At 45.2% G+C, this 46,862-nt stretch carries 41 protein-coding genes; 18 read left to right on the forward strand and 23 right to left on the reverse strand.

The window, feature by feature from the left end:
• Window positions 1–2,278 precede the first annotated feature (2,278 nt).
• Window positions 2,279–4,081, forward strand: coding sequence for an endopolygalacturonase (locus tag GF401_12200; GenBank protein ID MBD3345815.1), 1,803 nt, complete (start codon window positions 2,279–2,281; stop codon window positions 4,079–4,081).
• Between the two features lie 152 nt (window positions 4,082–4,233).
• On the opposite strand, the gene GF401_12205 is transcribed toward GF401_12200, so the two are convergent.
• Window positions 4,234–6,015: an ATP-binding cassette domain-containing protein gene (locus tag GF401_12205; protein MBD3345816.1), complete on the reverse strand. Its 1,782-nt coding sequence runs from the start codon at window positions 6,013–6,015 to the stop codon at window positions 4,234–4,236.
• 194 nt (window positions 6,016–6,209) lie between these two features.
• Here GF401_12205 and aroF point away from each other — a divergent pair, with 194 nt between their 5' ends.
• The 4 genes from aroF to GF401_12225 all read left to right on the forward strand — a co-directional run bounded on the left by aroF (window position 6,210) and on the right by GF401_12225 (window position 10,001).
• Window positions 6,210–7,274, forward strand: a complete 1,065-nt coding sequence (gene aroF / locus GF401_12210) for a 3-deoxy-7-phosphoheptulonate synthase (protein MBD3345817.1) — start codon at window positions 6,210–6,212, stop codon at window positions 7,272–7,274.
• Window positions 7,275–7,397: 123 nt separating this feature from the next.
• A complete protein-coding gene (locus GF401_12215) occupies window positions 7,398–7,727 on the forward strand; it encodes an STAS domain-containing protein (protein MBD3345818.1) in 330 nt (109 codons plus the stop codon).
• 29 nt (window positions 7,728–7,756) lie between these two features.
• Window positions 7,757–9,373: a DUF342 domain-containing protein gene (locus GF401_12220; GenBank protein ID MBD3345819.1), complete on the forward strand. Its 1,617-nt coding sequence runs from the start codon at window positions 7,757–7,759 to the stop codon at window positions 9,371–9,373.
• A 115-nt stretch (window positions 9,374–9,488) separates the two neighbouring features.
• Window positions 9,489–10,001, forward strand: coding sequence for a hypothetical protein (locus GF401_12225; GenBank protein MBD3345820.1), 513 nt, complete (start codon window positions 9,489–9,491; stop codon window positions 9,999–10,001).
• Between the two features lie 16 nt (window positions 10,002–10,017).
• Here the strand turns inward: GF401_12225 and GF401_12230 are convergent, their stop codons facing one another.
• Together GF401_12230 and GF401_12235 are read right to left on the reverse strand one after the other, a co-directional pair.
• On the reverse strand, window positions 10,018–10,710 hold the full coding sequence (locus GF401_12230) for a hypothetical protein (GenBank protein MBD3345821.1): 693 nt from the start codon (window positions 10,708–10,710) through the stop codon (window positions 10,018–10,020).
• Between the two features lie 124 nt (window positions 10,711–10,834).
• Window positions 10,835–11,950, reverse strand: a complete 1,116-nt coding sequence (locus GF401_12235) for a 4Fe-4S dicluster domain-containing protein (protein MBD3345822.1) — start codon at window positions 11,948–11,950, stop codon at window positions 10,835–10,837.
• A 377-nt stretch (window positions 11,951–12,327) separates the two neighbouring features.
• On the opposite strand from GF401_12235, the gene GF401_12240 reads away from it, so the two are divergent.
• The gene (locus tag GF401_12240) at window positions 12,328–13,284 is read left to right on the forward strand and encodes an alpha/beta fold hydrolase (protein MBD3345823.1); all 957 of its coding nucleotides are present in this window, start codon (window positions 12,328–12,330) and stop codon (window positions 13,282–13,284) included.
• An 8-nt stretch (window positions 13,285–13,292) separates the two neighbouring features.
• On the opposite strand, the gene GF401_12245 is transcribed toward GF401_12240, so the two are convergent.
• Window positions 13,293–13,505, reverse strand: coding sequence for a DUF2934 domain-containing protein (locus tag GF401_12245; GenBank protein ID MBD3345824.1), 213 nt, complete (start codon window positions 13,503–13,505; stop codon window positions 13,293–13,295).
• A gap of 102 nt (window positions 13,506–13,607) precedes the next feature.
• Between GF401_12245 and GF401_12250 the strand changes: the two genes are divergently transcribed.
• From GF401_12250 to GF401_12265, 4 genes are all read left to right on the forward strand, one after another.
• Window positions 13,608–14,141 (forward strand): GNAT family N-acetyltransferase, encoded by a 534-nt coding sequence (locus tag GF401_12250; GenBank protein MBD3345825.1) that lies wholly within the window; start codon window positions 13,608–13,610, stop codon window positions 14,139–14,141.
• A 175-nt stretch (window positions 14,142–14,316) separates the two neighbouring features.
• Window positions 14,317–14,724: a PilZ domain-containing protein gene (locus GF401_12255; protein MBD3345826.1), complete on the forward strand. Its 408-nt coding sequence runs from the start codon at window positions 14,317–14,319 to the stop codon at window positions 14,722–14,724.
• Between the two features lie 54 nt (window positions 14,725–14,778).
• Entirely contained in the window at window positions 14,779–15,270 is a 492-nt protein-coding gene (locus GF401_12260) for a hypothetical protein (GenBank protein ID MBD3345827.1), read from the forward strand.
• Between the two features lie 28 nt (window positions 15,271–15,298).
• On the forward strand, window positions 15,299–15,766 hold the full coding sequence (locus GF401_12265; GenBank protein MBD3345828.1) for an OsmC family peroxiredoxin: 468 nt from the start codon (window positions 15,299–15,301) through the stop codon (window positions 15,764–15,766).
• A 54-nt stretch (window positions 15,767–15,820) separates the two neighbouring features.
• Here GF401_12265 and GF401_12270 read toward each other — a convergent pair whose 3' ends face one another.
• Window positions 15,821–16,405 carry a hypothetical protein gene (locus GF401_12270; GenBank protein ID MBD3345829.1) on the reverse strand — a complete coding sequence of 195 codons (585 nt, stop codon included), beginning with the start codon at window positions 16,403–16,405 and terminating at the stop codon, window positions 15,821–15,823.
• 22 nt (window positions 16,406–16,427) lie between these two features.
• Window positions 16,428–17,168, reverse strand: a complete 741-nt coding sequence (locus GF401_12275) for a hypothetical protein (GenBank protein MBD3345830.1) — start codon at window positions 17,166–17,168, stop codon at window positions 16,428–16,430.
• A 339-nt stretch (window positions 17,169–17,507) separates the two neighbouring features.
• On the opposite strand from GF401_12275, the gene GF401_12280 reads away from it, so the two are divergent.
• Together GF401_12280 and GF401_12285 are read left to right on the forward strand one after the other, a co-directional pair.
• Entirely contained in the window at window positions 17,508–17,972 is a 465-nt protein-coding gene (locus GF401_12280; GenBank protein ID MBD3345831.1) for a hypothetical protein, read from the forward strand.
• 494 nt (window positions 17,973–18,466) lie between these two features.
• Window positions 18,467–18,676, forward strand: a complete 210-nt coding sequence (locus GF401_12285; protein ID MBD3345832.1) for a molybdenum-binding protein — start codon at window positions 18,467–18,469, stop codon at window positions 18,674–18,676.
• Window positions 18,677–18,733: 57 nt separating this feature from the next.
• On the opposite strand, the gene GF401_12290 is transcribed toward GF401_12285, so the two are convergent.
• The gene (locus GF401_12290) at window positions 18,734–22,147 is read right to left on the reverse strand and encodes a hypothetical protein (GenBank protein MBD3345833.1); all 3,414 of its coding nucleotides are present in this window, start codon (window positions 22,145–22,147) and stop codon (window positions 18,734–18,736) included.
• A 266-nt stretch (window positions 22,148–22,413) separates the two neighbouring features.
• On the opposite strand from GF401_12290, the gene GF401_12295 reads away from it, so the two are divergent.
• Window positions 22,414–24,360 carry a hypothetical protein gene (locus GF401_12295; protein ID MBD3345834.1) on the forward strand — a complete coding sequence of 649 codons (1,947 nt, stop codon included), beginning with the start codon at window positions 22,414–22,416 and terminating at the stop codon, window positions 24,358–24,360.
• 59 nt (window positions 24,361–24,419) lie between these two features.
• Here the strand turns inward: GF401_12295 and GF401_12300 are convergent, their stop codons facing one another.
• Window positions 24,420–24,920: a hypothetical protein gene (locus GF401_12300; GenBank protein ID MBD3345835.1), complete on the reverse strand. Its 501-nt coding sequence runs from the start codon at window positions 24,918–24,920 to the stop codon at window positions 24,420–24,422.
• 187 nt (window positions 24,921–25,107) lie between these two features.
• Between GF401_12300 and GF401_12305 the strand changes: the two genes are divergently transcribed.
• From GF401_12305 to GF401_12315, 3 genes are all read left to right on the forward strand, one after another.
• Window positions 25,108–25,410 carry a hypothetical protein gene (locus GF401_12305; protein ID MBD3345836.1) on the forward strand — a complete coding sequence of 101 codons (303 nt, stop codon included), beginning with the start codon at window positions 25,108–25,110 and terminating at the stop codon, window positions 25,408–25,410.
• Window positions 25,411–25,453: 43 nt separating this feature from the next.
• Window positions 25,454–25,882: a DUF3795 domain-containing protein gene (locus GF401_12310; GenBank protein MBD3345837.1), complete on the forward strand. Its 429-nt coding sequence runs from the start codon at window positions 25,454–25,456 to the stop codon at window positions 25,880–25,882.
• A 331-nt stretch (window positions 25,883–26,213) separates the two neighbouring features.
• A complete protein-coding gene (locus tag GF401_12315; protein MBD3345838.1) occupies window positions 26,214–26,846 on the forward strand; it encodes a hypothetical protein in 633 nt (210 codons plus the stop codon).
• Between the two features lie 80 nt (window positions 26,847–26,926).
• On the opposite strand, the gene GF401_12320 is transcribed toward GF401_12315, so the two are convergent.
• From GF401_12320 to GF401_12340, 5 genes are all read right to left on the reverse strand, one after another.
• Complete coding sequence (locus GF401_12320; protein ID MBD3345839.1) at window positions 26,927–27,475, reverse strand: hypothetical protein; 549 nt, start codon at window positions 27,473–27,475, stop codon at window positions 26,927–26,929.
• A gap of 32 nt (window positions 27,476–27,507) precedes the next feature.
• The gene (locus GF401_12325) at window positions 27,508–29,019 is read right to left on the reverse strand and encodes a hypothetical protein (GenBank protein ID MBD3345840.1); all 1,512 of its coding nucleotides are present in this window, start codon (window positions 29,017–29,019) and stop codon (window positions 27,508–27,510) included.
• A gap of 66 nt (window positions 29,020–29,085) precedes the next feature.
• Complete coding sequence (locus tag GF401_12330) at window positions 29,086–29,982, reverse strand: hypothetical protein (protein ID MBD3345841.1); 897 nt, start codon at window positions 29,980–29,982, stop codon at window positions 29,086–29,088.
• A 189-nt stretch (window positions 29,983–30,171) separates the two neighbouring features.
• Window positions 30,172–31,251 (reverse strand): hypothetical protein, encoded by a 1,080-nt coding sequence (locus tag GF401_12335; protein MBD3345842.1) that lies wholly within the window; start codon window positions 31,249–31,251, stop codon window positions 30,172–30,174.
• Between the two features lie 19 nt (window positions 31,252–31,270).
• On the reverse strand, window positions 31,271–31,825 hold the full coding sequence (locus GF401_12340) for a hypothetical protein (GenBank protein ID MBD3345843.1): 555 nt from the start codon (window positions 31,823–31,825) through the stop codon (window positions 31,271–31,273).
• Between the two features lie 459 nt (window positions 31,826–32,284).
• Between GF401_12340 and GF401_12345 the strand changes: the two genes are divergently transcribed.
• Together GF401_12345 and GF401_12350 are read left to right on the forward strand one after the other, a co-directional pair.
• Entirely contained in the window at window positions 32,285–33,697 is a 1,413-nt protein-coding gene (locus GF401_12345) for a hypothetical protein (GenBank protein ID MBD3345844.1), read from the forward strand.
• Window positions 33,698–34,026: 329 nt separating this feature from the next.
• Window positions 34,027–36,252: a hypothetical protein gene (locus GF401_12350; GenBank protein MBD3345845.1), complete on the forward strand. Its 2,226-nt coding sequence runs from the start codon at window positions 34,027–34,029 to the stop codon at window positions 36,250–36,252.
• Window positions 36,253–36,648: 396 nt separating this feature from the next.
• On the opposite strand, the gene GF401_12355 is transcribed toward GF401_12350, so the two are convergent.
• The 10 genes from GF401_12355 to GF401_12400 all read right to left on the reverse strand — a co-directional run bounded on the left by GF401_12355 (window position 36,649) and on the right by GF401_12400 (window position 46,839).
• The gene (locus GF401_12355; GenBank protein MBD3345846.1) at window positions 36,649–38,745 is read right to left on the reverse strand and encodes a hypothetical protein; all 2,097 of its coding nucleotides are present in this window, start codon (window positions 38,743–38,745) and stop codon (window positions 36,649–36,651) included.
• A gap of 108 nt (window positions 38,746–38,853) precedes the next feature.
• Window positions 38,854–41,043: a hypothetical protein gene (locus tag GF401_12360; GenBank protein ID MBD3345847.1), complete on the reverse strand. Its 2,190-nt coding sequence runs from the start codon at window positions 41,041–41,043 to the stop codon at window positions 38,854–38,856.
• Window positions 41,044–41,251: 208 nt separating this feature from the next.
• Window positions 41,252–41,719, reverse strand: a complete 468-nt coding sequence (locus GF401_12365) for a periplasmic heavy metal sensor (GenBank protein ID MBD3345848.1) — start codon at window positions 41,717–41,719, stop codon at window positions 41,252–41,254.
• A gap of 140 nt (window positions 41,720–41,859) precedes the next feature.
• Window positions 41,860–42,402, reverse strand: a complete 543-nt coding sequence (locus GF401_12370) for a periplasmic heavy metal sensor (GenBank protein MBD3345849.1) — start codon at window positions 42,400–42,402, stop codon at window positions 41,860–41,862.
• On the reverse strand, window positions 42,399–42,878 hold the full coding sequence (locus GF401_12375) for a hypothetical protein (GenBank protein ID MBD3345850.1): 480 nt from the start codon (window positions 42,876–42,878) through the stop codon (window positions 42,399–42,401). The genes GF401_12370 and GF401_12375 overlap by 4 nt, the downstream gene beginning before the upstream one ends.
• Before the next feature lie 52 nt (window positions 42,879–42,930).
• Complete coding sequence (locus GF401_12380) at window positions 42,931–43,506, reverse strand: sigma-70 family RNA polymerase sigma factor (GenBank protein ID MBD3345851.1); 576 nt, start codon at window positions 43,504–43,506, stop codon at window positions 42,931–42,933.
• Between the two features lie 196 nt (window positions 43,507–43,702).
• Complete coding sequence (locus GF401_12385) at window positions 43,703–44,803, reverse strand: alpha/beta hydrolase fold domain-containing protein (protein MBD3345852.1); 1,101 nt, start codon at window positions 44,801–44,803, stop codon at window positions 43,703–43,705.
• A gap of 17 nt (window positions 44,804–44,820) precedes the next feature.
• A complete protein-coding gene (locus GF401_12390; GenBank protein MBD3345853.1) occupies window positions 44,821–45,348 on the reverse strand; it encodes a hypothetical protein in 528 nt (175 codons plus the stop codon).
• Window positions 45,315–46,031 (reverse strand): polysaccharide deacetylase family protein, encoded by a 717-nt coding sequence (locus tag GF401_12395; GenBank protein MBD3345854.1) that lies wholly within the window; start codon window positions 46,029–46,031, stop codon window positions 45,315–45,317. The genes GF401_12390 and GF401_12395 overlap by 34 nt, the downstream gene beginning before the upstream one ends.
• Window positions 46,032–46,068: 37 nt before the next feature.
• Window positions 46,069–46,839, reverse strand: a complete 771-nt coding sequence (locus GF401_12400; GenBank protein MBD3345855.1) for a hypothetical protein — start codon at window positions 46,837–46,839, stop codon at window positions 46,069–46,071.
• Between the last annotated feature and the right edge of the window lie 23 nt (window positions 46,840–46,862).

Below are 46,862 nucleotides of genomic sequence, written 5' to 3' on the forward strand. Positions count from 1 at the left end.
AAAATATCGAAGACCTTCTGGTGCATGAATATTCAGGTACCGGATCGATCCTCACTGCGACGAATCAGCCGAAACAGCGGACCATGGGATGTTATGCCGGAGACTGTAACGACCGCCGTGGCGGAACCGATATTACCCTGGCCACAATGGCGGCCCAGGATGCTTTTGGTAAAGACACGCTCAATTACTCCGATGATTACAGCCGTCAGCGACAGTTCGTAATTCTTATTTCCGACGGCGAAAACAGTAATGTTAATGAAGAAATGGAGCCCTATCAGACCCAGTATATCAGCGGTGATAACATGCCCACCACATTTACGATATATCTGAAAAACAAGCCGGATAAACTGCATTCCATGACACTTAATATCCGTCAAAATGATTACAATCCGGGTAATGACCCCAACAAAAACAGCGAATTGTGGCCGCTCAACGGTGCAAATCACGACCGCCTGTATCAGATAATGAAAGAAGAAATATTTACCCAGGTATTCAAGGCCCAGGTGACTCCCCTGAGCGGTACGATCAGCGGTAATGTGTCGCAGACTATTGCAGGAAGTACCTTTGATTTCGATAACCCGAATCCTCTGGAAGCCGAAACAACGGATGTGTCGCTCAGTTTCGAATATCTGATCGACGATACCGCCGGTGTTGTCGGGCAGGGCGATACGACAATCGCTTCAACGTTCAAGATCATTCGCAACCCGAAAGTCACAACCTGGGCTCTTCCTTACGGCATCACAAAAACCTGTTACAACCGCGATATTACAATGTCCTACGACAGCGATAATATTACATCGTCAAACCCCGCAACAGCGGAAATGAACGAGCTGGATATTGAACTCGATCTTGAAGGATTTACCAGTTCACAAACCGTCACCGCCCGGGTGGTGAACACCTCGGGAACAGATAGTGTCACTGTCTCTCTGCAATATTCCGGAGGTGTCTATACCGGCTCATTTGAGCAGAAATTAATCGGAAACTCTTCAACAAGCGACAATGTTCTCCACCATTCGACATCAGACAGTATCATTGTCAGATGGCAGAACCCGGATATTTCTTTAGACAAAGTCTCGAAAACATTTCCTTTCGAAGGCTATGATCCGGTGACAATCGAATGGGCCGCTTACTACGATAGTGATGGCGACGGGTATATCGATTCTATTCATGTTGAGACCGACCAGCCGGTCAATCCTCTGGATATCGCCCATCTCGATTCGGCCAAAGGCGGGAGTAGTGGAGGAGGAAGAATAATTCTTCCGGGCGACAGGAAACTGACAGTTACCGGTGTTACCGCCACGCTCTCGGGATTCGGTATCAAAGTCGACCATAACGGATCAATCAATACCGCTGTGGATGCCGACGATTCACTTGCGTTCAATCTCTTTGAAATAGGTCCCTATGCGAGGTTTGTCAGCGATACGACCGTTTTTATTCAGGATAAAATGGCCCCCGTTATTGTGAAGGCCACCTATGAGCCGGCATCACTGGACGATGGGAGAAAGGATGCGTTGAGAATTCTTTTTTCGGAAGATATCGATAATATTAATCTGAACAAACCCTTCGGTTTTATAACAGAAGACGGTACTCCTTATTCCATGGATTTGACGATAGATACAACTATTGGAATGAAGTATCTGTTTGAGGTGTCTTCAATCAGTGGAGATGGGATTACACCGTCCAAAACCGATCAGATATGGCTTGAAGATAACAGCGTTTATGATTCTGAAAATAACTCCGACATGAGTGGTAAAAAACCTCTGGGTATAAAGCCGCCACCGTTCTCATTTGATGCCGGAGCGATTTCAATTATTCCCGGTAAGGAGCAAAAATTTCCGGTCGACATAGGGGGCAGTAATGAAGGCGCTATGATTGTTCTGGATGCTTCGGTGTACGGCAATGATACTTCCTGGATAGAAATCGAACGGGTTACGGTTGAAATATACGATCCTCTGGGTAATTTGATTGCCGAAGGGATTGAAGGTCAGCGATATAATACCGACTGGTTTATGCACTGGAATGGAAGAAACCGGAATCTCCGGGCTGTTGAAAGCGGAACTTATCTTGCAATTTTGAGTGTGTATACCAGAGATGAAGACGGTAATGTGAGGTCTACCCCTGAAACAAAAAAGACAAAAATCGCTATCCGTCGGTAATTTCAAACCTGAAAATATCATTTACAATGTCAAGGGCGAGGTTTTGGACCTCGCTTTTTTTATAACTCGGTTCTTTTATCTATTAAATCTTTCTGAAATTTCGCTATCGTGGTGAGAGTAAAATGATATCTGTTGATAGAGTATTCCCCGACGATTCCGGAGTTGTCGATGTCGCCAGGCCTCCCTACAATGCCCGGGGGGACGGCATTACCGACGATACTGGGGCGATTCAGGGTGCTCTTGACGATAATCCCGACGGAAGGGCAATTATCTACCTTCCCCGGGGTATCTATCGTGTTTCCGACACCCTGCGATGGCCCGCGGGAGAACCCGGCCATGCTCAGAAAAACACGATTCTTCAGGGGCAGAACAAAGAATACACAGTAATCAAGCTTATCGATTCGTGTGAGGGTTTTTGTGATGCCGACAATCCCCGGGCTGTGATCTGGACCGGCAAAGCACCCGCTCAGCGGTTCCGCAATGCGGTGCGTAATCTGACAATCGATACGGGAAAGGGTAATTACGGGGCAATCGGTGCGCAGTTTATGACCAATAATCAGGGAGGCATGTACCATGTAACCATCCGCTCGGGTGACGGCTCCGGTGTTATCGGCCTTGACATGTCCTACAGTGATGAGATCGGACCGCTGTTGATCAAACATGTTGGTATTGAAGGCTTTAATTACGGCGTAAAAATAAAATACAGTGTCGACAGCATGACCTTTGAACATGTTGCACTTGAAGGGCAACGTGTTTGCGGGATTTATAATGATGGTCAATGCGTGAGCATTCGTAAGCTGTTCAGCAAAAACAGTGTTCCGGTTATTATCAACAAACCGGGCACCGGTATGATCACCCTGGTGGACTCGGAATTTTCGGGTGGAAAAGGAGCCGGACTGCACGATGCTGTTATTAACGAAGCATCGCTCTTTGCCCGCAATGTTTTTGTTGATGCATATCGGAATTCAATCGTGAGTAGGGTGGAAAAACCCGTTGCCGTAAGTGATACATACATTAAAGAGTTCGTATCCCATGAAATCAAAACACTTTTTCCAACGTCCGAAAAGTCATTGAATCTTACTGTTAAAGAGACCCCCGACATCCCCTGGGACCAGCCGGATCAATGGGTGAGTCCCACTCATTTCGGGGCAAAACCGGGAGACAGTGAAGATATATCTTCTGCAATACAGCAGGCGATCGATTCGGGAAAATCAACGCTCTATTTTCCCCGGGGCGTCTATCGGATCGAAAAGCCGCTTCTGATCAGAGGGAATATTCAAAGAATTATTGGGTGTGAAGCTTTCCTGGATGTGCCTTCCATGGATACTCCTGTTTTTACGCTTGTTGACGGCACCGCGCCGGTGGTGGTATTCGAGCGTTTCGAGAGCAATTTTGAACCGACCATTTTTCTTACAAATAAGTCTTCCCGGACACTGATTATCAGAAGTTGCTGTAATGTAACCGGTCATTTTGCAGGCGGGGGTGAAATATTTATCGAAGATGTCTGTTCCAATCCAGTAACTTTCTGGAAATTTGCCGGCTGCAAAGTATGGGCCCGTCAGTTCAACCCCGAACCTGTAGGGACGCATGTAGTCAACGATGGCGGCTCGTTATGGATCTTGGGATTCAAGACCGAGCGGGGAGGGGTACTCCTCGAAACGAAAAACGGTGGAGCGACCGAAATCCTTGGCGCCTTTGCCTATTCGACATCAAAAAAAGAAGACGCCCCTGCTTTTGTCAATAATGAATCATCATTGTCCTTCACCGCCGGGGAAGCCTGTTTCGGGCCGAGAACACCCTTCTGCCGGGTGGTTGAAGAAACCAGGAGCGGCCGACCAAAAGTGCTCAAAAGAGATATGGTCCCCTCCCGATGCAATGGTTATATGGTCTCGCTGTATACAGGAAGAAGTGAAAGGGATTCGTAGCCGTACAAATCCCGGGGTAATTGTTTCACCGGCGTGGGCATGGCCTTCCAGGCCATAGTAGGTAACATTAAAATTATGTATCTACTCAGATCCCTGTGGTTAATTTCATTTCAGCTGCCATTCCGGCTTCCGCCGGAATAACGAGACTAAAATTATAGTGTTTCACCCTTTTTCTCGCTCCGGGCTTCACTTGCCCGCACCATCCGCGCAAAGAGCCCGTTTTTTTCATAGAGTTCATCGAAGGCGCCCTGTTCGACAATGCTGCCGTCCTGGAAAACAAAAATCCGGTCGACATGTTTGATTGTCGAGAGGCGGTGGGCGACAATAATGAGCGTCTGTTCTTTGAGCTGTTCGTAGAGTGTTGCAAACAGTCGTTCTTCGGTGATAACATCGAGCGCAGATGATGGCTCATCGAGAATGATGATTTTCGGGTTTCGAAGAAATATCCGGGCCAGACCGATACGCTGGCGTTGCCCTCCGGAAAGCTGTACCCCCCGTTCCCCCACATGAGTATTAAACCCCTCAGGAAGCGACTGGATGAACGAATAGATCTCAGCTTTCCTGCACGCCTCGACCAGATCTTTTTCGGCAGCCTTTAAATGGGCAAATCTCAGATTCTCACCGATTGTGGTGTTGAAAAGAAATGTATCCTGTGTCAATATTGCGATTTGTTCTCTCAGTTTATTTAGTTTCAGATCCCTGATGTCGTAGCTACCGTAATAAATTGTTCCCTTTCCGATCGGGTATAATCCCAAAAGAGCATTGATCAGAGTAGTTTTTCCCGAACCGGTGGTCCCTACCAGCGCAGCGCGCATACCTGCGGGAATATCCATACAGATATTCACGAGCTGTTTCTGGCCTCTTCGGGTTTCATAACTGAAATCGACATGATCGACCTTGATTCTGCCGTCAATAACAAAATCGTGTATTAAGGGTTTAGGGTTTTCGATCTCTTTATTGGCAATAATATTCTGGATTGCGGCAATGGACGGTGATGCCGCTACAACACGGTCGAATGATGAAAAAAGAAGGTTGAACGACATAAGCAGTTGGTTGACAAGGGCAATATAGGCAACCACGGCGCCCATTGTGAGTGAAGACTTGTAAATCATCAGTATTCCCGCAACACCCCAGAGGAGGACCGGCGTGAAATCTCTGAAAAACTGGATTATCATAAACAGAATGCGCATGATCATGGTGAAATGAATATCAGCTTCTTTCACTGTATCCACTTCATTGAGAATCATTTTGCTGTGATCGGTTTCGGTGGCGAAAATTCTGATATGCTTGATCCCGGAAATGAAGTCGACCAGTTTTTCACTCAATCGTTCGTTGGTGTTGCGCAGGGCATATGAGCGGGTGCTTACCCTTTTTTGGAATAATCGTTGTATAAGTGGAACCGCAGGGATATACATATAGGCAATGAGGGTCAGGAGAGGATCGACATGGGTAAGAAAGGGGAATACTGTTATCATACCGACTACTGCCTGAAGAAATGCAACCATGAGCCAATCATAAAACTCCTGGAGCTTTTCCATATCCCGAAGGATTTTTGCCGATGTAGCGCCGGTCCCGCGCTCATCAAAGTGCTTGATAACCATTACCTGGAGTTTTTTGATTATCTCCGACCTCACGTTTGCGACAAGGGTCCTCACTAAAAAGATCCGGTGTTTTGCTGCAAAGAGGGTAAAAACGCTATGGATCGCAAAAACCGCAATCCAGAGACCTAAAAACCAGAGTATCTTTGAAATGCTTTGCTGGGGGATAAGCTCATCGACAAAGTATTTGAGCGAAAAAGAGAGAAGGTTATAACTTCCCATCTGAAGCACCAGAAAAAAGAGCATGAGCGCATACTTACTCTTATGTTTTCTGGTAAACCGTATGAGGTTGAGCAGCTTTTTTATCTGAAGGGAATATTTTTTACCTTGCTCCATGGCTTTGCTTTAATACTGCAGGTGAAACTTATTGCTGAACATGGAATATATAGAAATTACAATATGCTCCGATTCTATATTCTAAACTATACCATAAAAAAAGACCAAATCAAAAGGATCATACATTAAGTAATCAAAAGAATTATTTTACCCTTTCCGAATTTCCATTAAATCAGATAATCCAGGAGATTTCAATGATTATTCATCTGTCGAAAAGTGCTAGCCCGGAGCAAAAAGAGACCATATTGAATAAGATTACCTCGAAGGGGTTCAATTATGAGATAAGCCATGGTTCAACGGGAATAGATATCATTGGTGTTTTAGGTGATCTCAGTGGCATTGAAGAGAGCTATTTTGCTGAAGCTGAAGGGGTTGAAAAGGTAATCAGGATATCAAAACCCTATAAACAGGTTTCGCGAGAATTTTCCGCTGCAACAAAAATAATTGAAATCGACGGGATTAAAATCGGCGGCGAAAAGCCGGTCATGATGGCAGGGCCCTGCTCGGTCGAGAGTGAAAGTCAGATAATGGCCGTTGCCGACTATGTTGCCGAACTCGGCATTCCCTTTCTCCGCGGAGGCGCTTACAAGCCCAGAACATCTCCCTATAGTTTTCAGGGCATGGGGGTTGAGGGATTAAAAATACTGGACAAGGCTCGTAAGAAGTACGGCCTTAAAATCGTAACCGAGGCCACGGGAATGCATTGCCATATTCTCGAAGACGGTAGTGTGGAAAAGAAAAGTGTGTTGGATAATGTAATCGATTATACCGATATTATTCAGATCGGCACTCGAAATATGAAATCCTACGGGTTTCTTCAGGCTCTTGCAATGAAGACCCGGGAGAGCAAAATACCAATTCTTCTCAAACGGGGAGATTCATCAACCCTCAAAGATTTCCTTCTTGCAGCAGAATATATTGTTTCGAACGGCAACCCCAATGTCATCCTTTGCCTTCGGGGGATTAAAACGTTCGAAGAATCCAAATTTCAGAGAGCGACCGCTGATATTGGTGCGGTTGCAGTTCTTAAACAGGAATCAAACCTTCCGGTCCTCTTTGATCCTTCCCATTCAACCGGTTATCGAAATCGGGTGTATGCTATGAGCATGGCAGCCCTGGCCGCCGGAGCCGATGGGCTTCTTATCGAGACTCATAATGATCCTTCGAGCGCCTTGTGTGACGGTGAACAGAGTATTACCAGAGAACAGCTTGCCGCCATTATTAAAAATGCGGCAAAGATTAAAGACGCAGCAGGTTAATAATTTAAATTTCCCGAAAAAACATTTGCTTTTTTCGCCAAGTGATGGTATCCTATTTATAATAAATCAGTTACGAATACTGATTATCTGTAATTCTCTGGAATATTGTAAAGGGAATTAATAATGAATATTGAATCCGATATCAAAAACGGATACCACGTATTCAGAATCAAAGAGGATCTTGATGCTGATGCCGATCTTTCGGTGCTCAAAGAAATGATCCGGGAGAAAGTAGATCAGAATGCTTCGCATATAGCACTGGTGTTTACAGAAGGCACTTATTTTTACAGTGCTACAATTTCGGTTTTGGTTCAATGCCTTGGAATTGTTAAAGAACAGGCGGGAGAACTCGCCATCGTTCAGCCTAATGAAGGCATTCAGGATACTCTCCGATTGACCGGCCTTGCAAGGCTTATTACAATATTCAGTTCTGAAAATGAAATAGGCAACTGAGGATCACGCACCATATTTACCGGGGATTTATGGCTAACCCGCTGGAAAAATTTTTTAAGGTTGAGGAAAGGGACGACGGTATTTATATTGCCGTTCCACCCGAAATGAAAGGAAAGATCGATCCCGACCGGGTACGGCGCGCTCTTGAGACCGGACAGATTATTAATTACCAGTGGGATATTATTGAAGACGTTATTTCACGGGCCACGGGGGAATATGAACCGATCGGGCCTCCTTTTGAGCAGTATGACGGGGCTCTTGACAGGTATGTGGAGGTCTCCATTTCGGATATGCAGGCTTCCATGAAAATCGATTCCAACTGCATTGCCGATAATGTAAGACCATCACTGCTCCCTCTCCTCTGTTGTCTTCGGCGAAAAGGTATTTGCTATGGCATACTTCGGGAAAAAGCCGCTGAAATTCTTAAAAACATGCGATTCGATACGTATGTTGAGATTGCCCGGGGAAAGGAACCAGTCGACGGTGAAGATGCAAAATTGGATATGCAGGTTAATCTCAATCCAGACACCAGACCGCACAGCAGGGGTGACGGCAGTGTGGACTACCGGAATATCGAGTCTTTTGTTCAGATCGGAAAAGGGCAGGTACTTGCAGTAAAAATTCCCCCCACGCAGGGTATTCCCGGTAAAAAAGTTACCGGTGAAGAAATCCCGCCCACGCCGGGAAATGATATCAAAATGCCCCAGGGCAAAAATACCATTATTTCCGACGATGGTAGTCGGTTGATCGCAGCATGTTCGGGGGTGTTAAACCAGTATGGTCAGTTACTCCAGATACTGGAAGTGCTTATGATCGAAAAGGATGTCGATTTCAGGGTCGGAAATATTAAATATTCCGGTGATATAACTATCAAAGGAAATGTTCAACCCGGCTTTTGTGTTGAAGCCGACGGAAATGTGACCATAAAGGGGATCGTGGAAACTGCACAGATCATCTCACGCAATGGGAAGGCTGTAATCGAAGCGGGAGTTATCGGGAAAGAGGAAGCGGAAATATATGGAAAAGCAGGAGTTTATCTCGCATTTTGTCAGGAAGCAAAATGTGTTGAAACCGAGGGGATGTGTGAAATTCTGAAACATTGCCTTCATTCAAAAATCAAATGTGCAATTCTCGGGGCCACCGATAACCAATCCAGCGTAGTCGGAGGAGAAGTTAGTGCCTATGACCACGTGGAAGTCCGCCAGCTGGGAAATGACAGTAATGTGGAGACAAAAATATCGATCGTCGACAAAAATCTCGAAATCAAAAAAGAAAAACTCAGCGAACTGGAAAACCTGAAAACAGAGATGCTTAAAAAGAAAGAACCTATCGAAAAGAATATCAAGGCAAAAGCCGCAATCGTCAAAAAAGCCGGTAATGCCATTACCGACAGGCAGAGAAATGAAATGAAAACCTGGATCGATACGTACAATGCAATGAACATGAAATTAAAATATATCGACCAGCAGATAGATAAAATAAAAGAAGCTGTCAGGCAGCCCGGCACCCGGCATGGATATATCAAAGTAAGTGGAGATATTTATCCAGGTGTTATTTTATCTCTTTATGGCAATACAAAGATTATAAAAAACCGTATGACCAATAAGACATTTCGTGTGACTCCGGATGGTCTTGAAGCAAAATAGGTGGTTCTTTTTCCCGCTATATTTCCTGTCTGCATTAATTTTCTCGAAAGCGATCGGTTTGCATTAAAATCCAGAAGGAAATATTTTTTTATAGTCCCATACGAGTACAGGTGCTATGATACAAAAACTGATTCTACTGACATTTCTTTTGCATATCGGCGGATGCCTGTCGGGTTCCCGCATGGTAAGGCATTCGTATTCTGATGACATGTCTCCTTATGTATTCGATTATCTCGGCACAAAACCAGTTGCGCTCAAGGATATCGATACATTGCTCAAGCAGCTCGGTTTTACTATCGATACTATCGATACGGTAAGGTTTATGCTAACCACCAAGCCGAAAGTCCTTGAATACGATGAGCGGGAAGAGGCCCGTTTTATTATCGAAAGTGGTATTTACAGTACAGAAATCCCGCAGGATAAAGGAGTCCTTACCTTTACAGTTTCGCATTCTGAGGTCGACTCGGCGATGGTAAAAGTTGAAATGACAAGCCGGATCAGGCCCGAAAAAGCCGATTCAGCAACAGCCAATATTCTTCCAAAATCCCATCCATTCCCCGCAAAAATTGCCCGTATTCTTCGGCGAACCGGAAGATTTGAACCCCGGGAGCGGCTGATCGCACCGTGACATGGATGCAATTATTTTAGTCGCGCAAATAGGCTTCGAATACAGGAGAGATCGATTCAATCCAGTTGTTGGAAATTGAAAATTGGCCGATCTGGGCGAATACATTGAGAATAAGAAGCGCATTCACGTTGGCGTCTTTTCCTTTCAATTCTCTGAAACGTTGAAAAAAGGAGCCGTTGATTTCCTGTATTGTAGCGTACAATTTCTGAAAGTCCTCCATGTTCCAGTCGGGGGTTTTTCCGTGTTTGTTTCTGATAAGTTGACCGAACAGATAGGCCAGTGCGGCCCGGTAAATAGTCTCCCGATCATTTGCAAAGGGCAGATGAGTGACTGCCATCGGTTTCAGTTTGTTGAGTATCGGACAGCCGCTGGTCGCCATAATCAGGCCGATCAGCGGACTGACTGCATCCTGAAGCGCACCGTAGCGATGAGTCTGGCGGTTTTCGGTGTGCACTTTGGTAAGAACATCGACATAAGAATATTCACTTTTAAACCGGAGAAGCACCGGAAGAAGGTTCCGGGCAACCGGGCAGTATTCGTGAGTTTCGGCGCTCAGTGGACAGCAGGGGCATTGATGAAATTCGAGTTTGATCCACGAGTCCTTTTCTTCTATCGGCAACGGTCCAAGGGTAAAATCGGAATCATCGAAATTCAATTCAAACTGCTCGACCCGGTTTTCGGGAAAGAAAAATTCGTACATGATTTTCATGGCACACCCTTTGGTTATGGTACACGATTGAGAGTCCTGAGTTATTATTATAGTTTAAAGGGGAGAGAAGAGCAACAGGGAGATAAGGATTATAAAAATAGTGCACCCGGTTTATGCACCTGTTTTAGCCAAGATCGGTATGGGCCGCTTTGAGATTCCTGATTATCTCGATATTCTGCGGGCAATTCTTTTCGCATGCGCCGCATTCAATGCAAGAGTCGGCTTTTTTTCGCTTGTCATTCTCCTTTACGCCGATTTCCCGATAGAGCATCGTTGCCCGATCCCAGTAACCGTAGAGCCGTCCGAGATTATACCATTCGAAAATGCGGCTGATTGCTACGTTGTTCGGGCAAGGCTCGCAGTAGCCGCAGCCGGTGCAGTAGAGCTTCTCCAGCTCCTTGATACGCAGGGCTGTGTCGTCGATGAGTCGTTTCTGTTCTTCGGTAAGCGGGGGAGTATCCGATGCGACCGAAATGTTTTCTTCAACATGACTCATGGTACTCATTCCCGAAAGGGCAACCGAAACATTGGGATTGGCAAGAACATGCCGGAGCGCCAGTTCCGGCACTTTCCGGAGATGAGGAATATTTTCTTCGAGTATCGATGAGGTCGCGCCAAGCCGCCCCCCGGCAACAGGACCCATCACGACAATACCGATACCCTTTTCCGCAGCATAGGCAATGCCCTCTTCAAGCCCGCGGTTCAGGAGGTTGTATTGAAGGGTGATTACTTCCGGGTATCCCGTGTCGACCAGTTTCACGAGCGCTTCGGTGGAATCGTGAAAGGAAGTACAGATATGCCTGATCAATCCCTGATCACGGGCTTTTTGCATCCATGCACTCAATCGCGGAGCCACATTTTCTTCATAATGGCGCCAGTTGATACCATGATGACTATAGATATCGATACAATCGATATTAAGTCGATAAAGACTGTCTTCAAGGTTTTTCCACCATTCCTTTTCATCCGGACCATAGTAATGATTCTTTGTAGAAACAATTATTCTATCCCGCCACCCCCTGAGCGCTTCACCAATAGCCCGCTGGCTGTCGCGGTTACAGTAGCCTACTGCTGTGTCGATATAATTAACCCCGGCTTCAAAAGCTCGATGGATCATGGGAACAGCCCGTTCACGGTCAACACACGCATCGATGCCTTCACCGGTCATGGGAAGGCGCATGGCGCCGAATCCTAACTGGGATGCCATCAGGCCGGTTGTGCCGAGTTTTCGGTAAATCATCAACGGTAATTCCTCTCAACCAGATATATAATTTGTCAGATTACCAGTCAACAGGAAAATATATAATGATAGAGCCGGCAGTTTCATATCGGGGAACAGAGCAGGGGTACCGGTAAACGGAAAATTCTGGAAATCTATTTTATTGTAGCATCCATGAGGTAAATATTTTATATTGTGACGTTTCTCTTTTTGGAAAAACAAATGTTGATTTATTGAGGAGCTATTGTGGATAAATGCGCGAAATATGCTTTCCTGAATATTATTTCCGATTTTGACGGTGCACTCACTAATGTTCTATCCGAGGTGAAGTAGGTATTTCCGTAAAAGAGGTAAAAAAACGGGTATTCATTCCTGCTATTGCTGTCCTGCTGATAGCTGTGGCAACGATCAGGGCCGGTGATATGCAACGGAAGGAGCGGAGTATGGATGTTTCATCGGTAAAAAAGCAGATGAAACCTCTGAGGATGGATTCTACAATCCCTTATCCGGACCAGATAGTTTCCTATTTTTCCTTTTATTTTCTGGACATTCCGTGCGAACACCATTTTGGTATTTTCGAATCGCAGGGGTATTCTCTGGCCGCCCATGTATATAAGCCAAAGAATCCCAAAGGAACAGTTTTTTTCCTTCACGGCTACTACGATCACACGGGTACGGCCCATTATTTATTTCGGTTTTTAATCGAATCGGGGTACTGTGTGGCTGCCTATGATATGCCCGGTCATGGTCTTTCCTCTGGAAAACGCGCCTCGATCCCATCATTTGAGCTTTATGCGGCGGTGCTCAATGATTTCATCTCCTCTTGTGCACCTCATTTGCCGGAACCCTGTATTCTGATGGGCCACAGCACGGGATGTGCGGCATCTTACGAGTATCTGATGAACTATACCCAAAATGTTTTCCGACGGGCAATTTTTCTTGCACCGCTGGTTCGAAGCAGGTATTATCATCTCTCCAAAATCGGCTATTTCCTCATGTCCCCTTTTACCGAAAGGATGCCGCGGTGGTTCAGGCACTCATCCCATGATAAAAAATTTATCGAATTCCATCGCAAGGACCCCCTCGGGTGCCGTCATTTCCCCATGGAATGGGCAAAGGCATTTTATGCCTGGACAGATAAAATCAGCGGGTATGGTATGCTTTCTACGCCTCTTACGGTAATACAGGGGTCAAAGGATGATGTTGTGGAATGGCGGTATAATAAGAAATATTTTGAAAAAAAGGCGGCTCATTTGGAATATCACACAATAAAAAATGCCCACCATCAGCTCATGAATGAAAACGCGCCCTACAGAGACCGATTTTTTGACGTTTTAAAAGACAGTTTCCGATGACCGGACAGTCAGCGGTATTTAGCTTTCTCTAATGTTTTTACAAACTCCTTGGAAAATTTATGTTTTCTCACTGATTTTCTATCGGACTGAAAGATTTCAAAGGACACGATCTCTTTTTCAGCACTCAGCCAGTCATCCATATCGTTGCCATGATTGCAGTCTCGCTGCTGAAAAAGCTGATATGCACGTTTTTCGATTCGCTTTTTAATAGTAACAACCATGAAAGCTCCTTCAATTAATACTTGTAGAAATATATATTTTCAGGAAAAGGATAAGAAAAGAAAAAATTGAAAAATCTTATCTATTCAAACAAGGATCGGAATATGGAAGTAACATGCTTTAAGAAATCGGAATTAACGATAGAGCAGAGTGATGCAATTGCCGAGCTGCAACATCTCTGCTTTCACTCAAAACCGGAACCACCGAATCCCAGAAAGCAGGATTTTGAATTTACCGATGAGCCGGTGCACTTTACTATTTGGAATGGTTCGCATCTTCTGGCCCATGCCATGACATTTTTGCGGATTTATAATACCGTTGGTGGCCCCCTCAGAATTATGGCTCTTCGAGGGGTATGTGTCCTACCCGAAAAGAGAGGGAGTGGACTGGGAGCGGAGGTTGTCAAAAGCGCCTTTGCGCGTATCGATGGGACGCTGTTTTGTGGATCCATTTTTCAAACCAGGGCCCCTGATTTTTATCAAAAACTGGGTGCCCGCCTTCTTACCAACAGATTTGTTAATTCCAGATGGAATGGGCACACCGAAGAAAATCCCTGGTGGAATCCATATATCATGGCATGGCCTGCGACAATGCAGGTTCCTGACGGAACCATCGATCTGAATGGTCCGGGATACTGATGGATTTTTGCTTAAAAACTGCGGGGGAATGGTCCCCGCTGAAACAATGTTTCATTTGGGAAATCAATTTTTGGCAAAAACAGTCCTTTTCTTTGTATATTATAAAGAAGAAGTAATAAGGTAAAAAGATACAGTTTGGAATCCACTCATTTACAATCTTTTCCTGCTAAACAAAATGCGACAGTACATACGGCATCCATCCGACATCCCTATCGAATATTCGGTACCAAACAGCACTGCTCAGAACAAAAAGCCTCTGAAAAATATTAGTAAGGGTGGAATCTGTTTTATTGCTGATGATTCCATGACACCGGGATCTCCGATAAAAATCAGATTTCCTCACATTGGAAACCGGTATGAAGCCGATGGTAAAGTTGTATGGTGTCGGGAGTGCAATGACAATTGTGAGGTAGGGGTGGCATTCTCGGATGAATCTACGAATTTCTGTGTCCGGATGGTTGAGCAGATTTGTCATATCGAGCATTATCGAAAAGAGGTTTTGCAGAAAAATGGACGGAGGCTTTCCGGTGAACAGGCTGCTGCCGAATGGATTGAAAAGCATGCTGAGAGTTTTCCTCAGTAATCAATTATATTCAATATGAATGATTATTTATTTATTAGACTAAAGTGTACTATTGTGGGTTGTTTGATTTTCTTTTTGGTTGTAACGATATTCTCTTTTGATATCGTATATGCTCAGAATGAAACTACTGATACAGCGATTACTGGCAAAGCGAGCGACGATTCAGTAATTGCTGATTCGGCGGTCTTTGATACTTCGGCCGGAGATTCGGTCGAGGAAGTCGAGGAGTTTTGTGTATTCTGGTATGAAGATTCTGCCTTTGGGGAATTCATTGAGCCCGAAGATGACTCTCTGATTCTGGGGTGTCCGGATTACCGTTGCACAGGATTTCCCCACGAGTTGTGGGGAGTGGTAAAACACAGCTCTATGGCCCCGGAAACACTTCACTGCCTCGATACAATTTGTACAATCAGAGGTGAGGATGGTGTTCATAACATTTCGTGGTATTTCTTGCATTTAATAAAAGAATGTAAAGAAAAAAAACTTCGACGGCACCAGGCTGAACTTGATAAATTAAGGAAAATGATGGAACGCAAAGAACCTTGATTTGCTGCACGGAAGGGATGGTATTGATATGTCGAAATATCAGATAGCACTTGAATGGAAAAGAGATTCCGAAACTTTCGATTATAAAGCATATACCAGGGATCATACGATCAGGTACGGTGAAGAGGGGAGTCTCTGTGCATCAGCAGCCCCTGAGTATCATGGAAATAAAAATTGTCTCAATCCCGAGCAGGCCTTTGTGATATCAATGGCGAGCTGTCATATGCTGACCTTTTTAGCCCTGGCAGCAAAAAAACGTTTTACTATCGATGATTACAGCGATACTGCAATTGCAGTGTTGGGAAAAAATCCGGAAAAAAAACCGGCAATCACCAGAATTGAGCTGAGCCCGCGTGTCTCTTTCAGCGGCGATAGGACGCCCTCGGAACAGGACTTTCAGAACCTTCATGATCAAGCCCATGATCTCTGTTTTATCGCTAATTCGGTTGCGAGTTGTGTTGAAGTTGTCATTCATCCCGAAATAGTCAGTCAATAATATAAGCCCCGCACAATACTCTACAGGGCTTTTACAAATTGGCAAAAATCGGGATTAGTAGTGAATTGTTCGTTTCTTTTTATTTTTAATGGCATACCCGAATACAAAGGATATCCGCTGTCCTTCATCATTGGTAAGCAATCCCAGATTAAGCGGAATGTTTACCCCGCGGAAATTCAGGCTTTGACCGACCGCAATAAGTAACGATGTGCCCACCGGGTTGTTCCTTTCTCCGGTGTAGTATATCTGGGGACCCATCCCGAATTCCAGGCCCATGGGCATTCGTATCCCCATAGCCAATGAGGTACTCGGGATAACCGTTCCGTATTCAACGCCGCCGAGAAAGGGGATCGCCTGAATTACAAAGCCCGGACCACCGCTTCGGGGAGCAACGACCCATTCAAAATGCCAGCCAAATTGACTGATTACAGGATCAATTCCCTTATCCGTTAATCTGTCCTGCATAGTTCCCGGAAGAACATAGGTTATTCCCATACGGGGACCCGATAACCGGTTCGATTCCATTTCTTCACCGGTATACTCATCATACGCTTCTTCCGTCTGACCCGAAACCGGGATCTGCCATAGCGAAGTGATCATTAATGCAATCAATAGTGAGTGTATGGTAAACTTACGCATTGTTTCCTCCAATAAGTGGTTTTTACAGTATGGAATTTATTGCAACAACAAGTGCAATACCCGAAATTATGGATAATGCACCAAGACCTAATTTCTTTGAATCGATACTTTTATACTGCTGCTTCTTTGAGAGCTGTACAGCACTGGAATGTTCTGTATTCGATTTCATCTCCTTTCCTCTATAAGGTTCAATTTCAACGGTGTTAAAGACTGTATCCGTTATCGTGGTGATAAGTGTATCGGTAATCGTTACAATCGAATCTTTGACTATGATTTCGGGCTTGATTGACGTTACCAGAAGCATTTCAAGGGCCCGGTCGGTAAGGGGGAGAAGTGAATCGATTTCACCCCGGCATCGTCGGTTAACCGATGACTCTATGGCGCCGCTTGATATATCAATAAGCTTCAGGACAATATTATAGGTTGTTCCGATTTTACCGACAGTACCGGTGACAAGTTTTGAAACGCCCAGAATGGCGCCGGCTTTGACAAGACAGGCACTGTCCGAACAGACACCCTGTTGCTGAAGTCGTGTTTCGGCAAGAATTTTATCCATATCGGTCCTTGATACAACTTCAAAATTGCCATAATGAATAAGATTCGATTCAATTTGTTCCTGAAGAGAAAGTGCCAGCGACTGGGAAATATCGATTGATCTGAAACCATACACCGATATTGTGGTTTGAGTGGATTTCTCTGCAGAAACCACAACGACTGCCCAGATGCATATGAATATCGATTTTCGCATAGTAAGTGATTTCATTGTATATTCCTTTTGTGCATCATCCTGAGATATTTATTCGTGCCTAATTTCATTCCGAATGGAAACTCAAATTATATGCCAATTCTGAAACATTTCTATAAAAGGTTGATTTAACGAAAGATATAAGAAGGATAGCGATATTCAATCGCGAAATGAAAGTCGCAAAAATGCGACTACTTGGGGCTGGTAGTGATCGATATGCGACTATCGCCGGCTTTTTTTCTTATTTCCGCCCTTTTTTTGCTTGAAAATGTGCATTTGGGGCTTAATAATAAATTAGTGAGATCAGATGTGATTTAACGAGACAGGATTGCACGATATACTGAGAGAAGATTAATAATGCAAGAAGAAATAGTAAGGGCCGACAAAACCTACCGTAACCGTCTTTTTTCTGGATATGCGTTAGGAGCAGTGTTTTTGGTCCTGATTATTAAATATGTAATTCCCTGGTTTTTACTGCAACTTCAAGAACTTTCTATTCCCCGGGCGATGGTGGTAATTGAAACCGTGGCGATAATTTTCTTGCTGAGTTTTATCGGGCCGGCATATTATCTCATTATCACCGGGCGAAAAATTCTGAAATTCAAACGAGTGCCCTATCCAGGTATGAAAGTTATACGAGATACAAAAGTCAAGCGTGGAAAACCGGCCTTTTTACAGGCGAGAGTGTTGATTGGTGTAGGAACACTTTCGATTCTCATGTCATTGGCGGGTTCTTTCATGACTCATTACTATTTTGTTAAGTTTAAAAATGATCCGATGTTTAAAGGAATCTTCCAAAATCCCTCCGAAAACCGGAAATAATTACTCTTTACGATTGTTATAATATAATTAGTGAAGAAAATGCTTGCTTGATGCTGTGTGCAGATATTTCTTTTTATAGAATTCAGATTCTGAATTTCCGGTAAAGTTCACCGTTTATTCTATAAAATTTTCTTCACAGGGGGTGGTATGGGAGCATGCCGATTCGATTCGAAGAGTTGATTCGATTCGTATCGCCGATTCTATTCATCATGAAATTATGAGACTTGAAAAGGAAAAACTTCGGCTAATTCTCGAAACACAGGAAGGTGATGATTGAGGATTTATTGGATTTCATCTGAAAAAAATACGTTTGGACATGAAAGAAATGGCCGAATTTATGGTTACAATAGCGCCAAAAGAAAAATGCAGGGCAAAAAAGAATGGTGAAAATAAAGCATTGAAAATCGAAATGAAATAAAGATATAATCTAATTCATTACTTTTAAATCCAGAGTCCTCATAATTACCAGGTATCAAGCCGCAGAGGGGGATCGAATGAAATATGGAGCTCGCAATAATATTACTGCAAAAGTGCAATCGATTAAAAAGGGTGATGTAATGTCGCTTGTTAAATTCGAAGTGATGGTTCCTTCGGAAATGGCCTCGGTGCTGACAACCGAATCTGTCGAAAATCTGGATCTTCGGCATGGCGATCAGGTACAGCTCGTCGTAAAAGCAATTAATGTGCTGCCGGTAAAAGAATAAAGAATTCAGCCCATGGCATACGAGGGGGAGTTCCCGGAACAAACAAGCTCTCCCGGCTTAGTGCAACACTCCCACTCTTAAATACTGAACAGTGGAATTGTTGTCGATATCGGTCACTGTAATTGCGGCAACATAGGTACCGCTTCCAACAACTCTTCCATTCCTGTTAAGACCATCCCAGCCAAAGTAGTACTTGTCCTTGTTATCATCCTGTACGAGAGGTAATTTGTCTGCGACGATATTCCCAACGGCATCGAAAATGGTAACGGATGTCTTATGGATATCGAGTTGCAGTGCTTTTGCGGATATAACCTGACCGAATGTACCGGTTCTAATCGAGCTGTACCGGGGGTTATCATCAAGGATATCTTTAATATTTCCAGGAAGTGGTTTGTCGGGTGCAAAGGGGCTCTCTACCGCAGGAATCCAGTTCAGTTCCACACCCCATTGAATAGGTGCAAGGTTTCCCGGGGGAAATGCTCCCTGCATATCTTTCAGGTGAGGGGTGTTTGATATGAGCCAGATTGTATCCTTTCCCGGTGTAATGACAACATTTTCGATTTCATCAGGAGGAATGATCAGCCATACATATTCTGCTGAGTCGGATCCTTCAGGATATCGGATCTCCATATTCAACGAGTCGATTGTATCTGATTTCGAAGTATAGATTTTGAATACATCGGTTACTTTAGTCGGCGTAGCTGATTTTCTATAGGGCCATGTTACTTCTTCGTTGAATTGAATAAGAATATGATCAGGATTTTCAACCGGCGCCATGGGCTGCTGACCGGGAAAATAAAGGGCCTTTACTATTGATGGTCCCGGATTGTAAATGATGTTGAGTTCCCGGAAGGCAGTATCGATTCGCGTCGAGTCGATTGGTGCAATCGTTGTTGCACTCAGAATTTCCGAATTTTCACCTGTTGGATCGGCAATAGCTCCCTCAATAACAGTATTCTCTGAAGAGGGAGATTTAGTAAATGCAAATGGCAGTGTAGCCGTAAACTTATTGCCCTTCTCACGTGTGAGTGTATAAACTTCCGAGTCACTATTATCGCAGGTGATGATTAGATCGAGACTGTTATTAACCGTTTCGCTTTTCACTACAGCAATAATTTCTTTATTGCCTGGTCCGGACCAGGAGATCTGTGAAACTGGTTCATCGGGGGTATCCGGAAGAACAAAATAGATATGGGTCGCAACCGAGAGTTCTACTCCCTTTTCAGCCGGAGCATTTCCCGCTTTATCGGTAAAATCGCCGGAAGAGTTAAGAAAAACATAGCTTTCCGAAGACAGGTCGACATCTTTGGGCAGGAGAATTCTGTAAGTGAATCCATCCGATGAAAGACTGATTAGTTCCGCACTCTGGAGACTCTTCGATGAATCATAATTGCTTGATGACGCGATGCGTATGAGTTGATCGATTCCAGTCTGATCCAGCGGTTCTGAAATGGTGACAACCAGTGTATCATGATCATCACCTGCCTTTGAAGATGGATAAAGGATGGCTTCAATAGGAACCGGCCCGATCTTATCCTGAATGAGCACGTTATTGGTTGTAAGTACGAGGTTACCGCCGGAGATTTTTGCATAGGGGGGCGAAGAACCGGCTGGTCCGGTGAGATTCTCATCGAACGGGTTACCCGAAAAATCATAGGAAACAGAATGTGAATCGCTGTGCATTGTTGCTGTAGGATTGATGCGGACAAAATCCGGCTCCGTACGATTCCAGAAAGCCGAATCGACTTCGATGATGTCCGGAAGTTTTGTGCTGTCGGATATTGTATACTCGATTACCAGTGAATCGCCTCTGCCGTCATGATCAGAATCGTACAGGGATGCATGAGAAGGGGTATAGGTAGTGATTACACTCTGTTTTACAATAAGTTCAGCCTGTGCCGTGTCACGCGGGTCTCGGGGATGGCGCCAGGTAACCACAACTCGATCGGAACGTGCAGCTTCGATGGTGGTGTTGCTGTCGGTTGATGGTTCATAAGCGAAGCTTACTTGCTTTTGCAGGACAAGCGGTGTTGATGATGGATCCAGGGCGTGATCGTTAATGTGAAGACGTGTTGTTTCATTGTCATCTCCGGTTCTGGTTTCAATTGAAGGATCAAATGTTTTGAGCCCTTCTGCACTGGTACTCAGTTCAATATAAAATAAACTGTCATCCCGGAGTGTATCGATATATTCCATACTATTATCAAGGAACTTTATTTGTGACGCACCGCATTCTTTGGCGAAATATTCGGCGAAACTGCCTTTGGATTGATAATCTGAATCGTTGACAACATAGAAATAGGCATTCTCATCATCATCTGATGAATGGTACAGATTTACCTTGATTTTATTTACCCGATCGGATTCCAGTGCAATAACGCTGTCCAGTTCAACCACAAGAGAGCTTCCGCTTTTCCTGGAGATTGTGTTCAATGCATTACTTGTCTGGTTGTTTGTGGTATTGGTGATCGTGACATCGGTGGTTAAATTATAGAGGACCTCTCGAAGGATTTCTTCGATAACGCCGTCAAGACTATCGGGGCGAGAGGGGGGGACAAGATAAAAGTGACCACCGGTGGTATCGGCAAGTTCTTTTAATGGGCCCGCCTTCTGGTCATTATAACCCAGAAATATTCCATAGATAACAAATCGGGTGGGATTCGGCGCCAGAAGTGATTTGTATTCACCAACGTCGTTTGTATCTTTGGGTTCGCCGTCGGACAGGAAAACAATAACCTGTTTTTCTGTTTTGGCAACAAAAGGATCTCCAAGCCATTTCAATGCAGAATCCAGCGGATAGTTGTAATGGGTCGATTGATTGTCTTTATCCCATTTGACTGCAATATCGCTCATTAAGGCATCATAATGCGTCTGCTTGCTTAACGAGTCCGGACGGATTGCCGATATAACCGTCGTGGCAAAATCGATATAGCCGGCGGTTGATGTCGGTGCCCGTTCTTTTTGTTTTGCTATGGCGGTTTTTATTGCATTGGCGCGCTGACGCAGTGGATCTCCGGCATCTGAAAGCTTGGAACAGGAACCGCAAATCGGCAACTCAATCTCTCCGTCTTCATACACCACCGTTCTTGTTCCCTGTGTATTCGTACAACCGTCCGCACAGTAAAACGTATCGGCGTCTTGAATAACTATACCATTAACATTTCCTTTCATGCTTCCTGAATGGTCAACAATATAGACGATGTCGGCAGGCACAATCTGAGGAAAAATTCGCGGGCAGATTGCCAGGCCATTTTTGGATATACGAGTGATTTCCGGTGGTATATGGATTGTATCACCGGCAATGTTTCGCGGCTCGATACATTGAATTTCCCCTGAAATATTTTCTTTGCTTATCAGGTCGCACCGTTGATCTGATTGAGCAAAGACAGAGGCTGTAAGTACTATAAGAATATACGCGATTAAATAACAATTGTAACGACTAAGCGCCGAGTTGGTCTTTGGAACTGCCACAATTCCTCTCCCCACTGTAAAAATGCCTTATACAATCGGCATGATTTTTTCGCCTTACTATCTGCCGACATTGAAGAACAGCTATTGGTTTGCTGCAATAATAATATATATTATTTATAGACCAAATCAATATATATTAGCTCTATTCTTCTTTTTTACAGAGGATGTATTTAAGCGTTCAATGTCTTTGCTGGCTTGGGACAGCGCCGGCAATAAGGCTGCTTTTCAGAGAGGCTTATCGGAATACGCGCGGAAGGAGAGAAATTATGGGAATTTTTCAGAGGGCAAACATTTGCCTGTTTGGCTTGTTTGCAAGTTTGTGGTCATTCGATTTAAGTGTCGATACGTTATATGCGTTTCAGTTCGACAGTACCGAACGGTCTGAAACATTTTTTGAAAATACCACCGGCAGAACAATAGTATTCGATTCCTTTGATCTGGAAGAAATCGAGCTTCACGGCGATCAATATAATCTCCAATTCGAATTGCGAACACCGGATTCCAATGGTGTCTCCATGAGAACTAAATATCAATTCGAACGTGAAGGTGCCTATGTTCACGGTACCCGGAAACGGTCGGCCATTGTGTACATGGGAGAGGTCGTAACTATCAATGATCTTCAGCTGGACCTGTGTCTCTGGTGCATGGGTTTGCCCAAAAGAAGCGCTATTGCTGCTATGAACGATCTGATTATATTCAAGCTGATTGTTCACGCTGGCAAAGAAACTGCATCGGTTATTATTGCAAGCAAGCAGCGTGTCGCCAAACCCGAAGCGCCTTCCGGGCTGACGGCGGAAGCGTTGAGTGAGAACGATGTTAAACTGACCTGGGACCCGGCTCAGGATGATGCAACTGAAAAGTGGCGTGTCTATCGTGAAGGTGATTTGGTGGGAGTCACCAGTCAACCCTCCTTAATCGATTCGAGTCTTTCGGGCGACCTTACGGTTTTCTACCGGATATGCGCTGTTAATTCAATCGGTATGGAAAGTGAAAAAACATCATCGATATCAGTAACAACTCCTTCCGACAGCAAACCCCCGAAAATTGATAACGTAGGCTGTTTTCACGGTCCGACGAAAGTATGGGTGATTTTCAACGAGCCGCTCGATACAACGACTGCTCAGGATAAATTAAACTATGTGATTGATAACGGCATATCGGTGAAATCCGCAAAGCTTCTTGCAGATTACCGGACTGTTGAACTGGCCGTTGACAGCCTTTCGGTTTTGGTCGATTATACACTGACTGTGAGCGGGGTTTATGATATGTCTGATTTGAGGAACAGAATTGAAGATAATTCGACGGCCGGGTTCAGGCTGGGTGGTGTATTTGATGATTTCGACGATAACAGCCTTGATCCGGTCTGGCAACAAGTCGATTACGATAACTGGAACGGAAGTTCGGTTAATGAAACGGGGAAGCAACTGGAGGTCACCGCGCGGGGTACTGATGTTAACGGTGTAAACAATGAATTTGTCGGTATATACCGAGATGATGTTTATGGTGATTTTGACATTTCAGTCAAAGTTGTCTCTTTTACAAACACCGACCGCCATGCCCGCTGTGGTATTATGGCCGCTAACGATCTTACCGATCTGTCAAAGGGTGGTTATTGTATTTCCGGCACGTTTCCGCAGGAGACCTATATGGCCGCCAATGATATCGGAACGATAGGTCAGATAGAAGGATATGCTCCGGGCGGAGCGGTCAACCTTCCCTGCTGGCTCCGGCTGAAAAGAACGGGAGATTCATTTTCATTTTATTATAAAAATTCGGAACTGACCGATTGGACAGAGATCAAAAGCGGAGTGACACCCCTTCAAACGGCTGCCAATTCCCAAATCTGTCTTTTTGCCTGCAGCCATAATACCGGCGCTGAAGCTACGGCTGTTTTTGATGATTTCAATGCTGGAAGCAGTGGTAGGACACCACCGCCAATTATTCCAATTACCGTACCGGTAAAAGCTACCATTCAGAGCAACAGGGGCATGCTCCCGCTGCAAATAACCCATGGAATGGCTGTGATTACCCTGCCGCCGATCCAATGGCAGGCGCACCTGGCTGACGCCTCGGGGAAAACCATTATATCCTATGACGGCACCGGAAACGGCATACTCCAATTGCCTGCAACAAAACTAAGTTCGGGATTATATTTTTTCCGACTCATGACGCCGTCAAAACAATATAATATTACGCTGCCAGTGGTTGAATAAGATAAAAAAACGGCCATTGAATTTGAAAACGACCGTTCGAAGATAGGGGATTACATAATCTATTTTGATGTTGTCAACCCTATCCGCGTAATACTTTCATCGGGCATAATCACCACCTGAGCGGCTCGCTCGCCCTTTTTAAAAGAGAGCATCGCCTGTTCTCCCATGTCGAGTGATGCCTCCTGCGACCATCCCTGAGCTTTCATATCGGCTTTATAGGTTTCGGCTATTTTGGTTACATCGTCGTCGCTCTTCAATTGAACCGAATACCCCTCGGGAACTTCCATTGCCGCTTCAACCGACGATCCTTGGTAAATTAGAATGTCCGTTGGAAATGCTTCGGGGATTCTGGCATTTTTCCCGGAAGTAACACTCATTTCGCCGTCATCGGTTTTAATATTGACATTGCCGTTGGAGATATCGACATCGGCCTTGCCGCCGCTTTCCTTTTCAATGGCTTTTTTGACAATGTTCTCGGCAATTTTTTCTTCACCCTTTTTCCCGCAACCGGAAAATGACAGCGCCATCATTGCAATCAGAAAAGATGTTCGAACAACCATTGTATCCCTCCTTTAAATGGTTATGTGATAGAGATAAAATAATTCGGGCATATTCATAATCCATACTATTCTTTCGGGCAAAAAATGATACTAACCCTAAAAAAATAGAATCCTCAATTTCCTTCATTTATATTACCCATAGAGATAATTAAGATTCATTGATGTTTAAAGATTCAAGGGTTAGTTCATGAAGTATCATCCGGGAGATTGCATTGTATATCGCCGGCATAAGGTTTCGATTCATCCGGGACCGAGGGCCGAAGATATTTGTCCGGCTCCCAGGGGAGATTCATATTCTTATAAAGTCCCGAAATACTGGCGGGTATGCTCGATCATTGACGATAATACCATTGAAGCGGTCACCCGGCAAGGAAAGCGCCACCGCTTAAATATCAAAGATCCTAATCTGAAAAAACCACACCCCCTGTTTCAACTGATACATCATCAGGAATTCCCGGATACGCTATCAACGAAAAAACAAGCCAATTGAAAATAGCGGCCATTTCAGGGACACCTTCTCACCCATAGTGCCTATGAAAACCTCCTTAATCGCTCCATGTGGTATGAATTGCTCTTTGTGCATGGCCTATCTGCGGGAAAAGAACCGATGTGAAGGATGCAGATCCGGGAGTACCCGGAAACCGTATCACTGCCTTATCTGCAGCATCCCAAAGTGTAATACCTTTAAAAACAGCAAGGCAAAGTACTGCTTTAAGTGTGATACATTCCCCTGTACCCGCCTTAAACAGCTGGATAAAAGGTATCGGACAAAATACGGAATGAACATGATCGCAAATCTCCGGGAGATCAAGGAAAAGGGGATCAGGCGGTTTGTGAAAAGCGAGCGGGAGCGATGGAAATGCCCGGAATGCGGGGAGATGCTGTGTGTTCACCGGAAAAATTGCCAAATGTGTGGGTTTGAGCGGATATTTGATTCTGTTGAGAGATATTCCACGAATTGAAAAGAGATTATCCTGAGCTATACCGGCTCTGTGTATGGATCTGCCTGATCAAAACATCCCCAAACCTCGTTTCTGACGAGGCGATAAGCTCAATATCTTTAAAAACACCGTAGCCGGATGCTGATCGATATACAATAGCGCGTTATCTTCTTATCTTCCCGGCACATTGTTGGGGAGAGGAATTGCTTCCTCTGCTTCTTCAGCGAATTACAGCATGAGAAAAAAAACGGATTTTCTGCAAAAGCAAAAGTGAAAATATATTCGGAAAATTATTGACATATTCAAGCACATAAATTTATTTATGTAAAAATTTCCTGAAGGAGAAACAGAAATGAAATTCATCATCCCCATCATAGTCCTTTGCCTGAGTTTACCGGTCTTGTCAAAGGGGCCGAAATTCAGGTACGAAGAACTACGCAATGCAGAAATATTTATTGCCCAGCCCTGTTATATGAAAGAATACCAAGAGGCAAAGGTGTTTTCCGATATCCTGATTGTCGAGATACTGAAATATGCCTATAAGAAAAAGATAACCATGCAGCGACTGGAGAGGGATATTAACGGTGCAATACTCGAAAGGTATCAGACATTTAAAAATAAACCGGTTATTGAGCTACTCCCCGACAGTATCGTCTCAGACAAGCCTGCGTATCTTATGGTGATATATGATATCAGTTATCTTGACCAGGATGACAGAGAGATAAAATGGTATGAGAAAATCAAAGTCGCTAATGTACCGGTTGGTGCATCAGGAGGAACTTTCCCTCTCATCCTGCCCCGGGATCAGTTAGCAAAAGTTAATCAGTTCAGCAAAATCAAGTGCACTATTGCGCTGATTAACCTGAAAACCGGGGAAACGGTGTTTGTTGAAAAAAATACAGATGAAAGAAGTCCGGTTTTTTATGATTCTATTGATGAAGTAAAAGATTTGTCGAAGGGTGTTGTGCATTTGTTGTTGAAATGAATCCGGCAGTTCTCGATAAAAAAAAGGCCGCTTATTATCAAGCGGCCTCAGTTTATCAAATCTTGTCAATCAAAAATGACTTATTTTTTCTTCCTGCGTATTCCAAGTCTGATTCCGATAGGAATAAGAAAGGCAAGTCCTGCGCCGGTGCCACAGCCGCTATCATCGTCATCATCCGATGGTGTTGGAGTCGGATCGGTTGTTGGATCTGAAGATCCTTCACCGAAAACTTTTACCGTGCATGAACCGATCGGACGGCGTGAGAACTTCTGTTCACCACCAACCCACATCTCGATATCCAGATTGAGTTCGATATCGGTTTGGGTAACGAAGGTTGAATCGAAGATAACCGATGTTGTATCGGCACCGGTTGCAACGGTAGTGATAATCTTTTCGAACGTACCGTCGGGACCGAAGTCGTATTTTGTTTTCACTGTATCTCCTGCCGGTACTCCATAAAACTGGACTTCCCAGGTAACGTTATAGGGTGAGGAATCGGCCCAGAAACATCCGGCGTTACCATCGAGCTTCTCGCCCTGCATAAGGATTTCGGGGATCTGCTGTGCAGAAGTAATAGTGCAGCCAATCAGGATTATCCCTGAAATCAGACGACCAAGCATTTTCATCATAAACCTCCTTGAAAAACGGTAAAGTAGTATGGTCAAACCTTAATTTCTAATCTCATTGCAAAATACCAGGGACCTTTGAAAATATAGTTTGGTGTAAGCTTTTTTATGCCCCGGGTGACTGGAATGAATTCAGGACGGGCATCGGTAGTATAGGGACGGATATGATCGTTTGCGATCTGACCGAAGAGTGAGAAGTGATTGCCAAAATGCTTTGATGCATAGACCGACCATTTCCAGTCATCGCTTTCATACTGCTCGGCAAAGGTTTTGTATTGCGGGTCGGTTCCGAGTTTTGAGTAATAACTTTCGGAGTTAAGGCTGTCGGGATGACCACCTCGCATATCCCAGACCGGGAGCTGCTCCTGATAAACCTGATAATAGGATTCTTCATACCGAAGAGGATAATATTCCGCTTCAAAGGCGAGGACATCAAGAACTTTTAACGTCGGCAGGTTGATTCCGAACATCAGTGGAATTCTCTGAAGAATCTTATCATAAAACAGGGGGTAATCTTTGATACCCAGAACCGAAGCTTCAGCATACACCTTAAGATCTTCTTCCCCAAAACCATCCCAGGTGATAAAATATTTCGGGTCAAGGGTAATCCTGGCCATCGTTTTTATGCCCTTGAATGTATAATTTTCGATCCCCTGGGACATGCTGTCAACATACCGAGCGCTATCCTCGCCGGTAACTCCAAGTGGTGCAACCGGATAGTTTTCATCAACCCACATATCATCTTTATATCTGCTGCTTTTGTTTTCCGGAGTTGTTTTTTCTCCATCTGCCGGTAAGATATGATTGAGGGTAGCTCCCAAGCCCACATCAACGAAAGGAATAGGCTGATAAGCGCCGATATAACTGAGTGATAAGTCGTACATGGGAGGAAAATCACGCTCCATATGAAGAAGGACACTCTGCTGAAGGGTGCTGTCGAGAAGGTGACTGGTAAGCTGGACACCCTGGGCAAAATAACGGGGCCCGATAAGGGCTTCATTATGCCGGTCGGAAAAGAAATCGCCACCGATCATATCCCATCCACCGGTTTGAACAATACCTGGATAGCAATTACTTCTCAGGAGATATTCACCAAGATTTTTCGCTTCTTTATTGTACTTAACCGAAAAGGAGCCGAACTGGAGTGAAAAAGGAGCCATTTCGGGGCCGAAAGTATAAATACCGGTGGCCGTAGGAATAAAGGCACGAAATTTTGTGTACAGCGTTTGCGGCATACCATCAAGTTCGGGAAAGGAATACCAGAATTGACCGCCTACACCAATTTTTAATTTCAGGTGATCGCCGATCATGACCTCCTGCAATACCATTGCCGAGGTCCGCTGGATCCACTGGCCGTTGGCATTTTCCTCGATATAAAGCTCGTCTTCACCTCTGATAATCCGTCCACCTTCAATGCTCGTTTTGATAACTAAAGGCTTTCGGGTTACCTCTGGTTCTTCTTTTTTATCGGTTTCCGCTCCGACGATAGCAACCATGGAAATCATCGTGAGGAAACAGATAATTCGAATCGCAGCACTTCTGTTCATCAATAGCTCCTTATGAAAAACAAATAAATAAGAAAATCATGACTATAAGTGATCAAATGGTACATATTAGAAGTTGGTAGAGTTTTCCCAGGCTGTATCCTGCGCTGCCCAGAACAGAGCGTTGGTCACCATCTGTTCCATGTTACTACCCTGTTTAAAAGAGGTCAAAAGATGGCCGATGGTAATATAAAAACTCCGTCCGCCGTCATAATCTTCCTGGCACCATGCAGTAGGATGAAAATCGCCTTCTTCACCGCCCTGAAAAGTGTTTTCATCGATAGTGAGCAGTGTTGTCACCTTAGAATTATTTTGCGGTTTGTCCATAACTTCATTTTCAACATAGTTATACCATTCATCTTTTATGTTGAAATTGGCATCGACATTTCTGAGCAGCACGTGGTCTGACAGTGCCGGATTAATATTTACATCGGCATAAACCATTGCGGTATGGTTTTTCATAACACCGCCAACGAGTTTGGCAAACCATTCCCATAACTGATAGTTGGCTGCCGTACCGTGCCAGCCGATATGCCCACCGCCGTTGCTGATATAGCTTTTGTATGCTTCCTTTTCGTCGGGACTGAGGACTTCTTTGGTGTTGTTGTTCCAGACAACAACATTATAACGGGGAAGGTTCCGGTTGGTGAAATAACCCGCCGAATTATTGCTAACTTCTACTTCAAAACCGTATTTCTGACCTATACGTTTAACCATTTCGGCGCCTTCTTCGGTCGACATGTGTTTAAACCCACCCATTTCCGTAAAAACCAGCACCCGTTCCAGCTTGTTTTTTGTGGCCGGCGTCGGCATCAGTACTTCCATCTCTTCTTCGGAATACTTGTAGTAATTATCCGACGGTTCCAGACTGAAGTCGCACGTGGCAATAAGCACAACAGAAACAGTGAATGCTATATAATACAGCATATTCCACTTAAATTTCTTTGAACCTTTCTTTTTGATCATAATTCTACCACCCTGTACTTAAAAATGAGAAAAAAAGGACCTTCACATATTCGAAAATCAAAAACAATATCGAAAATTTTATAACCCGATAATTATGTGTGTTTATAAACGAAAGTATAGCCGAATCGATATATTTTTTACAAAGAGGCACTCACTGTTGCCCGCAGAGACTGCCCCCTTAAGAATCTTTTATACTACAGCGCCGTCATGGTAATCTCTCCGGGTCCAGACAAGTTCACCCGGAACAGTTAAATGAGCCAGCCGTTTCTCGAAGTTTTTCATCGCTGTACTGCTCATTCGTTTAGATAAAGAATTTTTAACCAGATCGGCGTTTCCTTTTACTTCGGCTGGAGTCGTATGCCCGATCAATGCGGAGGAGACCCCTTTGGAGTGTGCATAGTTGAAAAGCTCTTCGGCTGTAATGGGATTTCCATTGGTATCGGCCTCTCCAACCAGGCCTTTCATGACTTTCATACCGAAAACCGCGACATTATGCTGCTTTGCCACGGGAAGAGTCACTGAAGCAAACTCGATGTATTTTGCATTGCCGTCACCAAGACTTCCGCCCGTGGGTGTCATGGGAATGATGACAAAATCGGGTTTTGGATCGAGCCCTTCAATCGCCTCTTTCATTTTGGTGGCGCTTTCCATGCCTGACAGACCGATATATCGGACTTTTCCGCTACTTTTGAGACTGACCAGTTTCTGCCAGATAGTCGACTGCATAAAAGAAATGTCGTCGGAGCCCACAATATTCCATGCCGAATAAAAATCGACATAGGTTGTTTGAAGCCTGGTTAAGCTCTGGTCAAGTTGTGTGTCGATTGCATCGAGAACCGCCTGTTGTTCCGCTGCGGTCTGATTTGCATTGGGGCGATTGGTTGTTTTTGTCGATATGAGAACTTTATCACGATGTTTAGAAAGAACCTTTCCGTAGCGTTCTTCTGATATATTAAAGGGAATATACGCATCCCCGTCTTTGCGAGTCAGGTGATAATTGGGACCGGTATCATAGAGATTGATTCCGGAGTTTACGCATTCTTCCAGAACACTCTGTGCTTCGGCGTCGGAAAGCCCAAAGAAAACCGCACCGCCTCCCATACCTATCACGGATATTTCCTCTGTACCCGATCCGATAGCAACACTCTGTTTCGGAACCGTGGCTTTTTCTTCAGGATTGGTTGAACACGATGTAATAACCGGCAACGCCGATAAAGCAGCCGTATTCTTAATGAATTCCCGTCGTGAAAAATTATTTGTTGATTTCATAATGACGGCTCCTTTCAAATCAATTTGCAGTATAGGTTGCGCTTACATTGGATAAAGCATCACTAAATCCTGTATGGTCCTGGATAAGAGTGGCGCTGCTTTGAGACTGATCGCTGCCTATTTCAATTTCGCCGGCGGCGATAAAATTGGTGCCGACAGAATCCATGAGCATGATTTCAACCATGTAGAGGTAGGTCCCGGGTGAAAAGTCGGTAGGGATTTCTATGGTAGTTGTCTGGCTTCCAGCGGTAGGAGTTGCGGCTGCAACTGCGTTGGGGTCGCCGGAATAGCTTGTCTGCCAACGCGAATTAATAACATCGCTATATTCTAAGGCTCCTCCTGTCCTTATCCAATCTGAAACAAATACTGTTTTGACAAAGGTGCTGTCGGTTGTTTCGAGCCAGACTGCATCTGATCTGCCCGATTTTGCAATATTCGAGGAATAGGAGATTTGCAGGGTTCCCATCTTTTCCTCAACCGGATCCACTGTAGTATCTCCACCATCATCACAATTTGAAGCTAAAAGAAAAGCCATCGCTGCGGTAAGTGAAAAAACGGTAAGTAGTCGTTTCATTGGGGGGCCCTTTCCTGCTAATAATAATTAGTGTTTATTGTTTTTCTTTATTTTTTTTTAAAATTTTTGCGCAGCTCCCCGAAAAATTCGCATATCGGAGCCGATTATTTCAAAAATATTAAAATATATCTAAGTATAAGAAATTATCTACTTTTAGTGGAATAATAAAAGCTCATTATTTTAAAAAAAAATGGTTTAACTCATTAGTTTTTATGTTACTTTATATCATAAAGTCGTACCGATGCTTTATATCTGTTTCGCTTATGTATCATAAGGTTTATTCAACGATATTTTGAGCACCTCCAAAACGTTGTTTCAACTATACTGTAAATATGGTTGTCCTGCAGAGTCTTCGAAAACTATTTTGATTTTCTGGTATTAACCTGAATTAACTTTGGTTTCATTCCAGATAACCCATTTACCTGAGAATTCCATTTATTATAAATATGAGGAGGTATTATGAGTGAAAAGCAAGGTCACTCGGTTAAAGGTTTGCCCATGTTTGCGGAGGCGAGTCCGGAAGCATTGGCAAAGGACAAGGCGCAACTGGCCGAGCTTGAAAAGCTCCCCACTTTAGAAAAATGGAAAGGATACTGGGCCAGGACCGGTCCTGGCTGGTTTCAGAGCGCGATGACGCTTGGCGGCGGGACCGCGTTTGCTTCTCTCTTTGCCGGCGCCTTTTTAGGATATAAACTCCTCTGGCTTCAGCCGGTCTCCATGTTTTTAGGTATTATCATGCTGTCGGCGATGTCTCATCAGTCTTTATCTGTTGGCGAAAAGCCATTTTCCGCGATCAGTCGACACATTCATCCGAGCATTGCATGGGCCTGGGCCCTTGGAGCGCTTATTGCCAACATAATATGGCATTTCCCTCAATATGCGCTCTGCTCGGCAATGATTGCAGATATCATTTCTGCTATTACCCGATGGGACCCCGGCGCTACCGCTCATGGTATCCTTTTACTGGTTATCGGAATTTGTATTCTCTTCGTTGCCACTTGGATATCATGGAATTATGCCAAAGGAAAAAAAGGTATAAAGCTCGTTGAGCGAATTATTAAATGGAATATCTGGATAATAATATTCTGTTTTGCCGCCGTGGTTATTCGTCAGAGTTTTGCCGGTGAGGTCGCATGGGGCAAGGTATTTCTCGGATTTATTCCCTTTTCCTATATACCCAGAGAGCATGTGGGTGTTTCGATTATGATCGCCGGTTTCTCGGCCGCAGTCGGTATCAATATGACTTTTCTGTTCGGTTATTCTTACCTTGCCAAAGGGTGGGGAAAAGAGCACCGGGGAATAGCGAAGTTTGACCTGGTGACCGGTATGTGGATACCCTATACTCTTGCTACGGGGCTCATGATTATCGCCGCGGCATGTACTATCCACGGAAGCGCTGAATTTGACGGTACCAAAATATCACCAATTCAGGCTGCATCGATGCTCCAGGGGGCGGGAATCCCGCTCTTCTTATCCCGGGTGATTTTCGGCCTTGGAATCGCCGGAATGACATTCAATGCAATCAATATGCAAATGCTGACTTCCGGATTCGCTGCATGTGAAATGTTTAATGTCGAACCCGGTGGTTGGAAATACAAACTTGCCTGTATGATCCCTGCTCCCGGCTTTCTGGGTGTGGTGCTCTGGAAATATATGGGATCATGGATCGCCATTCCAACCTCGGCAATATGCGGCCTTATGCTTCCTATTGCGTATATCTCATTTTTCCTGCTCAATAACAAAAAAGAGTATCTTGGAAAGGATATGCCTAAAGGAGGGCTCCGATTCTGGTGGAATCTCGGCATGCTTACCGCAATTGGTATTTCAATCGTTTCGGTCGTCTATTATTTGTATAATATATTCGGCAAGTAAAAGGTATCGAATCAAAAGGAAATATGAGAAAGAGATTTCCGTCTCTTCCGAAAGGCAGGGGCGGATTTTTTTTGTAAAATTTAAAGTGTTGTTTTGCTTTTTGATATGACGGTATTTCAACCGTGCCGCCGCGCCGTATTCATTGGCGGACCTGTCTCCGGCGTGTTGAGCGGTATGGTATCTATGTTATTATGTTGAATGATTTTAAAATTTAATTTCACGGCTATTATGTATTTCATTATATATTTTTGTAATGAAATATTAGAATTTTTCGGGAATTTTGTTTATATTGCAAGAAATAATCAGATTTTCAAAGAAAGGAGCGTGCAATGACGGCAGAGCACAAGGGCACACACCATGACGGAACCTCTTTAGCGAATTTTTTTGTTTTGATTTCATCCGCTATTTGTATGCTGATGGCATTTTCTACCGCGGGTTACAGTGCATGGAACATAACCACCGATTGCTCTCAAAATGGTGGAGAATTGAAGCACTTCTGGAATTGTGTGGGGGGGGATCTCAAATATAACACTTCCCGGGGAGAGAGAGAGGGTGCATATAATACGTTCATTTCACCGCTTCAGCAACAGAATTTATCGCTTATCGGCACGGTGCCCCATGGTAGTGTCAAATATATACGCTATCTCTTTTTGATGGACCTGGTTGGAGGCTCCGATTTTGTATCGTCAAACCCCACCTATGATTTCACAAAGTTCGATGAAGCGATTACTGCAATTCTTGATGCAGGACTCAAGCCTTTTATTCAATTGATGGGGTATCCGGCAGATTTCATCTCCTTTTCCAGGAATGATTCCACCTTCAATGAGCAGAAAGACGCCTGGCGCAAATTCATGAAAGAATTTATTAACCATTTAACTGCTACCTATGGCGGGAGTGAAGTCAAAAGCTGGTATTTCGAAGAATGGAATGAACTGGGAACCGCTTTCTGGCCCTATGGCCCGCATAAATACAACCTTCTTTATGAAGCGATCCGTGCCGGTATTGATGAGGCTGACCCGGAAGTGAAGCTTGCTGCGCCGGCTTCCGAATATATGCTGGAAAAATTCTTTGCCCACATAACCGACAGCACCAATGCTTATACGGGCGAAACTGGAACGAGACTGGATGTTTTTTCGGTCCATGTCAAGGGCGATCATGCCGATGACGATTTGAACCTCCGGGCGCGTACCGTTACCGATAAGGAAATTGAAGAGTATCATGAGCTTCTGGATCTGGGCTTTACCGGTGTCTCCGATATTCCTTTCATGAATACCGAAGCCGATCCGATTATCGGATGGAACAGCATTGGAGAACTCAATCCGGACACCCGTGAGTTTGTGTCAATTTTCTATTGGCGGGCCAATACCGAATACGCCGCCTATATTGCATCATGCGCCTATCAGCACCAGAAACGTATTGTTGACAGCGCAGGCATAGACCTCAAACTGATCAGCAACGATAATGGCTTTATCACCTCATCCATGGATTACCGTAAAAGTTGGCTGGTGCGTTCTCATTTTGTTGCCTTCGGCGACAGTACGCAGTTCAGCACAGTAAAAAAACCGGTCCATAATGTCATGACCATGCTCGGAATGCTCGGAAATCAGCAGTGTGTTGTTACCCAGGGAGAACCGGATGCATCCAACAGTGATTCGCTGGGAATATTCGTGACAAAGAACGGTGATCAAGTTGCGGCACTCCTGTTTAACTACCGGTATACTCAACAGGATGTCAATCTGACTTTTAATAATCTTCCCTTTGATTCTGCTGTGCTGGCCCATTACCGCATCGACAACGAGCATACTAATCCTTACCCGATCTGGCCCGACGACACCACCTCGAATCCACCGCAGGACAAACTCGATGAGATGCGGAGACACAACGAGCTGGAATACTACCTTGGCTATGAGCCCGGCATTATCAGACCTTCAAACGGCTCCTATTCCATGGGATTCAAGCTTCCGAACAATGGTATCAGCCTGATCGTGATGACCCCCCCGCTGGCAAATGAGGTCGATACACTCGATGCGCAGGATGTCCGGGTGGAAGAATACGATGGTCTTTATGGAAAAGAATATCTGGTTTTATGGGACGACCTTCTCTCAAAACGGATTAAAACCTACGAACTGCTCTATTCCGAATCAGAGCAAGGCGATTACGCCCGGGTTAACGATCAGGATATCCTCTGCACCGGTTTTATTCATTCGGGACCCTCACAGGAAGGTTTTTACAAAGTGCAGGCACTCGATTATTGGGACAATCCGGTTTCGGAATACGAAATACCTGTTGTAAATCCTGTGCGCATGGCTCGCACCGGAATGCTCCACCCCTCTACCATGAGGTTGCCTGCATACGACGGTATGTCTTCGTACAAGATTTCGCTTCCCGCGGGCATACAGGGTTTTTCGATATATACGGTTAACGGCAGAAAAGTCTACTCCTATTCGAGAAAAAACAGCGCCGTGGCGGAACAGGTACAGCTTGGTCGGAAAAATCTCACCAGGGGGGTCTATATGATCAGGCTGGAAGCCGATAATACGTTTGCAGGCCTTTGATAATTCGATGTACGATTACGAGAATGATTATGAGTGATAAGAAAGAGGTGCCGGAGAGTATCTATTCCATTTTATCATTATCATTCTCGAATTGTACCCCCCCGATACAGGGATTACTCCACGTGTATATTTAAAACAGGTATCTTCCTTTGCTTTCCCCATTCTGTCTCACCACCCATGATCGTATCCGCATCCACTGGTTATTTTCTGTTATCCAATAGACGATGAACTATTCTGTTCACAGTCCCTTTCGCTGATGAAACTATATTTGAGGTCTTGAGGTGAGTATCCGGAAATCCGATTGGGGGCGGGACTGGATATAAGAGTGGTTCCATAAAAAAGCCGCTTCACCAGGTATGGGAAGCGGCTCTGTTATGTCGTTGTAATGAGGCTGGTTTACTGGTGCACATACCGGACAACGTGTATACCCTGGCCGAACCGGGACATATTCACCGGAACTACCGTTGCCTTGTCGGCCGTGTTTCTGCGATATTCGAATACTTTTCTTCCCTGAGCGTTAAAGATATTGAATCCGGTAATGCCTTTCCGGAGTGTAATCCTGCTCTTTATACCGGCTTCGGGGATTACAAGCATGCGATCGGTGAGTTTCGCATGGGTAATCGTCGCACGGCCGGCTCTGATCCATTTTGCCGCGGTGCCGTCTGACCGGCGGCCCCAGTAATCGGTTGCCCTGACAGTATAATAGCCTTCAGTTTCAGGGCCTGCATGGATAAATGCCGTTGAAAGGAGGTCGTAATTGTTGACCCGCTCCCAGGGACCATTGGGAGTTTCCGAATGCATGACCTCGTATGTTTGCAGATGGTAATTGTCCAAATCGTCCCATGTAACCAGATATTCAGGGCCATAGATACCATCATACTGCTCCACGGTAACGCCGGTGGGGTCCATCGGGGCATCGACCGGTTTGCCGCTCAAAACAACAAGTGAGACACTGTTTTCGGGAAGCATAAAATTGTGTGAAAAAGTTCCCCCGCTGATTGTCACCTTATCGATCGGCAATACGTATCCGGGCTCCTGATTGTTCCTCAGAAGTTCCAGCGTGTCCTCGGGTGGTATGCTGTCGCTTTGCCAGTGGGCATAGGGGTTACAACGTGTGCTGTCGATGATATAATGTGCCAGCGCCGCTTCGGTAAAAGGAATATTGTTGATTTCCAGTTCAATTTCATCGGATCCCGCTTTCCGATTGCTGAAAAGAACCACCACCTGATTATCATCACGGGTTGTTGCAAGTACTCCTTTATTCCATAAGGTATCGCTCAGATTTTCATTGTTACACTCGACCCGCTTGTCTCCCAGGAGCGAAAGCAGGGTCATAACGGAATGGGCCGGTTTCTTAACATAGGTGAAACTGTCGGACTTTGCGTTAATTTCAAATTTATTCGGCATTGGATTCCCGAATTTGGCAAACTGGCCCCGCCACATCCATGGTCCGATGAACCCGTTGTCGTTACTGAGGACCGGATAGTTAATACCGGCCGAATCGATGATACGGATCTTTTTCTGGATCACCTGATTGGCAATGAAGGCGGCATATTCGGGGAGAGGACGGAAATATTTCGGTGAACTGAACCCGATTGCCGGATCGGCTTCATCGTTGAAAAAAGGTTTATCGGCAAGTGAAGGCCAGGTGCGGGCAAGGCTGTCGTGGTATTGCAGCTCAAGCTTGGTCAAACCGGCGGCCCAATCTTTCAGATGGACCGAAATGAAATCGATCGGTGTTCCGGTATCGCCGGTCACATAATTTTCTTCATTAACGATATGATTAAAGAAAACTTCCCACTCTTCCTTGGAAGCAGGCCCGCCGACCCGTAATGAAGAATCCGCTTCCTTTATGCCGGCGACGGTATAATCGTAAAATCGTGCATAGGTCTCGGCTCCGTTGGGCCAGAATCCGGTGCCGACTTCATTCCAGACTTCAAAATACCAGTCCTGAACGGCTTCCAGGCCATATCTGTTGATATAATGTTCGGCCAATGCTTTCACCAGCTTGCGCCAGTCTTCGTTCTGGGTTAAATCATAATAGTTATTGTGATCGAATTCACCACCAGGATTGCCCATGAGTTCAAGAAAGGGCGTCAAACCACTGGCATTGTAGAGATCAAAGAGGGAATCAAGCTTGGAAAAGTCGTAAACAGGATTTTCGCCTCTCAGATCGGTACCTTCAACAAGGGTGAGAAGCCAGTGCATGCGGCAGTATTTCTGACCATTGTGGGGTACCGCGCCCAGAAGCGCAAAGTGAACCCGCCAGTCCGGATCGAAAAGCCGCATGAGTGTCGCCTGATCATCAACCCCTCCGACAACCATACCAACAGCATTCCAGAATTTGTCCACTTCGCTGATTTCATTGCTGCAATCAACGGTAACACTCGTGGCGGCGGATACGGGCAGAGCCAGTATGCCAAGAGTGAAAATCAGGGCAAGTGCGGTGGTGATCCTTTTCCCGGCGGATTGTCGGCAGGGAGTAAATGCCATTGCTGAACTCCTTTCAGTTCAAATAATGATGATTTAAACGATGATCGTATAACCTTATAATATAATAATAAATATCCTAAAAAACAGCTTTGATGAGCTAAGTACGGGTTATTCGAAATTAATTACTCTGAAATGTTGGTTGCTTTTTTCCGTTTTGATTTGACAAATATAGGCATTTCCCGGAAATCCTCCGGCCCTCCTCAAATAAAGTGTTTGTTTGCCCGGATTTATCCTGTTGAATTTTCCGGCCGCAATGGCCCTTCCAAGAAAATCGTAGAGCGTAATTTCGAGGGGACTCTTTGATTTCGAAGAAAATATCAGCTCAATTACAATGTGATTGCTTTTCTTCGATGTTACCCTCACAGTAGTGGCGTAAGGTCCGGTTGATCCAATAAATCGAGACACAGAGGCATCCAAAGTCCGGTCGGTTATTTCGCCGATCCATCCACCTGCAGCATCAACTTCCTGAAGGATAATGTTTTGTATGGAGTCGTATTGAGGGGTGCGGGATGTCGAATCCAGGTGATTTATCCACTGGTTATCGCCTTTGTGTTTGATGCTGATAACATCGTGTGTTTCAGCCCATGAGATATTTGATTGCAGGAGGGTGCTATCGACATTGTCATCCATATAAACAGCATAGGCCCGCCGTTTATCGAAGGGCATGGTCGTGTAATGAGTAAGATTATCTTTAAATTCATTATAGGCCCCGCATGACCAGGTATAATAGGCGCCACCATCGGCGAGCTTCAGCATGCAGTCGACCACGATATTTTTCTCCACAATATTACTACGCGAATGAAGATAGGGGAGTACATTGCCCCGGGTAAAAAGCATGCCCGGGATTTCATTCCATCTGATATGATGCATTGCTTCACCATTACCATAGGTATCCACCGCACCTGTACCGGGGCCCCGGTTAATTGTTTCATAGCTGGTTCCGACAATGGAAACCCCACAGTAGGGGAGATCGTGCATGTAATTATGAGAAATGGTATTATGCCCGCTCTGGAACAGCGAAACGGCACATCCATGCCAGTAGACCAGTCCTACATGGTGAATATGATTACGGATAACCGAATTGTATTTCTGTTCATCTTTTGTCCCCGGACCGTATCCGTACATCTGGACTCCACCCGAGCCGCACCAGGCGAGCTCATTGCCTTCGATGGCGACATTCTGGACATGGTGATCGAGAGCTATTGCATTGGCACCGGTGTGGATCACCCGGCAATTGCGGACTGCGCAGTATTCGACACCCTGCAGATAAAGAGCGCCGTCAGGATTTTCGAAATTTCTCTTTGTCCATTCGTCGGGCCACTGGTCGGCGGGCATACGATCGGCATAGGCAAAGGTTATGCCTTCAAATTCGATATGGTGGACCCATTGACTTGTGCTTTCTTCACCTTGCAGCCGGATAAGGTTGTAAAGACGGGGTGCGTCGACCTGCTTATTATTCATGGTATCATCGGGCGGCCAGTAGTAAACTTTACCGATACCCGAATCGACACACCATTCGCCGGGGGTATCCAATGCCGAAATGATATTTTCTATGCGAAAAGGCGCCCCGGTACTTCGAAAACCGGTAATGATATTTTTGCTGTGCCGCATGGCTGAATTCAATGAAGTATCGATATTCCGCAACACGGAGAGATCATTTTTCCAGTCGATGGGGGCAACATTTATTTCAAGACATCCGTTGGCTGGAGGAGAGGAAAGGTAGCCGGAAGGAAGTACGATGTACTGACCGATAGGGGACACACTTTGCCAGCTTTCGAGGTCGGGCCATTCTTCCTGACCACCCACAAAATCTTTCCAGATATCATGATCGGGCTTCATTGCCCGTCGTTGTTCGATCCCTTCAACAATAAGCGAATGAAACAACCATCCGGTATCGATATCGGCCTCCCAGAGTTTTCCCGCCGCCGCGGCAGGAGTACCGGGAGGATCAATTGTAACCTTGTGCCACCCGGTAATTGTTGCCCCACCATGAATGATAACGTTTTCACCGGGAAATGAAGAAAAAACAACCTTTGCATCGGCGGTACCGCTGTGCTCAGGGGTGAATGTAAGGGTGCTGTCGAGGTAATAGGTTCCCTCGCGAATAATGACTGAAATTGCTTCTGTCTTGCCTGATAATGCAACAGCCTCTGCAGCTTTATGCAAACTCCTGAAAGGCTGGGCCTCCGTACCCGGATTTGTATCAAGCCCTGTTGGTGAAACATAAAAAGAAAGAGCAAAAAGAGAGGGTTGGAAAGTAAAAAAGAAAAAAATAAGGGTACGAAAAAAACGTTGCATGATTATACTCCGAATTCCGGTTATAAGCTAAAAGAGTAGCAATACAATAATAATCTATTGCAATGCTGCTCCTTGCTGAAACACATAAAAAGTTTATAAATTAAAATAATGCACAAACTTTAGAATGGAAAGGGGGGATAATAAAAAAGGCTGCCTTCTGGAATGCTGAAAGGCAGCCTCGGGTAGTTTGACAGGGCCCCGTAAAGGATTACCAGCCGTGCATTTGGCCATGACCTTTACGGCCGCAACCAAATTTATGCATCATGAAACCCGGACCAAGCTCCTTTAAATACTCCCGTTGTTCTTCGGTGAGTACTTTTGCAATTTCGCGGTGGTGAGCGTATCGTTTTTTCATGCCTGTTGCCCGGTGTTCGGCGATCTGGTCGATTTTGGCGTGAACTTTGGGTTCAGCAACGTCATCTTCGACCAGTTTTTTCAATTCGATCATCAGTTTGAGCCCCTTTTTCCGTTCATCTTTCATTGCCGAGCGTTTCTGTTCGATAAGTGTTTCGATCTCCGCCTTCTGATTGTCGGTCAGATCGGGGATGATCTCCAGTATGCGGGGTGAGCCCTCACAGTTTTTCCCATGATGGGGTCCCCGGGCAAGGGCGGTTCCTGCAAAAAGCGTCATCGCCAATGCGGCCAGAGTTATTAGTGAGAGTGTTCGTTGTTTCATGATTACCTCCCCTGAGAGTGGTTAAGTGAACTATGGGTGGCCTTTCGTGAGATACCCGGGTATTCCCTGAACGACCGTTACGTTTTTATGTGCTTTCTATTCGGCAGCTGTTCAGAAAAGCTTCTTCTGGAAATTACTCCTCAATTACCCTTTCTGAAAGGGCCTCTGCCCATTCTCCCGTGCAAATGACGGCGTTCTTTTCCGTCGGGTGGCATGCCGGGGAAACGGGGGCCGCACTGTTCTATTCGTCTTTCGAATCTCTTCATCATTTTTTCGCGTTGTTCGGGCGTCAATATTCCTTTTTCTTTCATCATTCCGTAAATTGCTTTCCTGTGCAGCGCATACTGGTAACGTGATATCGTTTTAAGGATACTGTCGATGGCTGCGGTATCGGGATTTTCTTTTTGCACATATCCCAGAAGGCTTTTCTGGGAGTCCCGGAGCGAATTCCTGATATCCGATGTTTCCCGGTGGATTTTTTTTCTGAGCATGAATATTTTTTGCCGTTGCTCCGGCTTGAGTTCAAGGTCTCTGATTAAGCCCCGCGGCCCATGTCTCATGAGGCCGGGAGCTCGATGATAGGATGGACGGGTAAAAAAACGGTGATAAATCATGAACCCGAATCCGGTGATATTTATGGCTGTCAAAATTATTAAGAGAAAGGTTATGGTTTTTGTTTTCATTGTACCGTCTCCTCTTCATACGCCGAGGTTCCGTAGTAATAATCAGCCATCGTGTTGGTCGGCAATACATCGAAAACATCGTAATAGCCCTCTGATGCCGTTGCCACTTTGGTTGTATCTGCATGCTGCTGTGTCTGCCCCGTGCCCAGGTAGGCACCAAGGCGGATTCCCGCAATAATAAGAAGTATCGCTATTGCCGGTTGTACTATCAGTTGCCATTTATGCATTGTTTCTTCGATAAAAGTAAGCGGATTATGGTTATGTTCGATTTTTTGAACAATTTCATGATAAAAATTTGGTGGAACCTCTATTTCTGCTGCGGGATCCCACTTGTTCCAGGATTCACTGACCTTCTGTACTATGTTCCGGCAACGGGTACACGATCTAATATGGACATGATACTGCTCGATTTTTATGGACTCCGGGCTTCCATCGATTATGTCGATTAATGAATTTTGTATGTCTTTGCAGTTCATTTTTTGTACCTCATTTAATATGACACCTCTATTTTAAAAAAACTTGCGAACTTTATGAACTTTGGTAATATGAAACAAGCTTTTTCTGAAGATTTACTTTTGCCCGGTGAATAAGGGACTCCACTGATGAAAGACTGGTTTTCATAATATCAGCGATTTCTTCATAGGAAAAATTGTCATATTTGCTCAAGACAAAGGCAATCCGCTGCTTTGCAGGAATTTTTCCCAGAGCCTCATTGAGCATTCTCCGCTCGTCCTTGCGATCCATTCGGTGGTCCGGGCGGTCATTGTTCGATGCCGGTGGAACATACGCTGTTTTGCCGGGTTCCTTATCGGAAAGGGAAAAGATATCCAGAAAGGAAACCCATTTCCTTTTTCGAAGATGGTTGAGGGAAGTGTTCACCGCTATTTTGTACAGCCAGGTGGAGATTTTTGAATCTCCCCGGAAGTCACCGGCTTTTTTAAGGAGCCGAACAAAAACATCCTGTGCGGCATCTTCAGCCTCTTCTCTGGTGCCCAGAATACGGTAACATGTTTTCACTACCATCGACTGGTACTCCCGTACCAGAGCGGCAAAAGCGCTACGGTCACCATCGTGAAGTTTTTGCAGTAATTCGTCGTCGTTCAACTAAAACTCCGGAACAAAATACGGCCCTGTTTAGACTACTCATCCAATATATATGACGAATGAACCTGAGAAAACTTGCGGAAAAAATTTTGGTCTTTTGTTTAGGGAAATGCTTTTGGATGCGGTTTTTTTTGAGGCGACGCTTTTTCCTTACAGTTTTTCGACAGGAGTGGTATTCCCCCTCAGCACCACCGTATCAGCGTGCGATATAAAAATCCTGCTTGTAGTTTCTCGGTCCCGATTTCATGATATAGATGCAGGAGCTATGGGAGCGGGGACCGCCTGAGAGAGAACCGGAATTGATATTGCGATGGAGAATTCTTTTTCCTGATAAAGTATAGAAAACAGGCGTGAAACCAGCATTGATATTGAGGGCTGGTTTGTCGGTCAATTGACGGCAAAAGGGGCGTGCCGCTACCGGGTCCTGTTCCGGCAAAAAGCCGTGCTTTTCGAAGAATGCCATTGTCCAGGAAATGACCGAGTCTTCACCGGCCGGTGCAACGGTAGAGTCCTCCCGGAAACAGAAACTGTGCCCTTTTCTTCCTTCACCGTTGAAAATGTGGAGTTCAGTATCGAAAGAATAATCGGCGGCACTGTCGATAAACTCTTTCCCTTGCTCCTTAAGGCCGTCATCAAAGCCGTACATGAGAATAGTAGGGGGCATGTTGTCCGAAAGATTCCGTAAAGCTTCAATTTCTTCTCCCATCCGTGTATCTTCATCGTAGACGGTTCCGGCGATTTTCAGGACCGCGGAGACTTCCATGCAGAGGTCGGGTTTTGACGATATGGTCAGGTCCTGGTCTGAATGTTCAAGTCCCTCGATCGCAGCAGAAGAGGTTGAAAGAAATCCTCCCGCCGATCCACCGAATGAGATAATCCGATTTGGATCAACGCCAAGTTCGGCTGCGTTTTTTCTGACCCACCGCACAGCCATCTTGCAATCGGGAACCTGTTCTTCGATATAGGTTACTCCCTGGCTGAGCAACTGGTATTCGTGGACAAAGACCACAAAGCCCTGCCGTGAGTAATAACGCCGGAAAGCGGTAAAGCCGTCGACACATTTTTTGTTGAATCCCCCGGCGAAAACGATAAGCATGGCAGGACGGCTGTCGCTTTGTTGCCAGTTGTCGGGGGTAAACATGACCATCCGCAGATCGTCGATACCATTGTTGCCGAAAACAAAGGCGTCGGGTCGGCTAAAAACCCGTGATGCACAGCCCCACGACTGGGCGAATAGAGCCGGCGCCCCCAGTAAAAGAAGGATGATGATCCCGTGCAGCTTTTTATCTCCAATCATTATTTCTCCTTTGGAGGTTATTGTTTCGCAACCATAAAAGAATGGAATTCTCCTTGACTCGATTCTATTCTGCAGATATAGACGGCGCTGCTTGAGGGCAGCGGGAGTGTTATCGAGGAAGGTGAGTCTCCCCGCCGGGCTGTACTTGAAATTTTTCGTCCCGACAACGAATACAGGGAAACGGCAAGAGCCTCATGGTGCACCGAGGGCATGGTAAGGTGCAATGCCGTTCCATCATTACTTCTGACGGCCCGGAGTTTCCGGTGTTCTTGTCCGGGGACGGTTTTCCCGGATATTTCATTGGAGGTCGGATCGGCGCCTTTTGTATAACACCGGCTATACTCAATGGTGACGGGATCGGGGCCCGGAACGAGATCATAAAGCAGTTCTTCACCGCCCTCATCGATTATGAGAGTCAGGGGGACGTCGAACCATTTGAATCCATAGGTTTCTTTGCCGGCCATTTCCGGGGGAAGGGTCAGTCGGACCGTCACGCTGGTTGCGGTACTGCTCACAACTTCGAGTGTGGCACTGTCCCGTTCCATGATATACCGTCCCACATTGGCGTAGGTGTCGACCCAGAGACTGTCGTCGTATGTCTCGTGGACATAATGAATATGTTGGGCAAGACTGTCGAATCCCCAGGGAAGAAGACCGCCGTTACCAATGGCATGAAAAAGGGCAACCGCCCAGAGGGGGTCCAGCGCCCATGCCTTGCCGCCTGAATAGTCATCTGCCCGTTAACATAGAGTTTTCCGCATATCCGATCGAGCGGATGAACATCGAGAATATATTTCCTGCATCGCTCGGTATATTTACATCCTGGGTAGGCAAAGGACATGGGGAAAATCCCGGTCATCCGGTAGATACTGTCGGCAGCCTGTTTGATCTCGTAATCGTAATCAGCAACATCCATGTTGCCGTTCTGATGGGTCCAGGTGTGATTGCTGACCTCATGGCCGTTTTGTGCAATTTCACGCCAGTGAGGCCACTGGTCTTCAAAAGTCCGGTTTACCTGGATATATTCGGTGATTTTGTAACCATACATATCAAAAAGTGGGGCGGCCTTATCGAAGGCGCAGGAGAGAGCATCATCAAAAGTAAATGACGCCGCCGCTTTTTTATTATACCGGAAATAGGCAATTTCTACATCGGCGGCCAAAAGTATCCCCTGTAAAATCGCGATGCACAGGAGGAGTTTGATATGTATGCGGGATCGATTATTCATAATACCTCCAGAATTGGTTGTAGGCGGCGGCGCCAAATTAAGGTTTTGCAGGTGAATTTGTATTGATGATCAGTGTTGTAGTACCCTTTTTATTTATGTACACTCCCCTTGCAGAATTAGTGGGCATCACCCCGATTTTCTGTCCTGCCGGATTAAAGATGAAATTATCGACTGCATGGTTGAATTCCGGGATGGAATGAGCCGGGGCGGTCTTAAAGCGGGCAAGAGTTGTTGCTCCGCTCTTTAAATTCTGCCACCGCAGCCATTCTTCCGCCGCGGTTTCTTCGGCCCACTCCCAGTCACTGTCGGATGCCGTACCCGAAAGCAATTCACCGGTGGAATGACGGTACGTCGAGAGCCCGATCGGACTTTCACCGGTAAGATATTGGTAGAGCATGTGGATATTCATGATTATGGCAAAACGGGAGGCATGGATATTATCACAGGTGACGTAGTTATAGCCACGTTCCTTGTAGATGCGGATAAACAGATAGCTCGCCGGAACGACCGTACAGTTTTGCGTATTTTCGAAGTCAACAAGGCAATCGAAATCGCTGAACTCGTAAGGTGACTCGCCGTCCCCGATACCATGATTCGGGCCGTGGGGCCATGCTACACAGGCAACATTGAATGTCAGTTTTGCTCCGGTATTTCTCATCGAATCGATCATGTCTTTGTATTCGACCATGAGATCGTTGACAATATAATCGCACGGATCACCGCTCTTGAACCAGTCGAGGACATTGATGATATATTCATCGGTGCCGTCCTTTATAGCCTTATGCCATTGATCGGGATTCGCACTCATACTGACTTCCCGGGACCAACTGA

The organism is Chitinivibrionales bacterium, assembly GCA_014728215.1.
Classification (GTDB): domain Bacteria; phylum Fibrobacterota; class Chitinivibrionia; order Chitinivibrionales; family WJKA01; genus WJKA01.

Excerpts from the sequence above, each read along its gene's own strand:
- GF401_12205 (MBD3345816.1), bottom strand. The coding sequence starts at position 6,015 with ATGGAGCAAGGTAAAAAATATTCCCTTCAGATAAAAAAGCTGCTCAAC.
- GF401_12235 (MBD3345822.1), bottom strand. The coding sequence starts at position 11,950 with ATGATTTACCGAAAACTCGGCACAACCGGCCTGATGGCATCCCAGTTA.
- GF401_12225 (MBD3345820.1), top strand. The coding sequence starts at position 9,489 with ATGATACAAAAACTGATTCTACTGACATTTCTTTTGCATATCGGCGGA.
- GF401_12220 (MBD3345819.1), top strand. The coding sequence starts at position 7,757 with ATGGCTAACCCGCTGGAAAAATTTTTTAAGGTTGAGGAAAGGGACGAC.
- GF401_12340 (MBD3345843.1), bottom strand. The coding sequence starts at position 31,825 with ATGAAACGACTACTTACCGTTTTTTCACTTACCGCAGCGATGGCTTTT.
- GF401_12270 (MBD3345829.1), bottom strand. The coding sequence starts at position 16,405 with ATGCGTAAGTTTACCATACACTCACTATTGATTGCATTAATGATCACT.
- GF401_12325 (MBD3345840.1), bottom strand. The coding sequence starts at position 29,019 with ATGAACAGAAGTGCTGCGATTCGAATTATCTGTTTCCTCACGATGATT.
- GF401_12385 (MBD3345852.1), bottom strand. The coding sequence starts at position 44,803 with ATGATTGGAGATAAAAAGCTGCACGGGATCATCATCCTTCTTTTACTG.
- GF401_12360 (MBD3345847.1), bottom strand. The coding sequence starts at position 41,043 with ATGCAACGTTTTTTTCGTACCCTTATTTTTTTCTTTTTTACTTTCCAA.
- GF401_12390 (MBD3345853.1), bottom strand. The coding sequence starts at position 45,348 with ATGGAACGGGACAGTGCCACACTCGAAGTTGTGAGCAGTACCGCAACC.
- GF401_12275 (MBD3345830.1), bottom strand. The coding sequence starts at position 17,168 with ATGAAATCACTTACTATGCGAAAATCGATATTCATATGCATCTGGGCA.
- GF401_12355 (MBD3345846.1), bottom strand. The coding sequence starts at position 38,745 with ATGGCATTTACTCCCTGCCGACAATCCGCCGGGAAAAGGATCACCACC.
- GF401_12350 (MBD3345845.1), top strand. The coding sequence starts at position 34,027 with ATGACGGCAGAGCACAAGGGCACACACCATGACGGAACCTCTTTAGCG.
- aroF (MBD3345817.1), top strand. The coding sequence starts at position 6,210 with ATGATTATTCATCTGTCGAAAAGTGCTAGCCCGGAGCAAAAAGAGACC.
- GF401_12200 (MBD3345815.1), top strand. The coding sequence starts at position 2,279 with ATGATATCTGTTGATAGAGTATTCCCCGACGATTCCGGAGTTGTCGAT.
- GF401_12230 (MBD3345821.1), bottom strand. The coding sequence starts at position 10,710 with ATGAAAATCATGTACGAATTTTTCTTTCCCGAAAACCGGGTCGAGCAG.
- GF401_12305 (MBD3345836.1), top strand. The coding sequence starts at position 25,108 with ATGAAGTATCATCCGGGAGATTGCATTGTATATCGCCGGCATAAGGTT.
- GF401_12370 (MBD3345849.1), bottom strand. The coding sequence starts at position 42,402 with ATGAAAACAAAAACCATAACCTTTCTCTTAATAATTTTGACAGCCATA.
- GF401_12295 (MBD3345834.1), top strand. The coding sequence starts at position 22,414 with ATGGGAATTTTTCAGAGGGCAAACATTTGCCTGTTTGGCTTGTTTGCA.
- GF401_12310 (MBD3345837.1), top strand. The coding sequence starts at position 25,454 with ATGAAAACCTCCTTAATCGCTCCATGTGGTATGAATTGCTCTTTGTGC.
- GF401_12300 (MBD3345835.1), bottom strand. The coding sequence starts at position 24,920 with ATGGTTGTTCGAACATCTTTTCTGATTGCAATGATGGCGCTGTCATTT.
- GF401_12400 (MBD3345855.1), bottom strand. The coding sequence starts at position 46,839 with ATGAGTGCGAATCCCGATCAATGGCATAAGGCTATAAAGGACGGCACC.
- GF401_12215 (MBD3345818.1), top strand. The coding sequence starts at position 7,398 with ATGAATATTGAATCCGATATCAAAAACGGATACCACGTATTCAGAATC.
- GF401_12245 (MBD3345824.1), bottom strand. The coding sequence starts at position 13,505 with ATGGTTGTTACTATTAAAAAGCGAATCGAAAAACGTGCATATCAGCTT.
- GF401_12285 (MBD3345832.1), top strand. The coding sequence starts at position 18,467 with ATGAAATATGGAGCTCGCAATAATATTACTGCAAAAGTGCAATCGATT.
- GF401_12280 (MBD3345831.1), top strand. The coding sequence starts at position 17,508 with ATGCAAGAAGAAATAGTAAGGGCCGACAAAACCTACCGTAACCGTCTT.
- GF401_12345 (MBD3345844.1), top strand. The coding sequence starts at position 32,285 with ATGAGTGAAAAGCAAGGTCACTCGGTTAAAGGTTTGCCCATGTTTGCG.
- GF401_12265 (MBD3345828.1), top strand. The coding sequence starts at position 15,299 with ATGTCGAAATATCAGATAGCACTTGAATGGAAAAGAGATTCCGAAACT.
- GF401_12320 (MBD3345839.1), bottom strand. The coding sequence starts at position 27,475 with ATGATGAAAATGCTTGGTCGTCTGATTTCAGGGATAATCCTGATTGGC.
- GF401_12365 (MBD3345848.1), bottom strand. The coding sequence starts at position 41,719 with ATGAAACAACGAACACTCTCACTAATAACTCTGGCCGCATTGGCGATG.
- GF401_12395 (MBD3345854.1), bottom strand. The coding sequence starts at position 46,031 with ATGAATAATCGATCCCGCATACATATCAAACTCCTCCTGTGCATCGCG.
- GF401_12255 (MBD3345826.1), top strand. The coding sequence starts at position 14,317 with ATGCGACAGTACATACGGCATCCATCCGACATCCCTATCGAATATTCG.
- GF401_12335 (MBD3345842.1), bottom strand. The coding sequence starts at position 31,251 with ATGAAATCAACAAATAATTTTTCACGACGGGAATTCATTAAGAATACG.
- GF401_12330 (MBD3345841.1), bottom strand. The coding sequence starts at position 29,982 with ATGATCAAAAAGAAAGGTTCAAAGAAATTTAAGTGGAATATGCTGTAT.
- GF401_12375 (MBD3345850.1), bottom strand. The coding sequence starts at position 42,878 with ATGAACTGCAAAGACATACAAAATTCATTAATCGACATAATCGATGGA.
- GF401_12315 (MBD3345838.1), top strand. The coding sequence starts at position 26,214 with ATGAAATTCATCATCCCCATCATAGTCCTTTGCCTGAGTTTACCGGTC.
- GF401_12250 (MBD3345825.1), top strand. The coding sequence starts at position 13,608 with ATGGAAGTAACATGCTTTAAGAAATCGGAATTAACGATAGAGCAGAGT.